A 57587-nucleotide genomic window follows, 5' to 3' on the forward strand; every position below is an offset into this window, starting at 1 on the left:
AGCGCCAGCACCGCCCACCACGACTCGACCAGGCCCATCGCGGCCATCACCAGCAGGAACGCGGCCGAGTAGGTGGAGCCGCGGATCAGCCCCCAGGCGATCTCGCCCCTGGCCACGTCGCCCGGAGTGAGCGGGGTCGCCAGCATCTGGTCGTAGAGGCGGTCGTACTTGAGCTTGAAGAACACGTTGTAGGTGGAATCCATCAGGGCGCCGTTGAAGGCCGAGGCGGCGAGCATGCCGGGGGCCACGAAGGCGGCGTACGAGATCTCCTCGCCACCGAGCTCGAACCCGCTGACCAGGGCGCCGACCCCGATCCCGATCGAGAAGAGGTAGAAGACGGGCTCGAGGAAACCGGTCAGGAAGAGCTTCCAGGCCGAGCGGTAGGTGATGTAGTTGCGCAGCACCACCACGCCGGCGGCCTGGGCCGGCCCCCACGCGCGCTCGTCGGCGCCCCGGGCGTTCGGGTCGGTCGTCACCATCTCAGACCTCCAGCCGCTTCTCGAGCCCGGTCACGGCCCACCGCCAGCCCAGCACGCTGAGGACGCTCAGCACCAGCACGTGGACGACGGCGAGGGGCCAGTCGACCACGTCGAGGGAGAACATCCGCGACAGGCTCACCCCGTGCCACAGCGGGGTCAGCCGGGCCACCCACTCCAGCACCGGCCCCAGGTTGGCGATCGGGAAGAAGGCGCCCGAGAAGAGGGTCAGCGGGACCACGCCCAGGCGGTAGACGAGGCCGAACCCCTGCTCGTCGCGGAGCCGCACGCTGAAGGCCATCACCAGGCAGGCGAACGCCGTGCCGACCAGCACCTGGCCGCACCAGGCCAGGACCGGCCCCCACCACGACTCGAAGACACCGAAGGGGGCCAGCACCAGCATGAAGACGGCGCAGGCCGAGGCGACCCTGACCACGACGAAGGCGAGGTGGGCGTTGACGATGTCGCGCACCGACAGGGGCGTGGCCAGCTGCGCCCAGTAGGTCTTGTGCCACTTGATCCCGCCCATCACCGGGTAGGTGGTCTCCCCCACCGCGACCTGCATGGCGTGCGCCGCGACCAGGCCGGGCACCACGAAGGCCAGGTAGGAGGGGGCGCCCTCGAGCCGGTCGGGGTCGGCCTCGATGAAGCCCCCCAGCAGCACCCCCATGGCGACCACGTAGAAGAGGGGCGCCACGAAGCTGGAGATGAAGCCGCCGCGCCAGGTCCGCTTGTAGACGGTCCACCAGTAGTCGAGCTGACGGCTGAGGCCTTCGCGCGCGCTGAGACGTGAGGGAGTCATCAGTCCGCCAGGGAACGGCCGGTGAGCGCGAGGAAGACGTCCTCGAGGGTGGACCGGCGCACCAGGACCGCCAGCGGCTCGAGGCCGCGCTCGTGCACCTTGGCGATCACCTCCTCGCCGTCGTCGGAGTAGACCAGGAGCCGGTCGGGCAGCACCTCGATCCGGCTGCCGAGGTCGGCCACCACGTCGGCCGCGCGTTCGTTCTCGCCGATGCCGAACCTCAGCTCCGCCACCTCACGGGTGGAGTGGGCCGCGATCAGCTCGCGCGGGCTGCCCTCCGCGACCACCAGTCCCTTGTCCATGACCACGAGCCGGTCGCAGAGCTGCTCGGCCTCGTCCATGTAGTGGGTGGTCAGCACGAGGGTGACGCCGGCGTGCTTGAGCCGGAAGAGCTGGTCCCACAGGACGTGACGGGCCTGCGGGTCGAGGCCGGTGGTCGGCTCGTCGAGGAGCAGCAGCTCGGGCGAGCTGACAAGGCTCCGTGCGATGGTCAGCCGGCGCTTCATCCCGCCGGAGAGGTCCTCGACCCGGGCCTTGCGCTTCTCCGTCAGCTGCACGAACTCCAGCAGCTGCTCGGCGCGCTCCCGCACCTCGGCCCGCGGGATCCCGAAGTAGCGCCCGTAGATGTAGAGGTTGTCGAAGACGTTGAGCTCGTTGTCGAGGGTGTCCTCCTGGGGGCACACGCCGAGGCGGCCGCGGATGGCCGGGCCGTCGGTAGCGGGGTCCAGGCCGAGGATGCGCAGCTCGCCGCCGCTGATCGGGCTCACCGCCGCGATCATCCGCATGGTGCTGGACTTGCCGGCGCCGTTGGGGCCGAGGAAGCCGAACGCCTCTCCGCGCCGGACCTCGACGTCGATGCCACGCACCGCCTCGAAGTCGCCGAACGACTTGCGCAGGCCTCGGGCGGAGATCATCGACTCGGTCACCGGGCGAGACTACAAACCACCGCCGACACCCGCGACACTCCGGTGCCTCACGGCTGCGTCGCCTCGGCGTGGGCCTCGGCGTGGGCCTCGGCGTGGGGAGGCGGGTGTCAAGATGACTGGGTGCCGGTCCTCGACGCGTTCAGCGCACCCACCAGGGAGTGGTTCCGTGCCGCCTTCGCCGAGCCGACCGCGGCGCAGGAGGGCGCGTGGGAGGCGATCCGGCGCGGCCGGCACGCCCTCGTCGTCGCCCCCACCGGCTCCGGCAAGACCCTGAGCGCCTTCCTGGCCGGGATCGACCGGCTGCTCACCGAGGAGCCGCCCGAGGCCGCCCGGCGGTGCCGGGTCCTCTACATCTCGCCGCTCAAGGCGCTGGCCGTCGACGTGGAGCGCAACCTGCGGGCGCCCCTGACCGGGATCCGGCACACCGCGGCGCGCCTGGGCACCGAGCTCCCGGAGCTGCGGGTGGGGGTGCGCTCCGGGGACACCCCGGCCACCGAGCGACGGCGGCTGAGCACGTCTCCTCCCGACATCCTGATCACCACCCCCGAGTCGTTGTTCCTGATGCTCACCAGCCAGGCCCGCGAGGCGCTGCGCGGGGTGGAGACGGTCATCCTCGACGAGGTCCACGCGGTCGCCGGCAGCAAGCGGGGCGCCCACCTGGCGCTCAGCCTGGAGCGCCTCGACGCCCTGCTGGCGACCCCCGCGCAGCGGATCGGCCTGAGCGCCACCGTCCGCCCGCTGGAGGAGGTGGCCCGGTTCCTCGGCGGGGGCGCGCCGGTGGACATCGTCGCGCCGCCCAGCCAGAAGACCTGGGACCTGCGCGTCGTCGTCCCCGTCGAGGACATGACGGCGCCCGAGGAGTACGACGAGGAGTCCGGCGACCCCCGGCGCAGCCAGTCGCTGTGGCCCCACGTGGAGGAGCGGGTCGTCGACCTGGTCGAGCAGCACCGCTCGACGATCGTCTTCGCCAACTCCCGGCGGCTCGCCGAGCGTCTCACCGCCCGGCTCAACGAGATCGCTGCGGAGCGCGCGGGCCTGGCACCCGAGCCGGTGGGCGCCGCCGCGGGGGCGGCGGTGCCCGCGGCGCCGTCCGGGCCGCCCGCCGAGGTGATGGCGCAGGCCGGCAGCACGGGCGGGGCACCGCCGGTGCTGGCCCGCGCCCACCACGGGTCGGTCTCCAAGGAGCAGCGTGCCCTCATCGAGGACGACCTCAAGCAGGGGCGCCTGCCGTGCGTGGTGGCCACCAGCAGCCTGGAGCTGGGCATCGACATGGGGGCCGTCGACCTGGTGATCCAGATCGAGTCGCCGCCCAGCGTGGCCAGCGCGCTGCAACGGGTGGGGCGCGCCGGTCACCAGGTGGGCGAGACCAGCCGCGGGGTGCTCTTCCCCAAGCACCGGGGCGACCTCGCGCAGACCGCCGTCGCGGTGCAGCGCATGCGGTCCGGCCAGATCGAGAGCCTGCGCGTCCCCGCCAACCCGCTGGACGTGCTGGCCCAGCAGGTGGTGGCCGCCACCGCGGTCGACGAGTGGGAGGTCGAGGAGCTCTACACCCTGGTGCGCCGCTCGGCGCCGTTCGCCGCCCTGCCGCGCAGCGCCTTCGAGGCCACCCTCGACCTGCTCAGCGGGCGCTACCCCAGCGAGGAGTTCGCCGAGCTGCGGCCGCGCGTGGTCTGGGACAGGGTCACCGGGCGGCTCACCGCCCGTCCCGGAGCGCAGCGCCTGGCCGTCACCAGCGGCGGCACCATCCCCGACCGCGGCCTCTTCGGGGTCTACCTGGTCGGCGAGGGGACCGGCCGCCGGGTCGGGGAGCTCGACGAGGAGATGGTCTACGAGTCCCGGGTCGGCGACGTCTTCGCGCTCGGCGCCAGCAGCTGGCGGATCGAGGACATCACCCACGACCGGGTCCTGGTGACCCCGGCGCCGGGGGTGCCCGGCCGGCTCCCCTTCTGGAAGGGCGACGGGCTGGGCCGGCCGGCCGAGCTGGGGGCGGCGATCGGCGAGTTCTGCCGCGAGCTCGCCGCGCTGCCGAAGGCCGAGGCGGTGACGGAGGCCCAGAGCCACGGTCTCGACGCCTACGCGGCCACCAACCTGGTGCACTACCTCGCCGAGCAGCGCGAGGCGACCAACCTCGTCCCCCACGACCGGCAGCTGGTGGTGGAGCGTTTCCGCGACGAGCTGGGCGACTGGCGGCTGGTGCTGCACTCGCCCTACGGGATGCCGGTGCACGCCCCCTGGGCCCTGGCCATCAACGCCCGGCTGCGCGAGCAGTACGGCGTCGACGGCCAGGCGATGGCCTCCGACGACGGCATCGTGATCCGGGTGCCCGACAGCGACCAGGAGCCGCCCGGCGCCGACCTGGTGGTCTTCGAGCCGGACGAGATCGACCAGCTGGTCACCGACGAGGTCGGCGGCTCCGCCCTCTTCGCCAGCCGGTTCCGCGAGTGCGCGGCCCGCGCGCTGCTCCTGCCGCGCCGCGACCCCGGACGCCGCAGCCCGCTGTGGCAGCAGCGTCAGCGCAGCGCGCAGCTGCTCGAGGTCGCGGTGAAGTACCCCTCCTTCCCCATCGTCCTCGAGGCGGTACGCGAGTGCCTCCAGGACGCCTACGACCTGCCGTCGCTGCTGGCGCTGCTGCGGGCGGTGCAGCGCCGCGAGGTCGCGGTGGTCGACGTCTCCACGACCCAGCCCTCCCCCTTCGCCCGCACGCTGCTCTTCGGCTACGTCGCCCAGTTCCTCTACGAGGGCGACTCCCCGATCGCCGAGCGCCGCGCGGCGGCGCTGTCACTGGACCAGTCGCTCCTGGCCGAGCTGCTGGGACGCGCTGAGCTCCGCGAGCTGCTGGACCCCGACGTGCTGGCCGAGGTCGAGGCCGAGCTGCAGTGGCTCACCGAAGACCGCCGTGCCCGCGACGCCGAGGGGGTCGCCGACATGCTGCGCCTGCTGGGTCCGCTCAGCCGGGAGGAGGTGGAGGCACGCAGCCGCCCTGGCTCGCCCGTGGCCGGGTGGCTCGCCGAGCTCGCCGCCGCCCGCCGGGTCGTCGAGGTCCGGATGGGCGGAGAGCCGGTCTGGTGCACGGTGGAGGAGGTGGCCCGGCTGCGCGACGGCCTGGGCGTGCCGGTGCCGCCCGGCACCCCCGTCGCCTTCACCGAGGTCCAGGAGGACCCGATCGGCGACCTGGTGGCCAGGTACGCCCGGACCCACGGCCCCTTCACCACCGAGGCGGTCGCCGCCCGCTTCAACCTCGGGGAGGCGGTGGCCCGACAGGCGCTCCAGCGGCTGGCCGCACGGGGCCGGGTGCTGGACGGCGAGTTCCGGCCCAGCGGTAGCGGGCTGGAGTGGTGCGACGCGCAGGTGCTGCGGCGACTGCGCCGGCGCTCGCTGGCCAAGCTGCGCCAGGAGGTCGAACCGGTCACCCCCGACACCCTGGCGCGCTTCCTGCCCGCCTGGCAGAAGGTGACCGCCGCCCGCGGCGGCCTGCGCGGGGTCGACGGCGTGGTCGCCGCCCTGGACCAGCTCGCCGGCTGCGCCGTGCCCGCCAGCGCCCTGGAGCCGCTGGTGCTGGCCGCGCGGGTGCGCGACTACCAGCCCGCCTTCCTGGACGAGCTGACCGCCTCGGGCGAGGTCCTGTGGTGCGGCCACGCCCCGCTGCCCGGCAGCGACGGCTGGGTGAGCCTCCACCTGGCCGACCAGGCCGCCCTGACCCTGCCGGACCCGCTCGAGGAGGAGCTCGACGAGCTCCAGCACCGGGTGCTCGAGGCGTTGGCGCCCGGCGGCGCGTGGTTCTTCCGTCAGCTCTCGGACCAGGTGGGCTCCACCTCCGACACCACGCTCTCCGCGGCCCTGTGGCAGCTGGTCTGGTCGGGGCACGTCACCAACGACACCGTGCTGCCGCTGCGCGCCCTGGTCGGTTCGGGCACCGCCTCCCACCGCACCCCCCGTCGGCCGCCCCGCACGGGCCGGATGCCGACCCGCGGCGGTCCCCCCGAGACAGCCGGACGCTGGTCCCTGCTGCCGCGGCGCGACGCCGACCCGACCAGGCGCGCCCACGCGGTCGCCGAGCACCTCCTGGAGCGCCACGGGGTCGTCACCCGGGGCGCGGTGGCCGGCGAGCGGATCCCCGGCGGCTTCGCGGGCGTCTACAAGGTGCTGGCCGCCTTCGAGGACGCCGGGCGCTGCCGCCGGGGCTACTTCGTGGAGGGCCTGGGCGCGGCCCAGTTCGGCACCGTCGGCGCGGTGGACCGCCTGAGGACCTTCAGCGAGACCGACCGACCGGCCGAGGCTCCCGTCGCGGTCACCCTGGCCGCGACCGACCCGGCGAACCCCTTCGGCGCCGCCCTCCCCTGGCCCGAGACCAGCTCCGCGGGAACAGGACACCGCCCGGGCCGCAAGGCGGGCGCCCTGGTGGTGCTGGTGGAGGGCCGCCTCACGCTCTACGTCGAGCGCGGGGGCCGCACCCTGCTGACCTGGTCCGAGGAGCCCGAGCGGCTCGGGCCCGCCGCGCGGGCGCTCGCGGAGTCGGTGCGCCGCGGCGCCCTGGGTCGGCTGACCGTGGAACGGGCTGACGGGTCCCAGCTGCTGGGGTCCGGGGAGACGCCGCTGCGCGCGGCGCTGAGGGAGGCGGGCTTCGTCGCCACGCCGAAGGGGTTGAGGATCCGTGCCTGAAGGCGACACCGTGTGGCGCGCCGCCCGCCTGCTGGACCGCACCCTGGCGGGTCGCCGGCTGAGCCGGAGCGACTTCCGCGTCCCCCAGCTGGCCACCCAGGACCTGGCCGGCGGGCTGGTCCGCAACACCACCAGCCGGGGCAAGCACCTGCTCACCCGTATCGACGCCGATCGTCCCTGGACGTTGCACACCCACCTGAAGATGGAGGGGGCCTGGCAGGCCTACGCCCCCGGCCAGCGGTGGCGCCGGCCGGTGCACACCGCCCGCGTGGTGCTGGAGACCGCCGACCGCCTCGCGGTGGGCTTCTCCCTCGGCCTCGTCGAGCTCCTCCACCGCGAGGACGAGCACCTGGCCGTGGGGCACCTCGGCCCCGACCTGCTCGGCTCCGACTGGGACGAGCAGGAGGCGCTTCGCCGGCTCACCCAGGACCCGACCCGGCCGCTGGTGCACGCCCTGCTCGACCAGACCCGGCTCGCGGGCATCGGCAACATGTACGCCGCCGAGCTCTGCTTCACCAGCGGGGTGAGGCCCACCACCCCGGTCGGTGAGGTCCCCGACCTGGAGCGGCTGGTGCGCCGCGCCAAGCTCATCCTGGAGCAGAACAAGCAGCGGGCCGAGCAGACCACCACCGGCGACCTGAGACGGGGCCGGCGGACCTGGGTCTACCGCCAGCAGGAGTGCCTGCGGTGCGCGACGCCGGTCAGCGTCGAGCAGACCGGCCCGCCCGGGCGGGAGCGGGCCACCTACTGGTGCCCGAGCTGCCAGCCCGACCGCTGAGCCGGGACGGAACCCGCCCGGCAGCATCCGTGCGGCGTGCGCTCAGGCGCTCAGGGGCTCGTGCACTCAGGCAGCGGAGGCGACCACGTCGCCAGGGCCGGCCGTCCGGGCCGTCTCGAGCGAGGTGGGTGCGGCCATCGACTCCTCGTGGGCGACGGCGACGCTCGCCTCGCGCAGGACCGAGGAGAGCGGCACGTCGAGGGCGGCGCACAACGAGGCCAGGAGCTCCGAGGACGCCTCCTTCTGGCCGCGCTCGATCTCGGAGATGTAGCCCAGGCTGACCCGCGCCTCGGCCGAGACCTCGCGCAGGGTCATGCCCAGCTCCATCCGCTTGTGGCGGAGGACTTCGCCGAGAGACCGACGAAACAGCACCATGCGCGCGTCCCTTCCTCGTTCGACCCGTGGGGCCACGCTACCGGAAGCCCGCAACCGGCCCCCGTCACCCCACGGCATCGGCGAGGAGCGCCAGCGCCCGGCGGCAGGTCTCGTCCTGGATCTCGGTCCGTGAGCCGGTCAGTCCCAACGGGCGGGCTGCCGCGCCGTTCGGGCCCGCCAGCCCGACGAAGACGGTGCCCACCGGCTTCCCCTCCTGCGGGTCGGGGCCGGCGACGCCGGTGGTGGCGAGCGCCCAGGTGCTGCCGGTCAGGCGGCGGACACCCTGCGCCATCTGCTCCGCACAGGCGGCGGAGACCACCCCGTGCCGGACGACCAGCTCCTCGCTGACGCCCAGCACCGCGACCTTGACCGCCGTCGCGTAGGAGACGACACCGCCCAGGAAGACCGCGGAGGCGCCGGGCACGGAGGTGAGCGACGCGGCCAGCCGGCCACCGGTGAGCGACTCCGCGACGGCGAGCGTCTGGCCGCGGGCCGCGAGCAGCCGCAGGAGTGGGGCCGGGCCCGTCTCGGCGTGAGTCGTCATGGGCCGATCGTAGGAGGACGGCACGAGGGGCCCGGGTGCGTGCACCCGAGCCCCTCGCCCTCCGTCCGGGCCGGACGTCTCCGGGCGAGACGTCCGGCACGGGTCAGCGCCGCTGAACCCGGAGGTTGTAGCTCTTCTTCTGGGCGTTGTACTTGTTGTTGCCGAGGTACTTCGCACGCACCGTGTAGGCGCCGGTGCGCGGCAGCTTGGGCAGCCGCACGTTGACCTTGCTGCGCGGCTTGCCCTGCACCTTCTTCAGCTCGCCGAAGACCTTGCGCTTGAAGCCCTTGCCCTGGATGACGACCTTGACGCGGCCGGTGACCTTGCCGTCGTTGTTGGCCTTGACCACGACCTTGACCCGCGGACGGGTCTTGTTGGCCTTGACCACCTTGGGGAAGACCCGCACCTGCTTGATCTGGGGCCGGGTCTTGCGGAGCTGACGGGTGATCGTGGTGCCCGACGGCTTGGCCACCAGCTCGATGGATGCACCCGCGGGGGCTTCGAAGTTCACCTTCGCGCTCCCGTTGGTGACCGGCACCGACTTCACGACCTTGCGCTTGCCGTCCTTGCTGACCCGCACCACCTCGACGGCGGTGTTCTTCGGCGAGCCTGCCGACGTCAGGTCGAGGCCCGACACCCGGGCGCGAACCCGCTCACCCATGGTGATCTGGCGGTTCTTGACGTTGGTCACCTCCACCTGCTGGCGGGCGAAGTCAGGACTCACCGGGTGGTCGCGCAGGTACTGGATCCACACGTCGCGGTCGACCAGGCCGGTGTCCTTGGCCTGCCCGTCCTTGAAGGCGGTGAAGTTGTCGCCGCCACCCGCGAGGAAGGAGAAGGTCGAGACCTTGTAGACCTTCTTGTTGTCCAGCCACTGGTCGTCGATCCGCACCGAGGTGATCCGGGACCCGGCGGCCTGCGAGGCGTCGTAGGTCACCTCGACGTTGTCGGAGAGGCCGAGGTTGAGGACGGGACGGCCGGACCCGGCCGGCTGCCACTGCTGCTCCAGCACCCGCCGCAGCTGGGCGCCGGTGAGCTCCACGGTCCAGACGTTGTTGACGAACGGGAGCACGTCGTTGGCCTCGCCGTAGGTGATGACACCGTCGGTGTTGAGCGGGTTGCTCGCCGGGTTGCCCGCGAAGAGCAGGTCGGCCCGGAGGCCGCCGGCGTTGACGATGCCGATGTCCGGGTCGGCGATCTCGGCGGGCACGCCGTCGCGCAGCGCGTTGGCGACCAGGCCGCCGAGCGTCGACTCGGCACCGCGGTTCTCGATCGCCTTGCCGGAGGCGTCGACCCCGTCGTAGGCGCGTGTCACGTCGGCGGTGATCTGGCCGACGGGCTGGTTGCCCACCTCGGCGGCCTTGGCCTGGGCGGCCTTGACCACCTCGTCCACCTTGGCGACGACGGGGTTCGTCAGGTCGGCGTCGGCGACCCGGGCGTGGTTCTTGGCGGTGTAGGCCTTGACCTCGCCGGTCGCGGCGTCCAGCGTCAGCTGGACCTGACCGACGTTGGCGCCGTACTCACCGGTCTGCACGATGGGACGGGTGCCCCCACCGGGCTTCGGGGCGTCCCAGGCGTAGACCTGGTGGGTGTGCCCGTTGAAGATCGCGTCCACGCTGTCGGGCAGCGAGGCCATCCGCGCGAACTCGCCGGCGCTGGCGGCCTCCTTGGCGTAGTCGGAGTTGGCGCCGTGTGCGGCACCGGAGTGGAACGAGGCGACGATGACGTCGGCCTCCCCGTTCTCGGCCACTCCGTCGCTGAGCTGCTTGGCGACCCGGTCGACGGCGGCCACGGGGTCACCGAAGTCGAGGTCGGCCACCCGGCCCGGGGCCACCAGGGAGGGGGTCTCCTCGGTGACCGCGCCGATGACCGCGACCTTGAGGTCACCGGCGGTGAACTCCGCGTACTCAGGAAGGACGGGGTTCTGGGTGCCCTTCTGGTAGACGTTGGCGCCCAGGTACTTCCACTGGGCGTTGGTGGAGTTGATCACCCGGTCGCGCAGGTCGGGCCAGCCACGGTCGAACTCGTGGTTGCCGACGGCCGAGGCGTTGAGGCCGATCGCGTTGAGCACGTCGATGGTCGGCTGCTCGTCGGAGACCGCGGAGGTGAACTCCGAGGCGCCCATCAGGTCGCCGGCGCCGACGAGGAGGTCGGTGTCGGTCGTGGAGGCGTTGCGCAGGCCCTCCACCGTGGTCGCCCACTTGACGGTGTTGGAGTTGATGCGGCCGTGGAAGTCGTTGACCCCGATGAGGTTGACGACCACGTCGTCGGCCGCCGAGGCCGGCGCCGTGGTGATCGCCATGAGCGTGAGCGGCGCTGCTACGAGCCCCGCGATGGATGCCGCCGCCGTGAGGCGCCGGCCTGAGCTTCTGATGGCTGACACAGTGCTGTTCCCTTGTTTGGTGGACAAGTGATCCCTGCCACCATAACCAGTGTGGCTGGTGTGACGCCGATCAGCGTTCGTTGTGCGTGGCCTCGGCGGCCCTCTTCGTGCGGGTGGCGCGCACGTCGCGGACGAACTCGTAGCCCGACCACAGCGTCATCGCCACGGCTCCCGCGAGCAGCACCTGGCCGGTGTAGAAGAGCACCTCCCCTGGCATCCCCCAGCCGTCGAAGGCTCCGCCGTGGGCCTCGCCGTGCGGCAGCGGCCACAGCAGCACCCCGAGGGCCAGGGCCTGCAGGGTCGTCTTGACCTTGCCGCTCCACGATGCGGCCATCACCACGTCGGAGAGGATCGAGAGCCGCAGCAGCGTGACGCTCCACTCGCGCACCAGGACGACGATGGTGACCCACCACCACACGTCGCCCACCACCGAGAGGCCGATCAGCGCCATGCCGGTGATCGCCTTGTCGGCGATCGGGTCGGCGATCTTGCCGAAGTCGGTGACGATGTCGTACTTGCGCGCCAGGTCGCCGTCGACCTTGTCGGTGATCATCGCCACCGCGAAGAGGGCGAAGGCGATCCAGCGCCAGGTCGCCGAGTCGCCGCCGTCGTGGAGCAGCGCCCACCCGAAGAAGGGGACGATCAGGATGCGCAGGGTGGTCAGCGCGTTGGGCAGGTTGACGTTGCTGGTCTTCGCGGGCGCGTTCACGGCTGCCCCGCCAGCACCCGGGCGAAGAGGTCCACCCCGACGGAGTCGACGACCTCGGCCCGCACCAGGTCGCCGACGCGCACGCCGGCCGGGGCCTGGGTCAGGGTGGTCGTCCCGTCGACCTCGGGACCCTGGTGACGCGCGCGTCCCTCCACGGTGCCGTCCTGCAGGGACTCCACCAGCACCTCGACCTGCTCGCCGATGCGCTCCTCGGCACGCTGGGCGGTGAGCTCCTCCACCAGCCCGGTGACGTGCGCGACCCGCTCGGCGACCTCGTCGGGGTCGATCTTGCCGTCGTAGGACTCGGCCTCGGTGCCGTCCTCGTCGGAGTAGCCGAAGACACCGGTGACGTCGAGACGCGCCGCCTCGAGGAAGTCGCACAGGACCTGGAGGTCGTGCTCGGTCTCCCCCGGGAACCCCACGATCACATTCGACCGGACGCCGGCCAACGGCGCTTCCTCCCGGACCCGGGCCAGCAGGTCCAGGAAGCTGTCCGGGTCGCCGAAGCGGCGCATCCGTCGCAGCAGCGGAGCGCTGGCGTGCTGGAAGGAGAGGTCGAAGTAGGGAACCACCCCGGGCGTCCGCGCGATCGCCTCGATCAGGCCGGGACGCGTCTCGGCCGGCTGGAGGTAGGAGACACGCACCCAGTCGATGCCGTCGATGCCGGTCAGCTCCGGCAGCAGCGTCTCCAGCAGCCGGAGGTCACCGAGGTCCTTGCCGTAGGACGTGGAGTTCTCGCTGACCAGGAAGAGCTCGCGCACCCCCTGCTCGGCCAGCCAGCGCGCCTCGGCGACGACGTCGGAGGGCCGCCTGCTCACGAAGGAGCCGCGGAAGGCCGGGATGGCGCAGAAGGCGCAGCGCCGGTCGCAGCCGCTCGCCAGCTTGAGGGGGGCCATCGGTCCCCCGTCGAGGCGGCGTCGCAGCACCCGGGGGCCCGTGGGCGGCGCCTGGCCGGGCTCGAGGTCGGGCACGGCGACAGCGTGGCCCGGCACCGTCACGTCGACGGCGGCGGCCCGCTCCACCGGTGAGATCGGCAGCAGCCGGCGCCGGTCCGAGGGCACGTGGGAGACGTGCCTGTCCCCCGCCACGATGGAGCGCAGCCGGGCGGCGATGTCGGGGTAGTCGTCGAATCCCAGCACCGCGTCGGCCTCTGGCAGCGACTCGGCCAGGTCCTTGCCGTATCGCTCGGCCATGCAGCCGACCGCCACCACCGCCTGGGTCCGGCCGTGGGTCTTCAGGTCGGCCGCCTCCAGCAGCGTGTCGACCGAGTCCTTCTTGGCTGCCTCGACGAACCCGCAGGTGTTGACCACCACCGTGTCGGCGTCCTCGGGGTCGGAGACGAGCTGGAATCCATCGGCTTCCAGACGGCCGGCCAGCTCCTCGGAGTCGACCTCGTTGCGGGAGCACCCGAGGGTCACCACCGCCACGCTCAGGGGAGCCGTCGTGGGGTCAGGCTTGTACGTCGTCATAGGTAGTCGATTATGACGCCACAGGCCACGCCACGCTGATTCCCGGCGCGCTGCCGCGCCGGACGGGTGACCCACGCCACGTCAGTCGGCGGCGTAGGTGCCCTGCGAGGCCGTCCCGGCCTCGCCCACGGGACCGCGCTCGACCCCGTTGATGCCGACCGTCACGGCGCCGTCGCTGGTCTGTACCCGCACCGGCGGGGAGGCGTCGACCGTGCGGCTCTCGCCGATGGCGAGGTTGCCCTTGAAGACCACGGCGCCCGAGCTGTCGCGCACCACGACCTTGGCACCCCCGGCCGGGGCGGAGACCACGACCGGCACCGGGTCGGCCGCCACCGCGCTGCCCGCGTGCGGGCCGCCGGAGCCGTTGAGGACGGGCGTGCCGCCCAGGTCGGACGGGGTGTCCATCACCAGGCGCGCGACCGACCAGACGAGCACCATCGCCATCACCGCGGCCACCAGGATCGACCAGTTCGCTCCGCCGCGGGTGCCACGAATGGGACCGTGGGCGCCCGTGGCCAGCTCGGCCTCGAAGACCCGCCGCGGATCGATGGGCGCGTGCGCGTAGCGGTCCTCGTAGGTCTCCAGGAGCGGCGCCACGTCGATCCCGAGGACCCGGGCCAGGGTGCGCAGGTGCCCGCGGGCGTAGAAGTCGCCGCCGCACGGGACGAAGTCGTCCACCTCGATGGCCTCGATCACGTGCGGACGGATCCGGGTGCGCTCCGCCAGCTGGTCGACCGAGAGGCGCAGCCTGGTCCGCGCCGCCCGCAGCTCGGGGCCGATCACGGGGTCCGAGGCCGGCTCCACCATGAAGTCGTCGAAGACCACCGGGGCCACGGGGTGGCCCGCCCGGGCGATGGGACGGACCCTGTCCCCCCAGGCCTGGGTGTCCTCGACGAGCTCAACGGCCGTCGGCAGCACCTGGGTCCGGTCGTCGTCCTGCTCGTGCAGCACGTCGGCGCGGGCGGGCAGCGGCGTCTCGCGGGCGGGCTCGGGTGCCGGGCTCAGCACGACCGCGGTGCCGCGCGGCTCGACGTCGTCCCGCCCCTCGTCCCGGCCCTCGTCCCGGTCCTCGTCCTCTGCCTGGCCCCGCGCCGCCCCCATGGAGGCGCGGTCGTCCAGCTCGTCCACGTCGTCGACCTCGTCGACCTCGTCGCGCCGGGTCTTGCGGGTCAGCGGCGCGGAGACCCTGGTCAGGGCGCCGGCGATCAGCGGCCGCGGGTCACGCAGGCGGCGCCGCGCGGGAGCGTCGTCCTCGGGCTCCCGCTCCGCGGCCGACCCGGAGGGCACCACGACGACCTCCGCGCCCCGGTCGGCCAGCCGACCGAGCGCCTCGGTGGGGTCGCCGTCCTCGCTGGAGAGCCGGGTGGTCAGCCCCAGGGGCAGGGCCAGCGGCCCGCCGTAGAGGCGGGTGGCGAGGCGGGCCTGGCGCGCGCCGGCGCGGTCCAGGTCGGCCATCAGCAGCTCGCTGTTGCGCGGCACCACGGTGAGCCGGCCGTCGCGCAGCAGACCGCGACGGGGCGTGTGCTCCACCCGGTCGACGGCCGACCAGGTCAGGCCCCGCCAGGTCCGGCCCAGCCGCACCCGCACGCCCTGGGCGTCGGCCACCAGGAGCGGCGTGCGCGCGTCGAGGAAGGAGGCGAGCCAGGCGACGGCGAGCAGGCCCATCACCGCGACCAGGGCCCAGTCCAGGACCGCGCCGGTGCTGGTGGCGCGCCACAGGTAGGCGATGGCGACGGCGGAGGAGAGACCGCCGACCGCCGCGGCGAGACCCGCGTTGCGGCGGACCTCGACCAGGCCGGCCGCCAGGCTCAGCGAAGGGCCGTCGGTCCCCTCGTGCGACTCGGTGTCGTGGCCAACCCGCTCCTCGGCAGCGCTCATCGCTCCCCCTCCAGTGTCGCGATCACGGAATCGATCTCGTCCGGCTTGACCAGCACGTCACGGGCCTTGGAGCCCTCGCTGGGGCCCACCACGCCCCGGCTCTCCAGGATGTCCATCAGGCGTCCGGCCTTGGCGAACCCGACGCGCAGCTTGCGCTGCAGCATGGAGGTGGAGCCGAACTGGGTGGAGACCACGAGCTCGATGGCCTGGATGACCAGGTCCATGTCGTCGCCGATGTCGTCGTCGAGGTCACGCTTGGCGGCCGCCGGAGCGGTCACCTCCTCGATGTAGGTCGGCTCCAGCTGGTTCTTGCAGGCGGCCACCACCTGGTGCACCTCGGCCTCGGTGACCCAGGAGCCCTGGACGCGCACCGGCTTGGAGGAGCCCATCGGCAGGAAGAGACCGTCACCCTGCCCCACCAGCTTCTCGGCCCCGGGCTGGTCGAGGATGACCCGGCTGTCGCCGAGGCTGGAGGTGGCGAAGGCCAGCCGCGAGGGCACGTTGGCCTTGATCAGGCCGGTGACCACGTCGACGGAGGGCCGCTGGGTGGCCAGCACGAGGTGGATGCCCGCGGCCCGGGCGAGCTGGGTGATGCGGACGATCGCGTCCTCGACGTCGCGCGGGGCGACCATCATCAGGTCGGCGAGCTCGTCGACGATCACCAGCAGGTAGGGGTAGGGCGAGAGCTGGCGCTCGCTGCCCGCCGGGACCTCCACCTTGCCGGCGCGGACCGCCTTGTTGAAGTCGTCGACGTGGCGGAACCCGAAGTTGGCCAGGTCGTCGTAGCGCATGTCCATCTCGCGCACCACCCACTGCAAGGCCTCCGCGGCCTTCTTCGGGCTGGTGATGATGGGCGTGATCAGGTGCGGGATGCCCTCGTAGGCGTTGAGCTCGACCCGCTTGGGGTCGACCATGATCATCCGGACCTCGTCGGGCGTGGAGCGCATCAGGATCGAGGTGATCATCGAGTTGATGAACGACGACTTCCCCGAGCCCGTGGCGCCGGCCACCAGCAGGTGCGGCATCTTGGCCAGGTTGGCGATCACGAACCCGCCCTCGACGTCCTTGCCGAGCCCGGTGACCATCGGGTGGTGGTTGGAGCGCGCGGTCTCCGAGCGGAGCACGTCTCCCAGCGACACGATCTCCTTGTCGCTGTTGGGGATCTCGATGCCGATCGCGGACTTGCCGGGGATCGGGCTGAGGATGCGCACGTCGGCGGAGGCCACGGCGTAGGCGATGTTCTTGGAGAGGGCGGTGACCTTCTCCACCTTGACCGCGGAGCCGAGCTCGACGATGTAGCGGGTGACGGTGGGGCCGCGGGTGTAGCCGGTGACGTGGGCGTCGATGCCGAACTCCTCCAGCACCTGCTGGAGGCGGTCCACGACGGCGTCGCTGGCCTTGGACCGGGCCTTGTGCACCGACCCGGGCTTGAGCATGTCGCTGGCGGGCAGCGTGTAGGTGATGTCGCCGGAGAGCGCCAGCTGCTCTACCCGCGGCGGCAGCGGGGTGTGCGGGGGCGGCTGGACCTCGGCGGCGGCCTGGTCGGAGCCGGGAGCCTCGACCGAGGGGTCCAGGATGCCGAGCCCCTCGTCGGCGCCCTCCTCGAGGGCGACGTCGACGGGGTCGGCGCGACGGCGGCGACGGCGGACCTCGCGCTCCTCCAGGACCGGGGAGTCGTAGGCGGGGTCGCCCATCTCCTCGTCGATGGGCACGCTGCGCCGCCGCTGGCGGACCGGGCGGGTCTGCTCGGCGTCGTCGGCACCCTCGGCCGCCGGGGCGCGCCCCAAGGCGTGGTCGCGCAGCGCCGCGAGGCGGGCCGGGACCTGGTAGAGGGGTGTCGCGGTGATCACCAGCACGCCGAAGAGCGCGAGCAGGCTCAGCAGCGGCACCACCACCCAGGGGGTGCGCAGCAGGTCGAGGAGGAGACTGGAGACGACGAAGCCCACGGCGCCGCCGGCCTGCTGGAGGTCCCCGGCGTCGCCGACGCTGGGCTGCGGGTTGCCGTTGGCGATGTGCACGAGGCCCAGGACGCCGAGCACGAAGGCCGACCAGCCGATCACCTGGCGGCCGGCGGGGCCGTTGTGCTCGGGGTCGCGCAGGGTGCGCCAGCCCAGGTAGGCCAGCCAGAGCGGGACGGCCCAGGCGACCTTGCCCACGGTGCCGGCGGTGACCGACCGGACGAGGTCCATCGCACCACCGGGCGGCTGCCACCACACGGCGCCGGCCACGACGAGCGAGAGGCCCAGCAGGGCCATGCCCACCCCGTCGCGACGGTGGGCCGGGTCGAGGTCGCGGGCTCCGTGGCCGATGCTGCGGGCGGTGCTGCCGACGGCGTGGGCCACACCCAGCCAGGCGCTCGCGACGCCGCGGCCGAGAGCGCCGAACCCACGGGCCACCGGCCCGGGTCCGTTGCGGACGGCCCGGGGGGCGGGGCGACGGGCAGCCGACTTCTGGGGTCGCTTGGAGCTCTTGCCGGCTCGGGTGGAGCCAGTACTCCGTGATCGGGGGCTCGAGGGCTTCTTGGACACGCTCGAGCTCCGCGACCCCGGCGGGGAAGACGTACGGGTCGCCATGCTCAGGACAGTAGTCCAACCGCCACACCAGTCACACGAACCACAGGGTGCGTGTCGCAGCCGGCTCGTGACCCCGGGAGACCCGCGCAACTCGTTACACAAAGTTTGCAAACCGCTCTTTACCTGTGCCAAGCCCGTCCTTAGGGTGACCGCACCACCGTCTCTCGGGTGGGCTGAATCACTTCTTCGAAGGGAAGTCGCACGTGAAGCTCCTCAAGCAGGGGCTTGCGCTGGCGGTGGTGGGGGCCGGTCTCGTGACCGCTCCCCTCCTGCCGGCCCAAGCAGCACCGACGGGGCCTGAGGGCCTGGTCGCCAAGATCAAGCAGGAAGCCCAGGGCACCGTCGCCGCCACCCGCTCCGACGCCACCGGGAAGATCGCGTTCCTGACCGTGAAGGGCGGTGGCGACCTCCTCCCCTCGGTCGACGCCGACTCGCGCCGCAGCGCCGTCGCCAAGGCCGAGTCCTACCTCGACAAGTACGGCGCCGCCTTCGGCGCTCGCCCGGCCGAGCTGGCGCAGCAGAGTGTCACCTCCGGCGCCCACGGCACCACCGTGACCTACACCCAGAGCTACCGCGGGGTCGAGGTCTTCGGCGCGGCCCTCAAGGTCAACCTCGACGCCGAGGGCGACCTGACCGCCGTCAGCGGCCACGCGGCACCGGACCTCGACCTCGACGTGGAGCCCGGCGCCTCGCCGGCCGACGCCGCACGGATCGCCGAGGAGTGGGTGCGCTCCGATCCCCCCGCCAAGTCCGAGGGCAAGGGCCGGGCTGACACCAGTGGCGTGCGCGCGTCCGACCCCCGGCTCTTCGTCTACCGCAAGGGCCTCACCAAGGGCGAGCCGGGCGAGAGCGTCCTGGCCTACCAGGTGGAGGTCTCCAACGGCTCCAGCATCCGCGACGTCGTCTTCCTCGACGCCGACCACCTCAAGATCCTCAACCGCTGGTCGATGGTCCACGACGCGCTGGACCGCGAGCTCTACGAGCTCAACCCCGGCACCACTCCCGTCTGGGAGGAGGGCGACGAGTTCCCCGGCGGCCTCAACGTCGACCAGCAGAACCTGGTGACCTCCGCCGGCGAGTCCTACTGGCTCTTCGCCAACGCCTTCGGCCGCGACTCCTACGACGGGGCCGGGGCGACGATGAAGACCGTCAACAACGACCCCCGGATCCGGTGCCCCAACGCCAACTGGAACGGCACCACCACCAACTACTGCAACGGCGTCACCTCCGACGACGTGGTCTCGCACGAGTGGGGCCACGCCTACACCGAGTACACCTCCGGGCTGATCTACCAGTACCAGTCGGGCGCGCTCAACGAGTCCTACTCCGACGTCTGGGGCGAGACGCTGGACATCATCAACGGGCGCGAGGACGAGGACGAGGACTTCACCACCCGTCGTGCCGACGGCTGCGAGACGACCGCCCCTGCCGGCATCGAGATGGCGATCACCGCGCCCGCCTCGGTCGCCGGTGAGTGCAACGCCGTCGAGGCGGCGTTCGGCGACGGCTTCTCCACCACCCCGCTGACCACCGACGTGGTGGTGGCCCGGGACGCCGCCGACCCCGCTGGCCCCTCCCCCACCGACGGCTGCTCGGCCTACACCAACGCGGCCGCGGTCGCCGGCAAGTTCGCCTACGTCGACCGCGGGACCTGCACCTTCCAGGAGAAGGTGACCCTCGCGGAGGCCGCTGGTGCGACCGGGCTGGTGATCGGCAACAACAACGTCGACTTCCCGACGGTCGCCTCCGGCGAGGCGGGGATCCCCGGCGTCATGGTCACCCAGGCCGACGGCGTCCGCTTCAAGCAGGCCGGCACGGCCACCGTCACCATCGCGGCGGAGGACACCACCGAGCGCGCCATCAGCACCCGGTGGCTCATGGGTGAGAAGTCGACCGCCTTCGGCGGCGCGATCCGCGACATGTGGTCGCCCACCTGCTACGGCGACCCGGGCAAGGTCACGGACGCTGAGTACAAGTGCGACCCGGCGTTCACCGACGCCGGCGGCGTCCACAGCAACTCGGGCGTGCCCAACCACGCCTACGCGCTGGTCGTCGACGGCGGGGACTACAACGGCCGGACCATCGACGGCATCGGCCTCGACAAGGCAGCCAACGTGTGGTGGCGCGCCCAGTCGGCGTACCTCACCCCGGCGTCGAACTTCGTCGACATGGCCGACGCGCTCGAGAGGTCCTGCGCGGACCTCGTCGGGAGGCCGATCAACCGGCTGACCACCGAGCCGGGGGCCGGAGCGTTGGCGACCGCCCCCCTCACGACGGCCGACTGCGCCTCGATCCAGGCAGCGGTGGCGGCGGTGGAGATGCGCACCGACCCGGTGCGCTGCGACTTCCAGCCGCTCCTCGACCCGAACGCCCCGTCCCTGTGCGGGGAGGGCTTCGTGACCGAGGCGCTGTGGAGCGAGGACTTCGAGGACGGGCTCCAGGGCTGGGGCACCGGCGAGGAGCTCGCCGCCTGGGAGGCCGACGGCTACTACGGCAGCTACGGCAGGCCGTGGGTGTCGCGCGCGGGCGTGGACGGCAACACCTCCAAGGTGGCCTACGGCCCGACGCCGGACCTCGGCGACTGCTCGGGCGAGGGAGCGGGCGGCAACGACTTCTCCAGCCGCAACTCGATCGTCTCCCCGATCGTCGAGATGCCCGGGCGGCTTCGGACCCCGCGACTCGCGTTCGACCACAACGTGGCGACCGAGGCCGGCTACGACGGCGGCAACGTGAAGATCAGCATCGACGGGGGACCCTTCGAGGTCATCCCGGCCGACGCCTACGTCTTCAACGCACCCGGCACGCTCAGCACCGTCGGGCAGGGCAACACCAACCCGCTGGCCGGCGAGGAGGGCTTCTCCGGCACGGACGGTGGCGAGGTGAAGGGCTCCTGGGCACAGTCCCAGGTCGACCTCGCAGCCGCCGGTGTGGAGCCGGGCGACACGGTCCAGCTCCGGTTCGACATCGGTCGTGACGGGTGCGGTGGCATCGACGGCTGGTACGTCGACGACATCGAGATCCTCGACTGCAAGCTGCCGGTCTCGGTCGTCGCGACCCACCAGCCCACCGTCTTCGGCCAGCCCTCCGCGGTGGCCGTCACGGTGGAGCGCAACGGCAGCGTCGGCTCCGCCCCCACCGGTGACGTCGTGCTGACCGACGAGGGCGGCCGGACCGTCGGCGAGGCCGAGCTGGACCGCGGTGCTGCCACGATCGCTCTGCCGGCCGACCTGCCGGTGGGCACTCGCACGATGCGGGTGACCTACTCGGGCGACGCGGCCCAGGCCAAGGGCTCGGCGGACGTCGTCGTCACCGTCGTCGCGCCCGGCGAGCCGGTGCCGACTCCCTCGCCCGGGCCGACCACGCCCCCGGCCCCGACCCCGGGCCCGACCCCGGGCCCGGGCGTCCCGCCGGAGCAGGGCCGGAGCGACTCCGAGACCACGGCCAAGGTCCGCCCGAAGGCCCCGCGGGCCCGCCAGGGGTTCCGGGTCGTCGTCCGGGTCAAGGCCGAGACCGGCACGGCCACCGGACGGGTCGTCGTCAAGATCGACGGCAAGAAGGTGGGCACCGCCAAGCTGAGGAAGGGCAGGCTCGTCCTCAAGGTCTCCACCCGCCTGCGACCGGGCAAGCACCGCCTGGTGGCCAGGTACGTCGGCTCCGACGAGGTCGACGGCAGTCGGGACAGGCTGACCTTCCGGGTCAGGCGCTGACCGGAACAGCGACACCAGGGCGGGCCCCGTCGGAGCAGGTCTCCGACGGGGCCCGTCCTGCGTCGGGACCTTCACCCGAGGAGAGCTGACCCCTGGGCCTCAGCCCTGGGAACCTGACCCCTGGCCTCCTCAGCCGTGCAGGCCCAGCAGCCACGGAGCCACGACGAGCGCGGTCGGCAGCACCAGGACCGCCCAGGAGGCGAGGACCAGGGAGGCGCCCTGCACCGGGCGGCGCCTGGGGTCCGCGAGCACCCGGACCCGCTCGACCAGGTCCGAGCCCGCCGCGCCCATGGAGCCGGCGGGGACCCGGCCGTGGGCCATCGACAGCAGAGCGGCGCCCAGGTCGTGGGGGCGGCCCACCTTGAGGGCCGCCCGGTCGGCGAGCAGCTCGACGAGCAGCTGCACCTCACGCAGCGCCGCGTCGCTGGAGACCCAGCGGGGGAACGCCCGGTGCAGGACGGTGAACGCCTCAAGGACGAGGTCGTGGCGAGCGGCCAGGTGCGCCCGCTCGTGAGCGAGGACGGTGGCCAGCTGGGCCGTCTCCAGGCTCTTCATGGCGGCGGCCGAGATGACCACGCGGGAGCGTGCCACCCCCGGCAGGCAGTAGGCGACCGGGACGTCGTGCTCGAGCACGTGCAGGTCCTCGTGGCGGCCCGCGACCAGGTCGACCTGCTCACGGTGGTCGCGGCGCAACGACCGCAGCGTGGTGCCGACCCGGTGACCGGAGAGGAGCAGTCGCGCGGTCACCACCAGGGTCACGCTCAACGCCACGACGGCGACACCGAGACGGACGGGCCCGGGCTCGTCCCGCAGGGTCTGCCCGGTGGCCAGCGAGAGGCCGGCGCCCAGGGCGGCCAGCACGGAGGCGAGGGCGACGGCCTGCCAGAGCACCATGGCTGCGAAGGGGGTCAGGTGCAGTCGGGAGGACCGGGCCATCAGGGCAGGGACGGGCCCCGCCAGGGCGACCGAAAGCAGCCCCAGCACCAGGGGCGTGAACTCCATGGAGGTCAGTCTCCCAGGGCGTCCAATGCCTTCCGCAACGCGGCCAGGTCTTCGGCGGAAGCATCCTCCACGAATGCCACCAGTGCGGGAGCCCGCTCACTGCTGCCGAGGTCGGCCAGGGTGTCGCGCATCAGGTCGGCGGTCATCTCCGCGCGGGTCGCGCGGGCCCGGTAGCGGTAGGCGCGCCCGTCCTTCTGCTGCACCACCAGCTCCTTGCGCGCCAGCCGGTCCATCACCGTCATCACGGTGGTGTAGGCGACGTCGCGGCTCTCGGAGATCCGGGCGTGCACCTCGCGCACCGTGGTGTCCTCCCCGGCATCGAGGTCCCACAGCACGTCCATGACGGCCCGCTCGAGGTCGCCGAGTCCGGTCTTGCCCCCTGTCGAGGCTCTCTTTGTCTTCCGCACCCCCCCAGCATACCTACGCACACAAGTAGTACTACTGTTTACGTACTACACGAGACGTACTACGCATGCAGTACTACGTGTCGTAGGATTCGTTCGCCGTCGCAATCCACGACGGCACCAGCTCCCACAGCCTGGAGGCAAGGTGGACGTCCTCGAGATCGCACGGTGGCAGTTCGGCATCATCACCGTGTATCACTTCCTCTTCGTACCGCTCACGATCGGCCTCACGGCGCTGATCGCCGGCTTGGAGACCGCCTGGGTGCGGACCCGCAAGGAGGAGTACCTGCGGCTGACGAAGTTCTTCGGGAAGCTCTTCCTGATCAACTTCGCCCTCGGCGTGGTGACCGGGATCGTGCAGGAGTTCCAGTTCGGGATGAACTGGTCGGACTACTCGCGGTTCGTCGGCGACGTCTTCGGGGCGCCCCTGGCCATCGAGGGCCTCCTCGCCTTCTTCCTGGAGTCGACCTTCCTGGGCCTGTGGATCTTCGGCTGGGACAAGCTGCCGCGCGCCCTGCACGCCGCGTGCATGTGGCTGGTCCACCTGGGCACCCTCGCCTCGGCCTACTTCATCCTGGCCGCCAACAGCTGGATGCAGAACCCGGTGGGCTACACCTACAACGCCGAGAACGGACGAGCCGAGCTCGTCGACTTCTGGGCCGTGATGTTCAACAAGGTCCAGCTCGTCACCTTCCCGCACGTGGTGCTGGCCGCCTACATGACCGCAGGTGCGTTCATGGCCGGCGTCGGCGCCTACCTCTACGTCAGCAGGCGTCACCGCGACGACCAGCCGCTCTACCGCAAGGCGATCCGGATCGGCGCGGTCACCGCCCTGGTGGCCGGTCTGGGCGTCACCGTCTCCGGCGACATCCAGGGCAAGATCATGACCGAGGTCCAGCCCATGAAGATGGCGGCGGCCGAGGCCCTCTACGACACCACCAGCAAGGCCCCCTTCTCGGTGCTCACCCTCGGCAGGCTCGACGGCTCCGACCCCAAGCACATCATCGAGGTCCCCGGGCTCCTCTCGTTCCTGGGCACCGGCACCTTCGACGGCGAGGTCCAGGGGATCAACCAGCTGCGCGAGCAGTACGCCGAGGAGTTCGGCCAGGACCCGGGCGCGGCGTACTACCACGCGGGTGACTACGTGCCGGTGATCCCGGTGACCTACTGGTCCTTCCGGTTCATGATGGGTCTGGGCTTCGCGGTGGCCGCGGGCGCGGCGGTCCTGCTGTGGGCGACCCGCCGGGGCCGCACCCCCACGGGCCGGTGGCTCGGGCTGCTCGGGCTCGCCCTGCCGATCGGTGCCGTCGCGGCCAACTCGTTCGGCTGGATCTTCACCGAGATGGGCCGCCAGCCGTGGGTCGTCTTCGGCCTGATGACCACTGAGTCCGGCGTCTCCCCCGGCGTCAGCGTCTTCGAGGCGGCGACCTCGCTGATCGTCCTGACCCTGCTCTACGCCCTGCTCGCCGTCGTCGAGCTCGGGCTGCTCGTGAAGTACACCAAGCGCGGCGCGGACCCCTTCTCCGAGCCCCCGGAGGTGCCCATCGGGGGCTCCGACGACGACCGTCCCATGGCATTCGCCTACTGAGGGAGAGACACAGCATGGAACTCACCACCGTCTGGTTCGCCCTCATCGCGATCCTGTGGATCGGCTACTTCACCCTCGAGGGCTTCGACTTCGGGGTCGGCATGCTCCTGCCGGTCCTGGCGCGCGACGAGCGCGAGCGCCGCGTCATGTACAACAGCATCGGGCCCGTGTGGGACGGCAACGAGGTCTGGGTCCTGGTGGCCGGCGGCGCCACGTTCGCCGCCTTCCCCGAGTGGTACGCGACGCTCTTCAGCGGGTTCTACCTCCCGCTGCTCCTCATCCTGGTCGCCCTGATCATCCGCAACCTGGCCTTCGAGTACCGCGGCAAGCGGGACGACGACCGGTGGCGCGCACGCTGGGACCTCGCCGCCATCGTCGGCTCCTGGCTGCCGGCCGTGCTCTGGGGCGTGGCGTTCGCCAACATCGTGGCGGGGGTGCCGATCGACGCCGAGAAGGAGTTCACCGGCACGCTCTTCACCCTGCTCAACCCGCTGGGCCTGCTCGGCGGGGCGGTCACCGCCGCCCTCTTCGCCACCCACGGCGCCCTCTTCATCGCCCTCAAGACCGACGGCGAGATCCGGCACCGTGCCCGGGACCTGGCCGAGCGTCTCGGCCTGCTCGCCGCGGGCCTGGCGGTCGTCTTCATGCTCTGGATCCAGCTGCGCACCGGCGACGCGTTCTCGGCCGTGGCCTTCGCCCTGGCCGCGCTCGCCCTGATCGGCGCGCTGGTGATGAACCGGGCCGCCCGCGAGGGATGGGCCTTCATCGGCACCTTCGTCACCATCGCGCTGGCGGTGGCCGGGCTCTTCCTGGCGCTCTTCCCCGACGTCATGCCCTCCACCACCGACGCGGCCTTCTCGCTCACCACCACCAACGCGGCCGCGACGAGCTACACGCTGACGGTGATGACCTGGGTGGCCGTCATCTTCACCCCGATCGTCCTGGGCTACCAGGCCTGGACCTACTGGGTGTTCCGCAAGCGGATCAGCACCGCCAGCATCCCCGAGGCCGCCTCCGTGGGTCGCTGACCGTGGCCAAGCCGCTCGACCCGGCCCTGCTGCCACACCTGCTGCCGGCCCGGCGCCACCTGGCGTCGGGCCTGGTGGCGGGGGTGCTCGGCGGCCTGCTCGCGGTCGCCCAGGCGTTCGCCGTCGGGTACCTCATCGTGCGGCTCGTCGACGACCCCGGCGGCGCCGGGTGGGCGGCCGGGCTCCGGGACCCCGCCCTGGCCGTGGCGCTGGTCGTCCTGGGCCGGGCACTGTGCTCCTACGTCGTCGACGTCAGCGGCGCCCGGGCCGCGGCGGCGGTCTCCACCACGCTGCGCCGCCGGCTGCTCGAGGCGGCGGCCCGGATGGAGCCGATCACCCTCTCGCGCCACCGCACCGGCGAGCTGGCCACCCTGGCCACCCGCGGGATGAGCGCGGTGGAGCCCTACCTCACCCGCTACCTCCCCTCGCTGGTCCTGGCCGCGGTGCTGCCGGCCGCCACCGTGGCCGCGATCTTCTGGCTCGACTGGATCTCCGGGCTCATCGTGCTGGCCACCCTGCCGCTGGTGCCGGCCTTCGCCATCCTGATCGGGCTCAACACCCAGGACCGCGCCGCCCGGCAGTGGCGCCAGCTCGCCACCCTGTCGGGCCACTTCCTCGACGTCGTCCGCGGTCTCCCCACCCTGGTGGCCCACCGCCGGGCGGACGCGCAGGCCGAGTCGATCAGGGCCATCACCGGCCGCTACCGCCGCGCCACCATGGACACGCTGCGGATCGCCTTCGTCTCCTCCGCGGCGCTCGAGCTGATCGCCACGCTCTCGGTCGCCCTGGTCGCGGTCTGCGTGGGCCTGCGCCTGGCCGCCTCCGGGATCGACTTCCAGACCGCCCTGATCGTCCTGCTCCTCGCCCCCGAGGCCTACTGGCCCTGGCGTCGGGTCGGGGCGGAGTTCCACTCCGCCGCCGAGGGCACCGCCACCTTCGAGGCGGCCACCCGGCTGCTCGACCAGGCGCCCACCGAGGACGAGAGTGACGCGGCCCCCCTGACCGGCCCGGTCTCGCTCGCCGCCTCCGGCGTGAGCCTCACCTATCCCGGGCGCGCCCACCCGGCGCTCGCCCCGCACACCGTCCACTTCCCCGACACCGGGCTGGTCGCGATCGCCGGCCCGTCCGGGGCCGGCAAGTCCACCCTGCTGGCACTGCTGGCCGGCGAGCTCGAGACCTCCACCGGCGCGGTGCTGGTGCAGGGGGCTCCGCTGCGGCGGGACCGCCTCGCCGCGTGGCGCGCCACCGTCGCCACCGCGCCCCAGCGGCCGTGGCTGACCGCGGCCAGCATCGCTGAGAACCTGCGCGTGGGCCGTCCCGGGGCCGACGAGGCGTCGCTGTGGCGGGCCCTGGCCGCGCTCGACCTCGAGGACACGGTGCGTGCCCTCCCCCTCGGTCTCCAGACCCGCTTGGGCGACGACGGCGCCGGGCTCTCGGCCGGCCAGCGTGCCCGCCTGGGCCTGGCCCGGGTGGTACTGGCCGACCGCAAGGTGGTGCTGCTCGACGAGCCCAGCGCCCACCTCGACGACCTCACCGAGGCGGTCCTGCTGCGCACCCTCCGCCAGCTCGCCCGCGACGCCCTGGTGGTGGTGGTGGCCCACCGGCCCGCCGTCCTGGAGGTCGCCGACCAGGTCGTCGAGCTGACCCCGCCCGAGACCCTCCCCCTCGAGGGCAGCCGGCAGCACGACGTCGAGCCGGGCCCGGACTCCGACCCGAGCGGTGCCGGCCCCCTGCCCCTCCCCGCCGGTCCCGCGGGCCGGCTCCCCGAGACGGCCACGGCCCCCGACGCGCCCGGCCGGTTCGGGCTGCGCACCGGGACCGCGCTGGGCGCGCTCTCCGTGGCCTCCGGAGTGGCCCTGACGGCCACCGCCGCCTGGCTGATCACCCGGGCCGCGGAGCACCCGCCGGTCCTGATGCTGATGATGGCCATCGTGGCGGTCCGGACCTTCGGCATCGCCCGCCCCGTGCTGCGCTACGCCGAGCGTCTGGTCAGCCACGACGCCGCGCTGCGGCTGCTGGCCGAGCGCCGCGCCCAGGTCTACGACGCGCTCCTGCCCCTGGTGCCGGGACGCCTCGGCACCCGCCGCGGCGACCTGCTCACCCAGGTCGTCGACGACGTGGACGCCCTGGTCGACGAGCAGCTCCGGGTCCGTCAGCCCCGGCTGACCTCCCTGGCGGTGGGCGTGGGCGCCACGCTCCTGGCCGCGCTCGCCCACCCGGTGGCCGGTCTGGTCGTCGCCGGGACGTGCCTGCTGGCCGCGGCGGGCCACCTGGTCGCGCTGGTCGGGGTGCGGCGGGCCGAGCCCGCCTTCGTCCGGGCCCGCGCGGACCTCTCGGCCCGGGTGGAGTCGGTGCTCCACAGCCTGCGCCAGCTGGAGCTTTGGCAGGCGACCGGCCGCGCACTCGACGACCTCGACGCGGCCGGCGACGAGGTCGGTGCGGCGGCCGTGAGCTCGGTGCGGACCACCGCCGGGGCCCGCACCCTGGCCGGCGTCGCCTGCGGCGCCGGGGTGCTGGTGATGGCGTGGAGCCTGACCGGTCCGCTGTCCGCCGGCGAGCTCTCCGCCGCGATGACCGCCCTGCTGGTGATGCTGCCGCTGGCCCTCCAGGACGTCTTCCTCCCGCTGGCGGACGCGGGGGCCGTCGCGGTGCGCACCCGCGCCGCGGCCGAGCGCCTCGACCACCTCACCGCACAGCCCCCCGCCGTGCTGGTCGACCCGGACCCGCTGAAGGACGTGCTGAGCGCCCACCCGGCCGGCTCGCTGCACGAGGTCAGCGCCGGCTGGGGCGACCACCCGGTCCTCTCGGACCTCTCCCTCGACCTGCCCGCCGGCGCCCGCGTGGGCCTGGTCGGCCCCAGCGGGTCGGGCAAGTCCACCGTCGCCGCCCTGCTGATGCGCTTCCTCGACCCGCACCGGGGCGAGGTGAGCTGGGACGGCGTCGCCGCACGACGGCTCGACCCGGGGCAGCTGCGCGCCCGCGTGGGGCTCGTCGACGACGACCCCTACGTCTTCACCACCACCCTGGCCGAGAACGTGCGGCTCGCCCGCCCCGACGCGGACGACGAGGCGGTGCGACGGGCGCTGGCGGAGGCCCGCCTGGGCGACTGGGTCGACTCCCTGCCGCACGGCCTGGCCACCATGCTCGGCGAGGGGCACGCCCACGTCTCCGGCGGCGAGCGCGCCAGGCTGGCCCTGGCCCGGGCGGTGCTGGCCGACCAGCCGGTGCTGGTCCTGGACGAGCCCACCGCCCACCTGGACTCCGCGACCGCCCGCGCGGTCACCGAGTCGCTGCTGGACCGCACCGGGCGCTCGGTGCTGTGGATCACCCACGGCCGGATCGGGCTGGAGTCGATGGACGAGGTCGTCAGCCTGGGGGGACAGGCACGGCACCGGAGCGCGCGTCCGCGGGAGGGTGCAGCGGCAGTCGCAGGGTGAAGGTGCTCCCCTCGCCGAGCGCGGAGACGACCTCGATCCTGCCGTCGTGGAGCTCCGCGATGCGGCGTGAGATCGCCAGCCCCAGCCCGGTGCCGGGCACCGACAGCGCCTCGGGGTTGGAGGAGCGGTGGAAGGGCGAGAAGAGGTGCGCCTGGTCCTGCCGGGAGATCCCCAGCCCACGGTCGGTGACCGCCACCCGGGCGAACCGGCCGTCGCGGTCGACCCGGACGCTGACCCGTCCCCCGGGTCGGGAGTACTTCACGGCGTTGGTGCAGAGGTTCTCCAGCACCCGCCTCAGCTCCTCCGGGTCTCCCAGCACGGTGACGGGGTGCTCGGGTCGGTACAGCTCCCAGGAGAGGCCGCCACGCTCGATCTGCAGCCCGAGCGGCTCGACGACCGCCTCGACCACCTCGGTCAGGTCGACGACGCGACGGGCGGCCTCGCGCTGCTCCTGCACCCGGGAGTAGCTGAGCAGGTTGTCGATGAGCCCTTGCAGGCGCTGGGCGTTGCGGGTGATGGCCGACAGGGACCGGGCGGGGGCGCCGCCGTCCTCGAGGAGCTCGGTGTGGCCGATGATCGAGGTCAGCGGGGTCTTGAGCTCGTGGGAGATCGTGGCGATCAGCTCACCCTTGTAGCGGTCGAGCTCCTGGAGCTCGGCGACCAGCATCTGCTCGGTGCTGCGCAGCCTCGCGTTGAGCACCAGCTGCCCCAGGGCGCGCCCGACCTCCGCCAGCGCGTCGCGCTGGACGGTGGTGAGGCGCGGCTGGTCGGAGCCCTGCATCACCACCACGTAGCCCAGCAGGTCGGCGCCCACGTGCATCGGGGTGACGACCGCCCGGGTGGCCCGGACCAGGCTCAGCCTGTCCTGGAGCACCGCGAAGCTGTTCGGCAGCGACTCGCTCGCCTCGTCGTCGACGTGCACGTCGACCGTCACCTCGTCGCCGGACTCCAGCAGCTTGGCCATGTCGCCGCGCAGCCCGTGGACGGCCGCGGAGCGCGGGTTCGGGAGCGGGTGCCCGGCCGCGTGCTCCCCCACCCCGCCGGGGCTCTCGGGGAAGCAGCGCAGGAACGTCTGGGCCACGCCGAGGCCGTGCGTGATCGCCCTGGCCGCCTGCTGGATCACCATGTCCAGGTCGCCGAGGTTGCCGGCCAGGGCCACCTGCTTGAGCATCTCCCCCACCGCCACCCGCTCCGCCATCCGCCCGCGGTGCTGGGCGTTGGCGAGGGCGATACCGGCCTGGATCACGAACATCTCCAGCAGCTCGCGCTGCTCCCGGTCGGGGATCCGGCCACCGGGGGGCAGGTCGACCGCCATGATGCCGAGCATCTCGCCGGTCGCGGCGTAGAAGGGCGCGTAGAGGGCGTCCTCGGGGTGCCAGGCGTCGGGGGCGTCCACCGGCTCGTAGTCCGGGATCCACATCCCCTCCAGGGCCTCCTGGGAGACGCGGCCCCGAGGCACGTAGCGCAGGATCCCCCACTCGTCCCCGACCACGAACTCCTCGAGGATCAGCCGGACCGGACGGCGTCGGCCGATGATGAAGGGCCGCTGCTCCTCGGGCCCGGCGAAGGTGGTGGTGACCAGCTCGTCGCCGTCCAGGCGGGAGATGGCCGCGATGCCGAACCCCAGGCCCTCGGTCACCCCCCGGGCGATCTCGTCGAGCACCTGCGCGGTGTCGGCGGAGGAGTGGACGCGACGCATCAGGTCGTAGAGGCGCGCCATGCCCTGGGTGCGGCTGCCACCGTCGAGCACGTCGAAGCACCTCCTGGGCAGCGTCCCTCGCACGTCCCGCCGGGAGTCTAGGGGGACGAGCGCCCCCGGAGGGCGCATCGACGCACCCGGTGCGGCTCAGGCTTCCAGGACCACCGGGATGATCATCGGGCGCCGGCGGTGGGTCTTGCTCACCCAGCGACCCACAACGCGGCGCACGGTCTGCTGGAGCTGGTAGGAGTCGGTGACCCCGTCGGCCACCGCCCGGTCGAGCGCGTCGACGATCGCCGGCTTGACCTCGTCGAAGGTGGCCTCGTCCTCGGCGAACCCGCGGGCCTGGATCTCCGGCCCGCCGGAGACCTTCCCGGTGACGGAGTCGACGACCACGATGACCGAGATGAACCCCTCCTCGCCGAGGATGCGCCGGTCCTTGAGCGAGGTCTCGGTGACGTCGCCGACCGAGGTCCCGTCGACGAAGACGTAGCCGCACTCGACCTTGCCCGCGACGGCGACCTCGCCGTCGACCAGGTCCACCACGACCCCGTCCTCGACCACGACCACGTGCTCGGGGGGGACGCCCGTGGCCCGGGCCAGGGCCGCATTGGCGTGCATGTGGCGGATCTCGCCGTGCACCGGCATCACGTTGCGAGGCTTGACGATGTTGTAGCAGTAGAGGAGCTCCCCGGCGCTGGCGTGACCGGAGACGTGGACGAGCGCGTTGCCCTTGTGCACCACGTGCGCGCCCCAGCGGGCCAGTCCGTTGATCACCCGGAAGACGGCGTTCTCGTTGCCGGGGATGAGCGAGCTGGCCAGGACCACCGTGTCGCCCTCCTCGATGTGCACGAAGCTGTGGCTGCGCTGGGCGATCCGGCTCAGCGCCGAGAGCGGCTCGCCCTGGGAGCCGGTGGAGATGAGCACCTGCCGCTCCGGTGGCAGCTCCGCGAGCTCCTTGGCGTCGACCAGCACCCCCGGCGGGACGGTGAGGTAGCCCAGGTCCTTGGCGATCTGCATGTTGCGCACCATCGACCGCCCCACGTAGGCGACCTTGCGGTCGTGCGCGACCGCCGCGTCGAGCGCCTGCTGGACGCGGTGCACGTGCGAGGCGAAGCAGGCCACGATGATCCGCTTGCTGCTCTGGTGGAAGACCCGGTCCAGGACGGGGCCGATCTCGCGCTCCTGGGTGGTGAACCCGGGCACCTCCGCGTTGGTGGAGTCGGTGAGGAAGAGGTCGACCCCCTCCTCCCCCAGCCGGGAGAAGGCCCGCAGGTCGGTGATCCGGCCGTCGAGCGGGAGCTGGTCCATCTTGAAGTCACCGGTGTGCAGGACCATGCCGGCGCCCGTGCGGATGGCCACGGCGAGCGCGTCGGGGATGGAGTGGTTGACCGCGACGAACTCGAGGTCGAAGGGGCCGAAGGAGATGCGGTCGCCCTCGCGGACCTGGTGGTGCACGGTCTCCTTGAGCCGGTGCTCGCGCAGCTTGGAGCCCAGCAGCGCGAGGGTGAGCTCGGAGCCGACGAGCGGGATGTCACCGCGCTCGCGCAGCAGGTAGGGCGTGGCGCCGATGTGGTCCTCGTGGCCGTGGGTGAGGACCAGGGCCTCCACCCGGTCGAGCCGGTCCCGGATGGGCTCGAAGTCGGGCAGGATCAGGTCGACGCCCGGGTGGTGCTCCTCGGGGAAGAGCACCCCGCAGTCGACGATCAGCAGGCGGTCGGCGTACTCGAAGACCGTCATGTTGCGCCCGACCTCGCCCAGGCCCCCCAGGGGGATGACCCGGAGCCCGCCCTCGGCGAGGGGGGCCGGAGCGGTGAGCTCAGGATGGGGGTGGGACATGAAGCTCCCCTCAGATCAGGCCGGCGGCGACGAGCCCGTCGCGCAGGGCGGCGTACTCGGCGTCGTCGAGCGGCACCAGCGGGCCGCGCACGTGACGGTTGTCCAGCACCCCCAGCAGCTGCAGCGCGGCCTTGGCCGTGGTGGCCCCGTAGTTGGGCACGCCCATGACCGCCTGGAAGGCCGGGATGAGCCGGTTGAAGGTCTCCAGGGCAGCGGCGTGGTCGCCGGCCAGGAAGGTGTCCATCATCTCCGCCAGCTCGCGGCCGGCGGCGTGGCCGACCACCGAGACGAGCCCGCAGGCCCCGTGCGCCAGGAAGCCCAGGGTCGCCACGTCGTCGCCGGAGTAGACCGCGTAGCCCATCTGCACGAGCTGGCTGGCGCGCACCAGGTCGCCCATCGCGTCCTTGATCGCCACCACGGTGGGCCAGCTGATCGCCTCGGCCAGGACCTCGGTCGCGATGCCGATGCCGACCCGCCCCGGCACGTCGTAGAGCATCACCGGAAGGTCGCTGGCCTCGGCGACGGTGCGGAAGTGGTGGAGCACCCCCGCCGGCGACGGCTTGTTGTAGTAGGGGGTGACGACCAGGACGCCGTCGACGCCGATCTTGGCCGCGTTGCGGGTCAGCTCGACCGAGTGGGCGGTGGCGTTGGTGCCGACCCCGGCGATCACGGTGGCGCGGTCGCCGACCGCGTCCTTGACCGCCCGCAGGATGTCGGCGTCCTCCTCGACCGTGGTGGTCGGCGACTCGCCCGTGGTGCCGGAGACGACCACTCCGTCGCTGCCGTTCTCCACCAGGTGGGTGGCGATCCGGGCGGTCGCCTCCAGGTCGACCTGGCCGTCGGCCTGGAACGCGGTCGCCATCGCGGTGAGCATGCGGCCGAAGGGTGCGGCGGGGGCGGTCGTCATGACGGAAAGGCTACTGCCCCGCCGCCGACGGCCGTGCGAAGGATCCCGCCGGGCTCAGACGTGCGGGGCCACCTGCTCGGCCACCAGCCCGAGGTGGTCGAGGTCGGCGAGGTCGAGCACCTGCAGGTAGAGACGCTGCGCGCCGAGCTCCGCGTACTGCCCGATCTTGGCCACCACCTCCTCGGGCGTGCCGGCCAGGCCGTTCTCCCGCAGCTCCGCGGGCTCGCGGCCGATGGCCGCGGCGCGCCGCTCCACCTCGGCCTCGTCGGCGCCGACGCAGAGCACCAGCGCGTTGGACCACGTCAGGGTGGCGGGATCGCGCTCGATCGCCTCGCAGGCCGCGCGGACCCGGGCGAACTGCTCCTGGGTCTGCTCCAGGCCCACGAAGGGGAGGTTGAACTCGTCGGCGTAGCGGGCGGCCAGGGCGGGGGTACGCCGCTTGCCGAGGCCGCCGATCAGGATCGGCGGGCCGGGCTGCTGCGTCGGCTTGGGCAGCGCCGGGCTGTCGGTCAGCGTGTAGTGGGCACCCTCGTGGGTGAACCTCTCCCCCTCCGGGGTGCGCCAGAGCCCGGTGACGATCGCCAGCTGCTCCTCGTAGCGGTCGAACCGCTCGCGGGTGTCGGGGAAGGGGATGCCGTAGGCGGTGTGCTCGGCCTCGAACCAGCCGGCCCCCAGGCCGAGCTCGACCCGACCGCCGCTCATCTGGTCGACACCGGCGACCTGGATCGCCAGCACGCCCGGGTGGCGGAAGGTGGCCGAGGTCATCAGGGTGCCGAGCCGGATGGTGCTGGTGTCGCGGGCCAGGCCGGCCAGGGTCGTCCACGCGTCGGTGGGACCGGGCAGCCCCTCGGTGCCCATGCCGAGGTAGTGGTCGGAGCGGAAGAACGCTCCGTAGCCGAGGCGCTCGGCCTCGAGCGCCACCGCGAGCAGGTCGTCGTAGGTCGCCCCCTGCTGGGGCTCGGTGAAGATGCGAAGCTCCATGCCACCACCATCTCAGACGGCGGAGGGGCCCTCGCTGTCGCCTCCGGCCCGGAGCGCGGGGATGACGTGCTGCTCGAGCATCGGGGCGAGGTCGTCGTAGTCGCCGTCGAGGCGGGTCCAGCGCAGCTCGGCGATCTCGCCGCCGACCACCGGCTCCCCGGGCAGGGCGGCGCGGAAGACGGAGGAGTGCAGGGTGTGCCCCGGCTCGTTGGCTGCCTCCGAGACGAACTCGCCCAGCAGGTGCAGGTCGCTGACCGCCAGGCCCACCTCCTCCGCGGTCTCGCGGACGGCACACTGCTCCGCGCTCTCGCCGGGCTCCGGCTTGCCGCCGACCAGCATGAACCGGGACGTGCCTGCCTTGCGCACCGTCAGCACGGCGCCGTCGCGCACGAACGCGACCGCCGAGACGACGATCGTGCTCATCGCCGCTCCCACCACACCCAGTCGAGGTCGTCGCGGGCCACCCGGCGGACCTCCCGCCAGGCGGAGAGGTCGATCTCGGGGAAGAACGCGTCGCCCGCCGGCTCGTCGTGCACCTCGGTGAGCACCAGGTGCGTGGCCAGCGGGATGGTCTGCGCGTAGAGCTCGCCGCCGCCGGCGACCACCGTGTCGCCGGGCAGGCCGCGGGCGACCTCGAGGGCCTGCTCGACGCTGTGCGCCACGTGCACCGCGTCGCGCTGCTCCTCCGGCAGCTCGCCCGGGGTCCAGGCGGGATCGCGGGTGAGCACCACGGTGGTCCGTCCGGGCAGCGGCCGGCCGATGGAGTCCCAGGTCGCCCGGCCCATCACCAGGGTGTGCCCAAGGGTCTCGGCCTTGAAGTGCCGGAAGTCGTCGGGGAGGTGCCAGGGGATGCGGCCGCTGTCCCCGATCACCCGGTTGCGGCCGTACGCGGCCACCACCACCACGCGCCCACTCGGCTCGACCCGCTGCTCGACCCGCTGCTCAGCCACGGCCGCGACCCTACCCGGCGCCCTCGGTCAGCAGGGCGGCCAGCAGCGCCGCGACGGCGGGCACCCGCTCGATGCCGCTGCGGTGCACCACGTGGATGCTGCGCGAGCCCAGCTCGGGCAGGTCGAGCACCCGGACCCGCGGGTGCCGGAAGGCCTCGAGCGCGGTCTCCGGGAGCACGGCCACCGCCAGGCTCCGCGCCACCAGCGACTGGACCACCACGTAGTCGTCGCTCACGTGCCGGATCCGCGGCTCGAAGCCTGCTCGAGCGGCGCAGGCGACCAGGTGCCCGCGGCAGCGCTCGCAGCCGGCGACCCAGGCCCGGTCGGCCAGGTCGCGCAGGCCCTCGGGCGCCGGGTCGTGCCCGGCGGGCAGCACCAGGCGGATCGGGTCCTCGGTGAGCGGCACCGCGACCAGCGCCTCCTCGGTCGGGTCCTCCTGGTAGCCGAACACCAGGGCGAGGTCCACGGCGCCGCTGCGCACCAGCTCGGTGGCCTCCGGCGGCTCGGCCTCCACCAGCCCGACCTCGACCTCCGGGGCGCGGGCGGCCAGCGCGGCCAGGGCACGCGGCACGATCACCGCCGACCCCGAGGGGAACGAGGCCAGCCTGGCCGAGCCGGTGCGCAGCTGGGCCAGGTCCTCGAGCTCGGCGCCGGCGGCTTGGAGGTGCGCCGCGACCGCGTCCGCGTGGGCCAGCAGCCGGCGGCCCGCCTCGGTCAGGTCGACCCCCGCGGAGCCGCGCACCAGCAGCGCTCCCCCGACCTCGCGCTCGAGCGTGCGCAGGTGCTGGCTCACCGCGGGCTGGGTCCAGCCGAGCTCCCGGGCGCCGGCACTGATCGACCCCGCCCGGGCGACCGTGCGGAAGATGAGCACACGACGCGGATCCACCCCCCAAGCATGGCTTATGGGTGCCCGAAGAAGAACGGGTGTTCCCGATGGCCCCGACCCGGCGCACGATGGCCGTATGACGATCCCTCTCGGCATCCTCGGCGGCATGAGCTGGCACTCGACCGTGGACTACTACACCCACCTCAACGAGGCGGTCGCCCGCCAGCTCGGCGGGCACCACAGCGCCGACCTGCTGCTGGCCTCGGTCGACTTCGGCACGGTCCGGGCGATGCAGGTGGCCGGGGACTGGGAGGGCGCCGGCCGGCTGCTCGCCGACGCGGCGCGCCGGCTCGAGGGCGCGGGCGCGGAGGCCGTGCTGATCGCCACCAACCTGATGCACAAGGTCGCGCCCGCGGTCGAGGCGGCGGTGGACGTGCCGCTGCTGCACATCGGGGACGCCGTCGCCCGGGTCGCCAGCCGGGACGGTCTCGGCACCCTGGGCGTGGTCGGCACCCGCTGGGTGATGGAGGAGAGCTTCTACGCCGACCGGCTCGCCCGGCACGGACTGAGCTGCGTGGTGCCGCCCGCCGAGGCCCGGGCCCGGATCGACGAGGTGATCTTCTCCGAGCTGACCCTGGGCGTGGTGCGCGAGGAGTCCCGCGCCGCCTACGCCGACGTCTTCGCCGAGCTGGCCGAGCAGGGGGCGGAGGCGATCGTGCTGGCCTGCACCGAGATCCAGCTCCTGGTCGGCCCGGAGGACAGCCCGGTCCCGCTGATCGACTCGATGGCCGCGCACGCGGCGTACGCCGCCGACGTCGCGCTCGGCGCCGCCGTCACCCGCTGAGCCGGCCGGGGACTCACCGGGTGTCTCCTCGTTGAGGTCCCCTTCGGCTCAGCGGGGCCCGGGCGCAGCAGTCCCGAGACGATCGGCGATGATCGCCCAGACGTCCGGGTCGACCCCCATGCCGAGGTGGGTCGAGGAGACCTCGATGTGCTCCACGTACGGCGACGAGTCGTCGAGACAGGCCTGCCAAGCCACGATCCCGTCACGCTTGGAGAACATCACCGTCAGCGGCACCTGGATCGGTCTCTCTGCGTGGATTCGTCGAGCAACCCTCTCGGCACCCGCGTCGGCGCGGTGGCCGTAGGCGCGACCGATCGAGGTGTGCGCCGCTCCGCCGGTCACCGGCGTACCGAACGTGATCACCCTGCGCACAGCCTCGGGATGGCGGCGTGCCACCTCGCGGGCGATCACGCCGCCGAGGCTCCACCCGATCAGCGAGGCCGGTGAGCCCTTCTCCTGCGTCAGGTCTTGAACTCGCCGTACCAAGCGTGTGACGTCGCGGCGCGGGTCGCCGGTGTTGGTTCCGAAGCCCCAGCCGCGAGCGTCGTACCCCAGCCGGTTCAGGTAGCGCCGCAACGGCGCTCCGGACAGCTCCGGAGCCCGCCACCCCGGGATGTCCACCACGAGATGACCATCGCCCCGCGCAGCCTGCGAGAGGCGCGGCAACGCTCCCACCAGGCGGACGGCGCCGAGGGCGGACCCGAGCTCGCCCAGGGTCGTCCACGTCGAGGGTGGCCCGGCCGGCCGAGCCAGTGACTCGGCGTCCGCGCACCGTCGGGCACGGGAGCGCACTCCGGCAGTGGCCATGAGGATGTCACCCGAGTGCTGGAGCCGTCGCAACATGGCACGAACCTACGTTCCTGGGCAGCCGCGCGCGATGCCCGACTTCTCCGAACCCGTCAGCTCGTCATGGCAGTCGCCGACACGGACACACCCGATCAGACCGCGATCGGCGCCTTGATCGCCGGGTGCGGGTCGTAGCCCTCGACCCGGACGTGCTCGAGGTCGAACGCGTCCAGCTCCCTCACCTCGGGGTCGAGCCACAGGCTCGGCAGCGGACGGGGCTCGCGGGTCAGCTGCAGCCGCGCCTGGTCGAGGTGGTTGAGGTAGAGGTGCGCGTCGCCGAGCGTGTGCACGAAGTGCCCCACCCGCAGGCCGGTCACCTGGGCGACCATGTGGGTCAGCAGCGCGTAGGAGGCGATGTTGAACGGGACGCCGAGGAAGACGTCGCCGCTGCGCTGGTAGAGCTGGCACGAGAGCAGGCCGGGGCCGCCGTCGGCGGCGGGGGCGACGTAGAACTGGAACATGGTGTGGCACGGGGCCAGCGCCATCTCGGGGATGTCGGCGACGTTCCAGGCGCTGACCACGTGCCGCCGGCTGTCCGGGTCCCGCCGGATCTGCTCGACCACCTGGGCGAGCTGGTCGACGTGGCGGCCGTCGGGCGTGGGCCAGGAGCGCCACTGGTAGCCGTAGACCGGGCCGAGGTCGCCGTTCTCGTCGGCCCACTCGTCCCAGATGGTGATGGCGCGGTCCTGGAGCCACTTCACGTTGGTGTCGCCGCGCAGGAACCAGAGCAGCTCGCCGAAGACGCTGCGCGTGTGCACCTTCTTGGTGGTCACCAGCGGGAAGCCCTCGGCGAGGTCGAAGCGCATCTGGTGGCCGAAGACGCTCAGGGTGCCGGTCCCGGTCCGGTCGCCCTTCTCGACCCCCTCGTCGAGGATCCGCTGGAGGAGATCGAGGTAGGCCCGCATGCGCGTCAGACTAGCGCGGCCCGAGCGCCACGCGGCCCTCGATGACCGTGGCCGTCTCCCCACCCACCCAGGTCCGCGGACCCTCCGAGGTCAGGTGGACCCGGCCGCTGCGCCCCCGCGTCGTGCCCTGGGCGGCCACGTAGCTGCCGGGGAGCCGCCCGGACCCCACCAGCCACTGCGCCAGGCCGGCGTTGAGACTGCCGGTGACGGGGTCCTCGAACCGGTCGAAGAACGCCCGGACCTCCACCCGGACGCCCGTGCTCGCGGCCGCCTCGTCGGAGTAGGGCCCGACGACGCCGATCTTGCGGCCGGCGAGCGCGGCCCAGTCCGGGGCGAGCCCGAGGACCGTCTCGGCCGAGTCGAGGAGGACCCCCACCCAGCCGGGCCCGTTGTCCACCCAGGCGAGGTCCACCACCCGGTCGGGGGCCACCGCCAGGGCGGCCACGACCAGACGGGCCTCCGCCTCGGCCACCGGGCCCGAGCGCAGCAGCGGCGGCGCCTCGAACTCCAGGCGCGTCCCGCGGCGCACCCGGACCAGGCCGGCCGCACACTCCTGGACGACGTGGTCGTCGTGGGCCGGGACCCCGCCGGCCGCCAGCCAGGCGTGGGCGCTGCCCAGGGTGGGGTGGCCGGCGAAGGGCAGCTCACCGCTGCCGGTGAAGATGCGCACCCGGTAGTCGGCGCCGGGCCGGGTGGGCTCGAGCAGGAACGTCGTCTCCGACAGGTTGGTCCACCGCGCGAAGGCCGCCATCTGCTCGTCGTCCAGCTCGTCGGCCCCGTGGACCACGGCCACCGGGTTCCCACCGCAGGACCGGTCGGAGAAGACGTCGACCTGACGGAACTCGAGCATGCTCAGGGGTGCAGGGACATCGGCCCGTAGACGGCCCGGTCGTTCTCGTAGAGCGTCACCTCGTCGACGCCCTGCTCGGCCAGCTCGGCCCAGAACTCCCCCACCCACGACTCCGCGTCGGCCTGGCTGCCGAAGCGCTGGTCGGCGTACTCCCCGGTCACGCTCACCTCGTCGCCGGAGGAGGCTAGGAGAGCCCAGTGCCAGGGACGTGAGACGTCCGAGGGGGTGCGGAAGTGGGGCGGCTGGTCGGGCAGCATCTCAGTCCTCCCGGACGGCAGATCGGACGAACGGCGGTCGGACGAGCTGGAAGATCTCACGACGACCCCGTACGTCGACGCCCACCTCGGCGTCGGCGGCCACCAGGGTCGGCACCAGGGCCAGGCCGATGCCCTTGCGCAGGGTCGGGCTGAACGTGCCCGAGGTGATCTCGCACAACGGCACGTCGGGCAGCAGGCTCACCGACATCCCGGGGCGCGGGATCCCCCGACCGGTCGCCACCAGCCCGCGCAGCAGCCGCTGCGGCCCCTCGGCCCGCTGGGCCAGCAGCACGTCGCGACCCCAGAACCGCTCCTTGTCCCAGCCGACGGCCCAGCCCAGCCTGGCCTCCAGGGGCGTCACGTCGGGGCCGATGTCCTGGCCGTGCAGGGGGTAGCCCATCTCGGTGCGCAGCGTGTCGCGCGACCCCAGGCCGCACGCCGTGACGCCGAGGTCGGCCCCCGCGGCCATCAGCGCGTCCCACACCGAGACGGCCAGGTCGTTGCGGACGATCAGCTCGTAGCCCCGCTCCCCGGTGTAGCCGGTGCGGCAGACCACCACGGCGTCGCCGCCGTCGCCACCGGCGGGCCAGGGAGCCTCCAGGAAGGACATGTAGGCGTGCCCCGAGGGCAGGCCGACCGCGGCGAGCAGCTCGTCGGAGGAGGGGCCCTGCACCGCGAGCACGGCGTAGTCCCGGTGGTGATCGGCGATCCGCACGCCGTCGGGGGCCGCGGCCTGGAGCCGGCGCGCCACCTCGGCGGTGTTGGCCGCGTTGGGCACCAGCAGCACGTGCTCGTCGTCCTGGAGGTAGGCGATCAGGTCGTCGACGATGCCGCCGGTCGCCTCGTCGCAGCACAGCGTGTACTGCGCCTGCCCGGCGCTGACCCGGCCGAGGTCGTTGGTCAGGGCGTCGTTGACGAACGCCGCGGCGCCCGGCCCGCTGACCAGCAGCTTGCCCAGGTGGGAGACGTCGAAGAGGCCCACCGCCTCGCGCACGGCCGTGTGCTCCCTGACCACGCCGGTGGGGTACTCCAGGGGCATCTCCCAGCCGCCGAACGCCGAGAACTTGGCGCCGAGCTCCTCGTGTCGAGGGCGCAGGGGGGACTGGGTGAGGTCCTGCGTGCCGGCCATACGGCGAACCTACCCCAGTCCCGGCCCCGTGGGTCCGTGGGCGCCCGCGGTTATCCTGCCGGGGTGACGACGACCTACACGCTGCGCAAGGCCAGCCCCGCCAAGACCAGGGCCGACGCCGTGGTCGTCGGCGTCCTGCAGGCTCCCAAGGGACCGATCCTCGCCGAGGGTGGCGAGGAGGTCGCCGCGGCCTTCGGTCGCCGGCTCCGCCCGATGCTCTCCTCGCTGGGAGTCACCGGCAAGGCCGGGGAAGCGGTCCGGATCCCCACCGCGGGGACCCTGAACGCCCCCGTGCTCGTGCTCGTCGGCCTCGGGCCGGAGGCCGACCAGGTCTCCGTGCGCCGGGCCGCCGGCGTGGCGGCCCGTAACGTCCGCAACGCCGCCTCCGTGGCGCTCGCCCTGCCGGCCGGCGAGGCCTCCCTGGTCACGGCCGTGACCGCGGGCTTCCGCCTCGGCGGCTACACCTTCACCCGCTACCGCCGCGACGCCGACACCGGCACCGACCAGCCCGGCGACGTGGTCGTCCTCTCCCCGCTGGCCCGCGACGAGTCCGCCCGTACCGCCTTCGAGGAGGCCCAGGTGGTGGCCGGCGCCGTGGCCACCACCCGCGACTGGGTCAACGAGCCGCCCGGGCGCTTCACCCCCGCCCACTTCGCCGACGCGGTGTCCGCCGCGCATCGCGAGACCACGAAGGGCCGCGGCGCCCCCAAGGTCGCCCTCGAGGTGTTCGAGGAGGACGCCCTGGCCGAGCTGGGCTGCGGCGGCATCCTGGGCGTCGGCGCCGGCTCGGACGCCCCGCCGCGCCTGGTCAAGCTCAGCTACCGGCCGAAGGGCGCCCGCACCCACCTGGCCCTGGTCGGCAAGGGGATCACCTTCGACTCCGGCGGCCTGACCATCAAGCCGTCGAGCAGCATGGGCACGATGAAGTCCGACATGGCGGGCGCCGCCGCGGTCCTCCAGGCCACCCTGGCGATCGCCCGGCTCGGCCTGCCCGTGCGGGTCACCGCCTGGGCCCCGATGGCGGAGAACATGGTCTCGGGGTCCGCCACCCGTCCCGGAGACGTGCTCACCATCCGCGGGGGGCGGACGGTCGAGGTGCTCAACACCGACGCCGAGGGTCGGCTCGTCCTGGCCGACGCCCTGGTCCTGGCCGGCGAGGAGGAGCCCGACGTCGTGGTCGACGTCGCCACGCTCACCGGGCACATGGTCCTGGCGCTGGGTGACAAGGTGTGCGGCGTCCTGGGCAGCGACGAGACGGTCGCCCAGGTGCTGGCCGCCGGGGAGCGGTCGGGCGAGGCGATGTGGCCGATGCCGATCCCCGAGGAGATGTCGGAGCGGATCCGCAGCAGCAAGGTGGCCGACCTGGCCCAGCACGACTGGGTGCGCTGGGGTGGCGGGCTCTACGCCGCCGCGTTCCTGCGCGAGTTCACCGAGGGCCGGCCCTGGGCGCACCTCGACATCGCGGGGCCCTCCTTCAACTCCGGGGGCCCGTTCGGCGAGTGGACCTCCGGCGGCACCGGCTTCGGGGTCGCCACGCTGGTCGAGCTCGCCCGAGAGCTGGCCGCCCCCGACGAGGCCTGAGCGACGCCGGGAGCGCCCGCGCGCCGCGGGTCAGGACCAGGGCTGGCGGCCCTCCGCCTTGAGCCGGGCGTTGTAGTCGCGCATCCGCTGGGGCACGCCCACCACCGCCGCGTCGTAGGACGGCACCCGGTGGTGGTTGCAGAACGAGTGCGCCCATTGCACCGAGGGCACCCGGCGCCGGGTCCACTCCCCGTCGTGGGCCACCAGCAGCAGCGTCACGTCGCTGACCGCGGTGCGCGGCTCGACGAACCCCTCCACCCCGCGCCGGGCGGCCACCCACGCATTGAGGTGGTCGGTGTCGGCCGCGTTGGCGGCCCGCACGGAGGTGGAGCCGGTGCGCGCGGCGTCCTTCGCCGGGCGGCGCATGCGTGCCGAGCGGTCACGGCGGAAGCGGTCGAACAGTCCCATGCCTGACAGTGTGACGGGTCGAACCCCGTCGAGGCGGTGCTGGACACCATTGCCAGGGGTGCGAAGATGGGCGGAATCGCACGCGCTGCCCTCGTCGCGCGTGCCCGAATGACTCGTGTGGGAGGGAACCGACAGCGTGGCCGCGGCCGAATACGACGTACTCATCCTCGGGGCCGGCTCCGGCGGCTACGCCTGCGCGTTGCGCGCCGCCCAGCTGGGTCTCAGCGTCGGGCTCGTCGAGCGGCAGAAGGTCGGCGGCACCTGCCTCCACGTCGGCTGCATCCCCACCAAGGCCCTCCTGCACGCAGCCGAGGTCGCCGACTCCGCGCGGGACGGCGCGCAGTTCGGCGTCCGGTCCTCGCTGGACGGGATCGACATGGCGGGGGTCAACGCCTACAAGGACGGCGTGGTCGCGCGCCTCTTCAAGGGCCTGACCGGACTCGTCAGCGGCCGCGGCGTCACCCTCATCGAGGGCGAGGGCAGGCTCACCGGCCCGCGCGAGGTCACCGTGGCGGGTCGCGTCCACCGCGGGCGACACGTCGTCCTGGCCACCGGGTCCCACCCCCGGTCCCTGCCGGGCATCGAGCCAGACGGCACCCACGTCCTCACCTCCGAGCACGCCCTGGAGCTCGACCGCGTGCCGGCCTCGGTGGTCGTCCTCGGCGGCGGCGTGATCGGCTGCGAGTTCGCCAGCATCTGGCGCAGCTTCGGCGCCGAGGTCACCATCCTCGAGGCCCTCCCCCGGCTGCTGGCCGGCGAGGACGCGGCCTCCTCCAAGGCGCTCGAGCGCGCCTTCCGCAAGCGTGGCATCACCGTGCGCACCGGCACCCGCGTCGAGGGCGTGTCACGCACCGACTCCGGCGTCTCGGTGGCCGTCGAGGACGGCGACCCGCTGGAGGCCGAGATCGTGCTGGTGGCCGCCGGGCGCGGCCCGAGCACCGAGGCGATGGGCTTCGAGGAGCAGGGCATCGCCATGGAGCGCGGCTTCGTGCTGACCGACGACCGGTGCCGCACCAACGTCGAGGGCGTCTTCGCCGTCGGCGACATCGTGCCGGGGCTCCAGCTCGCCCACCGCGGCTTCGCGCAGGGGATCCTGGTGGCCGAGGAGATCGCCGGCCTCTCCCCCGCGCCGATCGACGAGGCGGGCATCCCCCGGGTCACCTACAGCCAGCCCGAGGTCGCCTCCTGCGGGCTCGACGAGGAGACGGCGCGCCGCCTGCACGGCGAGGACCGCATCACCTGCGTGACCTACGACCTCGGCGGCAACGGCAAGAGCCAGATCCTGCGCACCCAGGGCTTCGTCAAGCTCGTCGCCCTCACCGACGGGCCGGTCGTCGGCGTCCACCTGGTCGGCGACCGGGTCGGCGAGCTGATCGGCGAGGCGCAGCTGATCTACAACTGGGAGGGTCACGCCGAGGACGTCGCCCCCCTGGTCCACGCGCACCCCACCCAGAACGAAGCTCTCGGCGAGGCCCACCTGGTCCTGGCCGGCAAACCCCTCCACGCACACGCCTGACCAACCACCCACGAGACGACAGGAATCCCATGGCCTCCGAAGTCACCCTCCCCGCACTCGGCGAATCCGTCACCGAAGGCACCGTCACACGCTGGCTCAAGCAGGTCGGTGACGAGGTGGCCGTCGACGAACCCCTGCTCGAGGTCTCCACCGACAAGGTGGACACCGAGATCCCGTCCCCCGTCGCCGGCACCCTGCTCGAGATCCGGGCCGAGGAGGACGACACCGTCGAGGTGGGCGCCGTCCTGGCCGTGGTGGGCGACCAGTCGGAGTCCTCCGGGGAGTCCGGGTCCGCCGGCGACGCCGAGGCCCAGGAGCCGCAGCAGCAGGAGGCCGCTCCCGAGGAGCCGGCCCAGGAGGAGGCTCCCCAGGAGGCCCCCGCCGCCGAGGAGACCCAGGAGCAGCCCGCCCCCGAGCAGGAGCAGCCCGCGGCCCAGGACTCGGCACAGGAGTCGGGACAGGGCTCGGAGGGCGGCTCGTCCACCCCGGTGACCCTGCCCGCCCTGGGTGAGTCCGTCACCGAGGGAACCGTCACCCGCTGGCTCAAGCAGGTCGGCGACGAGGTGGCCGTCGACGAGCCACTGCTCGAGGTCTCCACCGACAAGGTCGACACCGAGATCCCCAGCCCGGTCGCCGGCACCCTGCTGGAGCAGAAGGTGGCCGAGGACGAGACCGTCGAGGTGGGCGCCGAGCTGGCCCTCATCGGCTCCGGCTCCCCGTCGGGCCAGCCGGCCCAGCAGGAGGCACCCGCCCAGGAGCCCGCCGCCGAGCCCGCCGCCGAGGAGGCCCCGCAGCAGGAGCCGGAGCCGGAGGCCCCGAAGCAGCAGGAGCCCGAGCAGGAAGCGCCGAAGCAGGCGGCCCCCCAGCAGCCCGAGCCCCAGCAGGAAGCCCCGAAGCAGCCCGAGCCCCAGCAGGAGGCGCCGAAGCAGGACGCCACGCAGGCGCCGGCCCGCGGTGACGACCAGAGCACCTACGTGACGCCCCTGGTGCGCAAGATGGCGGCCGAGCACGGCGTCGACCTCGCCAGCCTGACCGGCACCGGCGTCGGCGGGCGGATCCGCAAGCAGGACGTCCTCGACGCGGCCGCCGCGAAGTCGGCGCCCGCCGAGGCACCCGCGGCCGCCCCCGCCGCTGCCGCCTCCGCCGCCCCGGCGCCCGCCGAGGCGTCGCCGCTGCGTGGCCGCACCGAGCCGATGTCCAGGCTCCGCAAGGTGATCGCCTCGCGGATGGTGGAGTCGCTGCAGACCAGCGCCCAGCTCACCACCGTGGTCGAGGTCGACGTCACGGCCATCTCGCGGCAGCGGGACGCCGTGAAGGCCGAGTTCCTGGCCCGCGAGGGTGTGAAGCTCTCCTTCATGCCGTTCTTCGCCAAGGCCGCGATCGACGCGCTCAAGGCCCACCCGATGGTCAACGCCACCATCGACACCGAGAAGGGCGAGGTCACCTACTTCGACCGGGAGAACCTGGCCATCGCGGTGGACACCGAGCGCGGTCTGCTGACCCCCGTCATCAAGGACGCCGGGGACCTCTCCATCGCCGGCCTGGCCCGCAAGATCGCCGACGTGGCCGACCGGACCCGCAACAACAAGATCACCCCGGACGAGCTCTCCGGGGGCACCTTCACGGTGACCAACACCGGCAGCCGGGGCGCGCTGTTCGACACCCCGATCATCAACCAGCCGCAGGTGGCGATCCTGGGCACCGGCGCGGTGGTCAAGCGGCCCGTGGTGATCGACGACGCCAACCTGGGCGAGACGATCGCCGTGCGCCAGATGGTCTTCCTCGCGCTGACCTACGACCACCGACTGGTCGACGGTGCCGACGCGGCGCGCTTCCTGAGTGACGTCAAGGCTCGCCTCGAGGCCGGCGGCTTCGACGTCTGAGACAGAGCGGGCCGAGGGGGGCCGTCAGTCGAGGAGACCGGCGGCCCTCCCCAGCACGGTCGAGAGGTAGTTCGCGTAGCGGCGGCCCACCGTGAAGCCGTCGCGGTAGACGATCAGGTCGCTGATCACCGGGGGGCAGGTCCGCCGGGTGCAGAACCACGGGACCGGGTCGACGAAGGCCGCGTCGTGTGCGTCAGCCGTCCTGCGCAGGGCCCGGGCATGGGTCTCGTGCACGGCGGCACCGCGCGGCGCCGCGCAGGCCCGCAGGCTCTCGGGGTGACGGGTGAGGCACGTCTTCGCGTCGAGCCCGGGATAGGGGGTGTCCCCGAGGACGAACGCACGGGTCGACCCGGCGACCCCCTCCAGGGTCGCGGCCAGGCCCTCCTGCCACCGGGCGTCCCGCTCGGGGTCCGGGCGCCAGTGGTTGCCCGGCACGGGGGTGCCGAGCGGCAGCGGGCTCCCGTCGACGACCAGCGCGCTGCCCTGCACCGCCCCCGCCAGCAGCACCACCTCGGGCTGCGACTCCTCGACGGCGCGCAGCGTGTCGGCGTTGAAGGCCACGCACTCGGCGAACGCCCGGTCCTCGGCCGGTAGCCAGGGGGTCACGTCCGTCAGTGGCGGGCAGCCGTACTTGACCCTCACGTCGACCCGCCACCCGGCGTCCGCCCCGACGAGCTCGAGGGCGGGGATCCACTGGGCCGCATGGGTGTCGCCCCACAGGACGACCGCACGGGCGGCCTCCGGGTCGCCGAGGATGCATGGCCGGTCGGGCACCGAGGCGAGGTAGCCGAGCACGCAGGACTGCTCGGTGGGGGTCAACGCGTTGTCCCGCGGCATGCTGGCCAGCGGCGGCTGTGGGTCCTTGGGCAGGACGTCGAGGCCGACGGCCTCCCGCACCGCCTCACGCACCACCTTCGCGTCGGTGGCCGGCGGCTCCGCCGGGGCGGCCTGCGGCGTCTCGGCGGGGGTGTCGTCCGGGCTCTGCGGCGACTCGTCCTCGGTGCACCCGGCGCCGAGGGCGAGGAGCACGAGGACCAGCAGGGCGGCCGGGATCCGCGAGGACATGTTCGGACACTAGAGGACAACCAGCGACCTGCCACCCTTGTGCCATGCGCATTCTCCTGGCCGGCGCCTCGGGCTTCCTCGGCACGCACCTGGCGGAGAGCCTGAGGGGCTGCGGGCACCGTGTCACCCGCCTGGTGCGTCACGACGCCGGCGCCGACGAGGTGCGGTGGGACCCCTACGGTGACGGGCTGCCTCCGGGGGCGCTGGAGGGCGTCGACGTGGTCATCAACCTGGCCGGCTCCCCGACCCTGGGCAACCCCTACTCGCGGCGGTGGGCGCGCGAGCTGCTGGAGAGCCGGGTGACCACCACCCTGGTCATCGCCGAGGAGGTCGCGCGGTGTGACGACCCGCCGGCCCTCCTGGCCGGCAACGGCATCTCCTTCTACGGCGACCACGGGTCCGACGTCGTCGACGAGAGCAGTGACTCGCGGGGCGACGCGCTCCTCACCCGGGTGGCGCGGGAGTGGGAGGCAGCCGCCCGTCCGGCCGTCGAGGCGGGTGCGCGCGTCTGCGTCCTGCGGACCGCGCCGGTGATGGACCGCGAGGCCGCTCCCCTGCGCCAGCTCAGCAGCCTCTTCCGGCTGGGGATGGGCGGCCGCCTGGGTGGCGGCTCCCAGTACTTCCCGATGATCTCGCTGCGGGACTGGGTGGGGGCGGTCGCCTACCTCGTCGGGTCCCACGACGTGTCCGGACCCTTCAACCTGTGCTGCCCGACGACGCCCACCAACCGGGAGTGGACCAGCACCCTGGCGGGCGCGCTGGGGCGTCCCGCGGTCGCGGCCGTGCCCGGGCCCGTGCTGCGGCTGGCCACCGGGCCGATGGCCCCGGAGCTCCTGGGCTCGGTCAACGCCAGGCCGCTGGCGCTGGAGCGCGCCGGGTTCGACTTCCACGACATCGACGTGGCCGCCGTGGTGGCGGCCGGCCTGGCCGGCTCACGCTGAGCCCGCCACCACCTCGGCGACCAGCCAGCTCCCGGCCACCCGGCGCAGCTCCACCTGTCGACGGCTAGGCCGGTCGACGGGCAGCCGGTGACCACCGTCCTGCCCGACCACCTCGGCGGCGCTGACCCGGTCCAGGACGTCGAGCACGAGCCTCCCCGGCTCGGAGGTCACCACCCTGACCTCGAGCAGCTGGGTCTCGAGCCCGACCACCCGCAGGCCGCGGGCCGCGTAGCGGTCGAGCATCCGGACGTCGCGGGCTCCGGTGCGCGACCCGGCGACGTACAGGGCCTCGAGGTCCGCGGCCCCGCCCTCGGCCCAGGCACGGGCCCGCCGCCGGTCCCAGTCCCGGAGGAGCTCGATGTGCGCCGGCGCTCCGGCGGCCGCCTCCGGCGCGGCAACCTCGCCTCGGGCCGTCACCAGCCAGGTCACCGCGAGGGCCAGGACGCTGAGCGCGGCCACGACGCTGCTGGCCGCGGCGGCTCGGTGCAGGGACACAGCGACCACTGTGCCGGGTACGGCGTCCCCGTGCCGCTCGTCGTCCACAGGGGCGCCGCGGGCCGGGCGGCCACCCTTCCCGGGCCGGAGGACCCGTTCGAGGTCCCGGATAGGCTTCCGCCATGAGCCTCGACTTCCGGGTGGCCGGCTTCGGCGACGACGCCGTGGACTACCAGGCCGCCTGGCATCTCCAGCGCGACGTGCACGCCCAGGTCGTCGCCGGCTCCGTGCCCGACCAGGTGCTCCTCCTGGAGCACCCGCCCGTCTTCACCGCAGGCAAGCGCACGGAGCCCCACGAGCGCCCCGCCGATCCCGGCGGGGCCGAGGTCGTCGACGTCGACCGCGGGGGGAAGATCACCTTCCACGGACCGGGCCAGCTCGTCGGCTACCCGATCGTCCGTCTCCCCGACCACGTCAAGGTCGTCGACTACGTGCGCCGGGTCGAGGAGGCGCTGATCGCGACCTGCGCCGACCTCGGCGTGCGGACCGCCCGTGTCCCGGGGCGCAGCGGAGTCTGGTTGCGCGACGACGAGCGCGGCCCGGAGCGCAAGGTGGCGGCCATCGGCATCCGGGTCAGCCGCGGCGTCACGATGCACGGGTTCTCGCTCAACTGCGACGTCGACCTCGACTGGTACGCCCGGTTCGTGCCGTGCGGCATCTCCGACGCCGGGGTGACCTCCCTGAGCCGCGAGCTGGGGCGGGAGGTGGGTGTCGAGGAGGTGCTCCCGAGCGTGCGCCGGCACCTGGTCACCTACCTGGCCTGGGACCCCTACACCCCCACCCCGGACTACGACGCCCGGCCCGAGCCGGGACGCGCACCACGCATCGAGCTGGTGCGGCCGGGGGCCTGATCACGCCCTGCTGGGTCGGCTGCCACGCCCGGCGTAGAGTCGTGTTCCGTGACGTCCTCCACAGCACCGCAGTCCGACGGCCGCAGGCTCCTCCGCCTCGAGGTCCGCAACGCCGAGACCCCGATCGAGCGCAAGCCCTCCTGGATCAAGACCCGCGCCAAGATGGGTCCGGAGTACACGGCCCTGCAGGGGCTGGTGAAGTCCGAGGGCTTGCACACCGTGTGCCAGGAAGCGGGCTGTCCCAACATCTTCGAGTGCTGGGAGGACCGCGAGGCGACCTTCCTCATCGGCGGCGACCAGTGCACCCGGCGCTGCGACTTCTGCCAGATCGACACCGGCAAGCCGCAGCCGCTCGACCGTGACGAGCCCCGCCGGGTGGCCGAGTCCGTGCAGAAGATGGAGCTGCGCTACGCCACCATCACCGGCGTCGCCCGCGACGACCTGGCCGACGGGGGCGCGTGGCTCTACGCCGAGACCGTCCGCGCCATCCACGCGCTCAACCCGGGGACCGGCGTGGAGAACCTCGTTCCCGACTTCAACGGCAAGCCCGACCTGCTGGCCGAGGTCTTCGACTCCCGGCCCGAGGTGCTGGCCCACAACGTGGAGACCGTGCCCCGGATCTTCAAGCGGATCCGGCCGGCCTTCCGCTACGACCGCTCCCTGGGCGTGCTCACCGCCGCCCGCGAGTTCGGCCTGGTCACCAAGTCCAACCTGATCCTGGGCATGGGCGAGACGCGCGAAGAGGTCTCCCAGGCCCTGCGGGACCTCCACGAGGCCGGCTGCGAGCTGGTCACCATCACCCAGTACCTGCGGCCGTCGGTGCGGCACCACCCGGTCGAGCGCTGGGTCAAGCCCGAGGAGTTCGTCGAGCTCCAGGCCGAGGCCGAGGAGATCGGCTTCTCGGGGGTCCTGTCCGGCCCGCTGGTCCGTTCGTCCTACCGGGCCGGCCGGTTGTACCGTCAGGCCATGGAGGCGCGCTCCACGGTCCAGACGGCCTGAGCGCAGCTCCCCCTCCCCCACGACCAGTGGCCGACACCGGCCCCGGCAGCAAAGGCACGAGAATGTCCACCCCCGCCCCCGAGAACCTCAGTCGCCGCCAGCAGTTCGTGCGGTCCTACAAGATGGCCAAGCGGAGCGACCCGCGGCTCGGGCTGTGGATCCTCGGGGCCGCCCTGCTGGGTACCGCCGTCGGCTTCGTTGTCATCTGGCTGCTTCCCGGCAGCGGCGTGCTCTCGACGGTCTTCGCCGTCCTGGGCGCGATCCTGCTCGGCCTCCTGGCCGGCCTCATCGTCTTCGGCCGCCGCGCCCAGCGGGCGGCGTACTCCCAGATGGACGGCCAGCCGGGAGCCGCGGCTGCTGCCCTGGGGATGCTGCGCCGGGGCTGGAAGGTGGACCCGGTGATCGCCTTTACCAAGCAGCAGGACGTCGTCCACCGCGTGGTGGGCCCGCCCGGGATCGTGCTGGTCGGCGAGGGCACCAGCGCCTCGCGGGTGAAGACGCTGCTGGCCAGCGAGCGCCGCAAGCACGAGCGGGTCGCCGCCGAGACTCCGATCCACGAGGTCGTGTGCGGCAACGGCGAGGGACAGGTCCCGCTCACCCGGCTGGTGAAGCACGTGACCAAGCTGGGCCGCAACGTCAAGCCGGCCCAGATGACCGACGTCCTCAACCGGCTCAAGGCCCTCGACGCGAACCGTTCCAACATCCCGCTGCCCAAGGGCCCGGTGCCCACCAGCATGAAGGGCATGCGCGGCAACCTGCGGGGCCGCTGAGCCTCCTGCGGGACGACTAAGGGGCGGGTGCGGCGTGAGCCGCACCCGCCCCTTGTCGTCGTACGGGGCTCTAGGATCAGCCGCCCGCGGTGGGCGGAGCCGACGGCATGTCGGGCACCTCGGGCATCTCGGTGACCTGGTCGGCCGGGGGCTCCTCGATCGAGACGTCCTTGCCCCAGTCGTCCAGGCTCATGGTCAGCTTGCCGGCCATCTCCCCCATGTCGGCCTCGACCCGGCGGTGCATGCCGTCCTCGTCGAACCAGATGTCGTAGTCCATCTGCTCGGGAGCCTTGGAGAGGGAGGCGAGCTCCTCGCCCAGCAGCTTCGCGGTGTCGAGGGCCAGCGTGTAGCGCGCCATGTTCTCGCCGTCGATCTCCTCCTCACCCTGGTAGGTGACCGAGCTGAGGCTCTTCTTGATCTGCTCGGCCGCGGCAGCGGGGTCCATGCTCATGCCGCCGCCACCCACGGCGTCCATCAGGCCGCTCATGTCGAGCTTCACGTACTTGTCACCCGAGTCGGGCGACTTGATGTAGCTGACCGTGCCCACGGTGATGACCTCGGTCTCGCCGCCCTCCTCCTGGACCGTCATCCTCGTCGAGGGCGGCGAGGTGGAGTAGTCGACGTCCCCCTCGCTCTCCATCGCGGCCATGCCCTCGGTGCTCATCGTCATCCGGGCGGTGGTGGCGGCGTCGAGGGCGGCCTCGAAGATCTCCTGGAAGTCCTCGGGCGACATCTCCTCACCGGCCTCCAGGCCCGGGTCGGCGGCGGCGCTGGAGCCGGTCGGTTCGTCCGCCGATTCCGAGCCACAGGCGGCGAGGGTGGAGAGGGCGAAGGGGACCAGCAGCGCAGCCGCTGTCCGCCTCATGAGCAGGGGTCGACGCATTGGGCACTGCCTTTCGGTGGACGGAATTCCACCGGGAGTCTACGGGGCGGGCGGGCGCAGCGTGTCCAGTCGAACGACGGCCGAGCCGACGGCCAGGTCGTGCAGCCCGCGGCCGTCGGGACGGAAGACCAGCGGGGGGATCACCAGGATCACCAGGAGCTGGCGCAGCACGGCGGGCAGCAGCTCAAGGGGGCGGGGGCTCTCACCGACCCGGACCACCCGGAGCCGGGTGACCAGCTGCCCGAAGGAGCCGCCGGCCACGGCGGTGAGGAAGGCCGACTCGAGGACGAAGACGCCGGTGGTGACGAAACCGGAGTAGGGGTTGTCGAGCCAGCCGCCGATGCCGAGAACGAGCCAGACGACGGCCTGGGAGGCCAGCCAGTCGATCAGCAGTGCCAGGAGGCGGTGCCCCCAGGACGCGGTCTCGATCACCTACGCAGGATATCCGGCCGGGTCGGGGGTCCACTCCGGGGGGATCTGTTACACGCCAGAAACAATCGGGATACGGTCAAGAAACTGCGCGTGCGTAGTTTCCACCACAGTCCGGTGCAGTGCCGCACCGATCTACACCTTGACTTGACGGCCGTGACCCGAGCGCGGCCAAGGAGGACGAATGTTCGCAAACAGCGACGAGCTGCTCAAGTACATCAAGGACGAGCGCGTCGAGATGGTCGACGTGCGCTTCTGCGACCTGCCCGGTGTCATGCAGCACTTCACGGTCCCGGTCTCGTCGTTCGACCAGTCGGTCTTCGAGGACGGCCTCAGCTTCGACGGCTCCTCGATCCGCGGCTTCCAGGCCATCCACGAGTCCGACATGTCGCTGTTCCCGGACCCGACCACGGCGTACATCGACCCCTTCCGCGTCGCCAAGACGCTGGTGGTCAACTTCTTCATCCACGACCCGCTCACCGGTGAGGCCTACTCGCGCGACCCGCGCAACATCGCCCGCAAGGCGATGACCTACCTGGCCAGCACCGGCATCGGCGACAAGGCCTACTTCGCTCCCGAGGCCGAGTTCTACGTCTTCGACAACGTCCGCTTCGAGACCAAGGCCAACGCGGGCTACTACCACATCGACTCCGAGGCCGGCGCCTGGAACTCGGGCTCCGAGGACAACAACCGCGGCTACAAGGTCAAGTACAAGGGCGGCTACTTCCCCGTCGCGCCCTACGACCACTTCGGTGAGCTGCGCGACGAGATGGTCATCGAGATGGAGCGCTCGGGCCTCCACGTCGAGCGGGCCCACCACGAGGTCGGCACCGCCGGCCAGGCCGAGATCAACTACAAGTTCGACGAGCTGCTCAAGGCCGCCGACGACGTGATGAAGTTCAAGTACATCGTCAAGAACGTCGCCTGGCGCAACGGCAAGACCGCGACCTTCATGCCCAAGCCGATCTTCGGCGACAACGGCTCCGGCATGCACTGCCACCAGTCCATCTGGAACGAGGGCGAGCCGCTCTTCTACGACGAGACCGGGTACGCCGGCCTCTCCGACATGGCCCGCTACTACATCGGCGGCATCCTGAAGCACGCCCCGTCGCTGCTGGCCTTCACCAACCCGACGGTGAACTCCTACCACCGCCTGGTGCCGGGCTTCGAGGCGCCGATCAGCCTGGTCTACTCCCAGCGCAACCGCTCGGCCTGCGTGCGGATCCCGATCACCGGGTCCAACCCGAAGGCGAAGCGCATCGAGTTCCGCTGCCCCGACCCGTCGGCCAACCCCTACCTGGCGTTCTCCGCGCTGCTGCTGGCCGGCATCGACGGCATCAAGAACAAGATCGAGCCCGCCGCTCCGATCGACAAGGACATCTACGAGCTGCCGCCGGACGAGATGGCCGAGATCAACCAGGTCCCGACGTCGCTCAACGCCGTGCTCGACAACCTCGAGCGCGACCACGACTTCCTCACCGTGGGCAACGTCTTCACTCCGGACCTGATCGACACCTGGATCGACTACAAGCGCCAGAACGAGATCGCGCCGATCCAGCTGCGGCCGCACCCGCACGAGTTCGAGCTGTACTACGACATCTAGACCCGACACCCCCGCTGACCTGCGAAGTTAGGCAACACCTCCCTTCTCAGTCCGCAAGGAGTCCGCACGAGCCGCCATCACACTGTCGATGGCGGCTCGTGTGCTTTCGTCAGCGTCCGGCCACAGGTGCGCGTGTCTGACCTCGCGTCCTTCCTCGCCAGCGACAGACAGCTCGCGCGGCACCCCCGAGAAGGCGTCCGTCGTAGGACGCATTCGCATCGGCGGTCGAGTCCAGCATCGGGTCCCGGTTCTCAAGCCCAGTCCTGGCTACCAGCGCTCTCAGTACGCGCAGATCGTCGGGCCGCTCTATGTCAGCTCGATCGCGCGGTACGAAGTCGGGCGACTGCGATTGGCCTACGGCCCCGATGTAGAGGTCATCGGCCCAGACCTGATCCAAGGGACGGGCGGACAACAGGACTGGATCGAGAGGCTGGCCGATCATGTGAGCGGTCTCGAGCGAACTGAGGTGGTCGCATGAGTTCGGAGGCGTGGCGCCCGATTCCCGGGGTCGAGGGCTATGAAGCAAGTAGCGAGGGACGTTTCCGCTCGCCCAGGCGCTCTCGGCCGCGCATCCTGGCGAATAACGTCGGGCCCTGTGGCTTCCGCACGGTTGCGGTCTCGTTCCCCAGAGGCCGCATCCGCTGTCGTCGAGTGGGGACGCTGGTCGGCCGCAGGAGCTCCCACGCACTGCCCGGAGGGTCACCCGTACGCGGATGCAGGGCTCGGAGAGTGGGGCGAGCGTCTTTGCCCTGAGTGCCGGCGCGACCTCCACAGAAGCTACGAGAGGAGAGCCGTTCGAGCCCTCGCGCCAAGAAGCGCACCAAGCCGGCGAAGGGGCCGCCCCCGTGGGACGAGAGGGAGAGGGAGACCGTCCGAACCGCGGCCTGCCTCGACTGCGGAACGTCGGTGACGCGAACGGGTCCCGGGCCGGACCCTAAGCGGTGCCCCGAGTGCCGTGTGCTCGCTCAGGGGGCTGCGAGCCGGGCTTGGGAGGCTCGGGAGAAGGGAGTGGGGACCCATCCAGACCGTCCGAACAACAGCCTGTGATGACTGCGGAACCTCTATCAGGCACGCGGGTCCCGGGTCCCTCCCCAAACGCTGCCAGGACTGCCGAGTCGCCGCCGCGCCAGCGTCGGACCGGGCGCGGTACGCCCGACGGCGAGCCGAGCAGCAGGCGCCGTACTTCTCCTACACGGAGCCACGAGCGTGCCGCGACTGTGGCGGCCCCGCAGCGCTCGGACCTTCCGACCGACCACGCCACCGCTGCGATGCTTGCAGCGCCGAGGCGCACCGCAGAAGCGCACGCGAGAGCAACAGACGCAGCAGACGACGTGAGGACGAGTACAAGATCCAGGCGGCGCCAAGACCCACACACGGGGAAGGCGACAGTCAAGGATTTCGTTAAGGCGACCAGGACCTTTATGTTACGTTCTCAGAGTCGAGTCAAGAGGGGTTGAAAACGATGTCGACCGATGCGTTCTGGCAGGACATGCAGGAGGAGCTCCAGGATGACCCGGAGTACGCCCAGATGCACCTCCTCGAGTGGGTGCGGGTGACGACCGTCGACAAGCTTGTGAACCAGTTGGAGTCCAAGCGAGCGGCCCTGGGGATCAGCAAGAAGGACCTGGCACGAGCAGTCCGCCGCGATCCCGCAGCGATTCGACGCCTGCTCACGGACACCGCAGGGAACCCAACGGTCCAGTCTGTCTCCTCGGTGGCGGCCGCCGTTGGCTTGAAGCTCGAACTCGTCCCTATGACCGACGAGGAGCGAGGGGCCGTGGCGGCGCCCCTACAAGAACTCGCTACTTGCTGAAGAGGGAGCGGGGGTTTCGAGACAAGTATTCATCGCCGAGTGCTCGCACTTTCGCGTACTCCTGATCAGTGAAGACCGTTCGGTCCATCTTGGTCCTACCGGTGATGATGACCAAGAGGGGTCCCGTCCCCTGACTCTCGGTATCCAGGCGGCAGAAGAGCCGATACTGCTGGCCCTCGTACTTCTTGCGCACCTCGAAGTACCCCGTCATGTCGCCGTGCATCGCCTCCCAGGCTCCGCCCCCGGCGAAACTAGTAGGGGGCGCCTTTGCTACTGCGATAAGGACGTTTCGCATGTGGGCGCGGACTGCCTTCGGACAGGCTTGCAGGTAGTCGCGCCCTGGCGACGGTCGGGCCCGGTCGTCCTTCCGGTGCCGGCGGAAGTAGGCCAATTCCCACGCATCGGTCGGCGAAGGAGTGATCTTCGCCTGAGCGGCGATAGTCGCGAACGTGGGCGACCTCTTCCGTCCCCTAGTCATACCAACATTCCCCCGGACTGGATCGGCACAGATGGAGGCAGGCTACCGCCCGTCCTGAGCCCTAGAGGTCAAGGTGCGACAACTGCCTCTTGTCTTGTCTGCGAGTCCCCGACACGCCGCGTGTTGGCCAGCCTGCCGGCGCTACGGAAGGCATTAGTCTCCGAGGATGGACGATGTGGAAGGCTCCTGGGGACGCCAGATCACGGGCCGCGAGGTGGGCGTTTGGTGCGTTGATCTCGTCGAGGAAGTGAGCAAGAGTCCAGGCGAGATCACGGACCGCGGAGCCGCCCTCATTGCCCGCTTGAATTCGCTGGGGCAACCGGAGCAAGTGTTTCATCAGCTCGCCCAGGCTGCTGCCTTGATCGCCCTTGAGCTGAAGTTCTACATCGACGCCGATGAGATCTTCCCCTTTAAGGGCAGCGGCGACGAGAAGTACAAGCGCGCGCTCCTAAAGGCTCGCGGGGACTTCCGTGGCGACCCGCCGCGGCTGCCCAGCACACCCTCGGACGAGGGTTAGGACCCAACAGCGCCGCCCCCGACCGTCAATGGGCTCGGGGGGCGACGCCTGGGACAGTCGTCAGTGCAGCTTCCGGATGCCCGCTTCCTTGCCGACCTCGTAAGCGGCGTGCCAGTTACTCATGTGCCGCTCGAGCGTGGGGGACTGGCCCCGCTTTGGTTGACGCGTAGCGGTTGCGGTGTTCAGGCCGCGTAGATCATCTCAAACTCGACGGGCGTAAGCCTGCCAAGTCCTCGCTGTCGTCGGCGGCGGTTGTACTTCGTTTCGATCCAGCGGACCATCTCGAGCCGCAGCTCGTCGCGGGTGTCCCACCGGCGGCTGTTGAGCACGTTCTTCTGCAGGAGCGCGAAGAAGCTCTCCATGCTGGCGTTGTCCCCGGCCCCGTAGGAGCGGCCCATCGACCCGACCAGGCCGTTGTTCTCCAAGAGCTGCTGGGTGCGCTTGGCACGAAATTGACCGCCCCTGTCGAAATGACAAACGGTCCCGACGGGCGAACGGAGCGCGATCGCGTTCCGCATCGCTGCCTGTGCCAGCGACGACTTCATCCTCGAGTCGATGGAGTACCCGACGATCTTGTTGGAGAA

Annotated in this window: 48 protein-coding genes (1 of these 48 only partly in view); 18 read left to right on the top strand and 30 right to left on the bottom strand. The window is 72.4% G+C overall.

Annotated elements, in window-relative coordinates; all coding sequences use genetic code 11:
- The 3 genes in view from AC4BG9_RS13310 to AC4BG9_RS13320 are tightly spaced (at most 4 nt apart) and all read right to left on the bottom strand, a layout consistent with a single transcriptional unit that may run on beyond the window.
- Positions 1-476, bottom strand: the 5' portion of a protein-coding gene (locus AC4BG9_RS13310) for an ABC transporter permease (protein WP_490571584.1). Its footprint begins 337 nt before the window's first position; 476 of the gene's 813 nt are visible here — the first part of the coding sequence; the start codon lies at positions 474-476; its stop codon lies beyond the left edge, outside the window.
- Between the two features lie 4 nt (positions 477-480).
- A complete protein-coding gene (locus tag AC4BG9_RS13315; RefSeq protein WP_490571585.1) occupies positions 481-1278 on the bottom strand; it encodes an ABC transporter permease in 798 nt (265 codons plus the stop codon).
- Positions 1278-2204, bottom strand: coding sequence for an ABC transporter ATP-binding protein (locus tag AC4BG9_RS13320; protein ID WP_490571586.1), 927 nt, complete (start codon positions 2202-2204; stop codon positions 1278-1280). Before AC4BG9_RS13320 ends, AC4BG9_RS13315 begins: the two co-directional genes overlap by 1 nt.
- A gap of 120 nt (positions 2205-2324) precedes the next feature.
- Here AC4BG9_RS13320 and AC4BG9_RS13325 point away from each other — a divergent pair, with 120 nt between their 5' ends.
- Positions 2325-6863: an ATP-dependent helicase gene (locus AC4BG9_RS13325; protein ID WP_490571587.1), complete on the top strand. Its 4539-nt coding sequence runs from the start codon at positions 2325-2327 to the stop codon at positions 6861-6863.
- Positions 6856-7641, top strand: coding sequence for a DNA-formamidopyrimidine glycosylase family protein (locus tag AC4BG9_RS13330; RefSeq protein WP_490571588.1), 786 nt, complete (start codon positions 6856-6858; stop codon positions 7639-7641). The genes AC4BG9_RS13325 and AC4BG9_RS13330 overlap by 8 nt, the downstream gene beginning before the upstream one ends.
- Before the next feature lie 66 nt (positions 7642-7707).
- On the opposite strand, the gene AC4BG9_RS13335 is transcribed toward AC4BG9_RS13330, so the two are convergent.
- From AC4BG9_RS13335 to AC4BG9_RS13365, 7 genes are all read right to left on the bottom strand, one after another.
- Complete coding sequence (locus AC4BG9_RS13335) at positions 7708-8016, bottom strand: helix-turn-helix domain-containing protein (RefSeq protein ID WP_490571589.1); 309 nt, start codon at positions 8014-8016, stop codon at positions 7708-7710.
- A gap of 64 nt (positions 8017-8080) precedes the next feature.
- Positions 8081-8560, bottom strand: a complete 480-nt coding sequence (locus AC4BG9_RS13340) for a CinA family protein (RefSeq protein ID WP_490571590.1) — start codon at positions 8558-8560, stop codon at positions 8081-8083.
- A 103-nt stretch (positions 8561-8663) separates the two neighbouring features.
- The gene (locus AC4BG9_RS13345; RefSeq protein WP_490571591.1) at positions 8664-10862 is read right to left on the bottom strand and encodes a bifunctional metallophosphatase/5'-nucleotidase; all 2199 of its coding nucleotides are present in this window, start codon (positions 10860-10862) and stop codon (positions 8664-8666) included.
- A gap of 151 nt (positions 10863-11013) precedes the next feature.
- Positions 11014-11652, bottom strand: coding sequence for a CDP-diacylglycerol--glycerol-3-phosphate 3-phosphatidyltransferase (pgsA, locus tag AC4BG9_RS13350; RefSeq protein WP_490571592.1), 639 nt, complete (start codon positions 11650-11652; stop codon positions 11014-11016).
- The gene (gene rimO / locus AC4BG9_RS13355; protein WP_490571636.1) at positions 11649-13085 is read right to left on the bottom strand and encodes a 30S ribosomal protein S12 methylthiotransferase RimO; all 1437 of its coding nucleotides are present in this window, start codon (positions 13083-13085) and stop codon (positions 11649-11651) included. The genes pgsA and rimO overlap by 4 nt, the downstream gene beginning before the upstream one ends.
- Before the next feature lie 117 nt (positions 13086-13202).
- A complete protein-coding gene (locus AC4BG9_RS13360) occupies positions 13203-14999 on the bottom strand; it encodes a helix-turn-helix domain-containing protein (RefSeq protein ID WP_490571593.1) in 1797 nt (598 codons plus the stop codon).
- Entirely contained in the window at positions 14996-17572 is a 2577-nt protein-coding gene (locus AC4BG9_RS13365; RefSeq protein WP_490571594.1) for a DNA translocase FtsK, read from the bottom strand. The genes AC4BG9_RS13360 and AC4BG9_RS13365 overlap by 4 nt, the downstream gene beginning before the upstream one ends.
- 203 nt (positions 17573-17775) lie before the next feature.
- Here AC4BG9_RS13365 and AC4BG9_RS13370 point away from each other — a divergent pair, with 203 nt between their 5' ends.
- Positions 17776-21279, top strand: a complete 3504-nt coding sequence (locus AC4BG9_RS13370; protein ID WP_490571595.1) for a M4 family metallopeptidase — start codon at positions 17776-17778, stop codon at positions 21277-21279.
- A 129-nt stretch (positions 21280-21408) separates the two neighbouring features.
- Here the strand turns inward: AC4BG9_RS13370 and AC4BG9_RS13375 are convergent, their stop codons facing one another.
- Positions 21409-22281 (bottom strand): M56 family metallopeptidase, encoded by an 873-nt coding sequence (locus tag AC4BG9_RS13375; protein ID WP_490571596.1) that lies wholly within the window; start codon positions 22279-22281, stop codon positions 21409-21411.
- A gap of 5 nt (positions 22282-22286) precedes the next feature.
- On the bottom strand, positions 22287-22688 hold the full coding sequence (locus tag AC4BG9_RS13380) for a BlaI/MecI/CopY family transcriptional regulator (RefSeq protein WP_490571597.1): 402 nt from the start codon (positions 22686-22688) through the stop codon (positions 22287-22289).
- Between the two features lie 142 nt (positions 22689-22830).
- Here AC4BG9_RS13380 and AC4BG9_RS13385 point away from each other — a divergent pair, with 142 nt between their 5' ends.
- Genes AC4BG9_RS13385 through cydD form a run of 3 tightly spaced genes read left to right on the top strand, consistent with a single transcriptional unit; the run spans position 22831 to position 28738 of the window.
- A complete protein-coding gene (locus AC4BG9_RS13385) occupies positions 22831-24273 on the top strand; it encodes a cytochrome ubiquinol oxidase subunit I (RefSeq protein ID WP_490571598.1) in 1443 nt (480 codons plus the stop codon).
- Positions 24274-24287: 14 nt separating this feature from the next.
- Positions 24288-25301 carry a cytochrome d ubiquinol oxidase subunit II gene (gene cydB, locus AC4BG9_RS13390; RefSeq protein ID WP_490571599.1) on the top strand — a complete coding sequence of 338 codons (1014 nt, stop codon included), beginning with the start codon at positions 24288-24290 and terminating at the stop codon, positions 25299-25301.
- A gap of 2 nt (positions 25302-25303) precedes the next feature.
- Positions 25304-28738, top strand: coding sequence for a thiol reductant ABC exporter subunit CydD (gene cydD / locus AC4BG9_RS13395; protein ID WP_490571600.1), 3435 nt, complete (start codon positions 25304-25306; stop codon positions 28736-28738).
- Here the strand turns inward: cydD and AC4BG9_RS13400 are convergent.
- From AC4BG9_RS13400 to AC4BG9_RS13430, 7 genes are all read right to left on the bottom strand, one after another.
- Entirely contained in the window at positions 28668-30521 is a 1854-nt protein-coding gene (locus AC4BG9_RS13400; protein WP_490571601.1) for an ATP-binding protein, read from the bottom strand. The genes cydD and AC4BG9_RS13400 overlap by 71 nt on opposite strands.
- A 63-nt stretch (positions 30522-30584) precedes the next feature.
- Positions 30585-32276, bottom strand: coding sequence for a ribonuclease J (locus tag AC4BG9_RS13405; RefSeq protein ID WP_490571602.1), 1692 nt, complete (start codon positions 32274-32276; stop codon positions 30585-30587).
- A 10-nt stretch (positions 32277-32286) separates the two neighbouring features.
- Entirely contained in the window at positions 32287-33183 is an 897-nt protein-coding gene (gene dapA, locus AC4BG9_RS13410) for a 4-hydroxy-tetrahydrodipicolinate synthase (protein ID WP_490571603.1), read from the bottom strand.
- Positions 33184-33237: 54 nt separating this feature from the next.
- Entirely contained in the window at positions 33238-34164 is a 927-nt protein-coding gene (locus AC4BG9_RS13415; protein WP_490571604.1) for an LLM class F420-dependent oxidoreductase, read from the bottom strand.
- Positions 34165-34176: 12 nt separating this feature from the next.
- Positions 34177-34587: an NUDIX hydrolase gene (locus AC4BG9_RS13420; RefSeq protein WP_490571605.1), complete on the bottom strand. Its 411-nt coding sequence runs from the start codon at positions 34585-34587 to the stop codon at positions 34177-34179.
- Complete coding sequence (locus AC4BG9_RS13425; protein ID WP_490571606.1) at positions 34584-35114, bottom strand: dihydrofolate reductase; 531 nt, start codon at positions 35112-35114, stop codon at positions 34584-34586. The genes AC4BG9_RS13420 and AC4BG9_RS13425 overlap by 4 nt, the downstream gene beginning before the upstream one ends.
- A 10-nt stretch (positions 35115-35124) precedes the next feature.
- Positions 35125-36000: a LysR family transcriptional regulator gene (locus AC4BG9_RS13430; protein ID WP_490571607.1), complete on the bottom strand. Its 876-nt coding sequence runs from the start codon at positions 35998-36000 to the stop codon at positions 35125-35127.
- A 76-nt stretch (positions 36001-36076) separates the two neighbouring features.
- Here AC4BG9_RS13430 and AC4BG9_RS13435 point away from each other — a divergent pair, with 76 nt between their 5' ends.
- The gene (locus AC4BG9_RS13435) at positions 36077-36784 is read left to right on the top strand and encodes an aspartate/glutamate racemase family protein (protein WP_490571608.1); all 708 of its coding nucleotides are present in this window, start codon (positions 36077-36079) and stop codon (positions 36782-36784) included.
- Between the two features lie 48 nt (positions 36785-36832).
- Here the strand turns inward: AC4BG9_RS13435 and AC4BG9_RS13440 are convergent, their stop codons facing one another.
- The 5 genes from AC4BG9_RS13440 to gcvT form a co-directional block, all read right to left on the bottom strand.
- A complete protein-coding gene (locus AC4BG9_RS13440; protein WP_490571609.1) occupies positions 36833-37408 on the bottom strand; it encodes an esterase/lipase family protein in 576 nt (191 codons plus the stop codon).
- Between the two features lie 314 nt (positions 37409-37722).
- A complete protein-coding gene (locus AC4BG9_RS13445; RefSeq protein ID WP_490571610.1) occupies positions 37723-38535 on the bottom strand; it encodes a thymidylate synthase in 813 nt (270 codons plus the stop codon).
- Positions 38536-38545: 10 nt separating this feature from the next.
- The gene (locus AC4BG9_RS13450) at positions 38546-39385 is read right to left on the bottom strand and encodes a PhzF family phenazine biosynthesis protein (RefSeq protein WP_490571611.1); all 840 of its coding nucleotides are present in this window, start codon (positions 39383-39385) and stop codon (positions 38546-38548) included.
- A gap of 2 nt (positions 39386-39387) precedes the next feature.
- Positions 39388-39642: a hypothetical protein gene (locus AC4BG9_RS13455; protein ID WP_490571612.1), complete on the bottom strand. Its 255-nt coding sequence runs from the start codon at positions 39640-39642 to the stop codon at positions 39388-39390.
- A gap of 1 nt (position 39643) precedes the next feature.
- Positions 39644-40771 (bottom strand): glycine cleavage system aminomethyltransferase GcvT, encoded by a 1128-nt coding sequence (gene gcvT / locus AC4BG9_RS13460; RefSeq protein ID WP_490571613.1) that lies wholly within the window; start codon positions 40769-40771, stop codon positions 39644-39646.
- A gap of 63 nt (positions 40772-40834) precedes the next feature.
- Between gcvT and AC4BG9_RS13465 the strand changes: the two genes are divergently transcribed.
- Complete coding sequence (locus tag AC4BG9_RS13465; RefSeq protein ID WP_490571614.1) at positions 40835-42352, top strand: leucyl aminopeptidase; 1518 nt, start codon at positions 40835-40837, stop codon at positions 42350-42352.
- A gap of 30 nt (positions 42353-42382) precedes the next feature.
- Here the strand turns inward: AC4BG9_RS13465 and AC4BG9_RS13470 are convergent, their stop codons facing one another.
- Positions 42383-42760 (bottom strand): hypothetical protein, encoded by a 378-nt coding sequence (locus tag AC4BG9_RS13470; protein WP_490571615.1) that lies wholly within the window; start codon positions 42758-42760, stop codon positions 42383-42385.
- A 136-nt stretch (positions 42761-42896) separates the two neighbouring features.
- Here AC4BG9_RS13470 and lpdA point away from each other — a divergent pair, with 136 nt between their 5' ends.
- Together lpdA and sucB are read left to right on the top strand one after the other, a co-directional pair.
- Complete coding sequence (lpdA, locus tag AC4BG9_RS13475; RefSeq protein WP_490571616.1) at positions 42897-44276, top strand: dihydrolipoyl dehydrogenase; 1380 nt, start codon at positions 42897-42899, stop codon at positions 44274-44276.
- A gap of 29 nt (positions 44277-44305) precedes the next feature.
- Positions 44306-46159 carry a 2-oxoglutarate dehydrogenase, E2 component, dihydrolipoamide succinyltransferase gene (gene sucB, locus AC4BG9_RS13480; protein ID WP_490571617.1) on the top strand — a complete coding sequence of 618 codons (1854 nt, stop codon included), beginning with the start codon at positions 44306-44308 and terminating at the stop codon, positions 46157-46159.
- Between the two features lie 24 nt (positions 46160-46183).
- On the opposite strand, the gene AC4BG9_RS13485 is transcribed toward sucB, so the two are convergent.
- The gene (locus AC4BG9_RS13485) at positions 46184-47224 is read right to left on the bottom strand and encodes an SGNH hydrolase domain-containing protein (RefSeq protein ID WP_490571618.1); all 1041 of its coding nucleotides are present in this window, start codon (positions 47222-47224) and stop codon (positions 46184-46186) included.
- A 44-nt stretch (positions 47225-47268) separates the two neighbouring features.
- Between AC4BG9_RS13485 and AC4BG9_RS13490 the strand changes: the two genes are divergently transcribed.
- A complete protein-coding gene (locus AC4BG9_RS13490) occupies positions 47269-48165 on the top strand; it encodes a TIGR01777 family oxidoreductase (protein WP_490571619.1) in 897 nt (298 codons plus the stop codon).
- Here AC4BG9_RS13490 and AC4BG9_RS13495 read toward each other — a convergent pair.
- Positions 48157-48660: a hypothetical protein gene (locus AC4BG9_RS13495; RefSeq protein ID WP_490571620.1), complete on the bottom strand. Its 504-nt coding sequence runs from the start codon at positions 48658-48660 to the stop codon at positions 48157-48159. The genes AC4BG9_RS13490 and AC4BG9_RS13495 overlap by 9 nt on opposite strands.
- Positions 48661-48782: 122 nt before the next feature.
- Here AC4BG9_RS13495 and lipB point away from each other — a divergent pair, with 122 nt between their 5' ends.
- The 3 genes from lipB to AC4BG9_RS13510 all read left to right on the top strand — a co-directional run bounded on the left by lipB (position 48783) and on the right by AC4BG9_RS13510 (position 51280).
- A complete protein-coding gene (lipB, locus tag AC4BG9_RS13500) occupies positions 48783-49511 on the top strand; it encodes a lipoyl(octanoyl) transferase LipB (protein ID WP_490571621.1) in 729 nt (242 codons plus the stop codon).
- Between the two features lie 48 nt (positions 49512-49559).
- Positions 49560-50510, top strand: a complete 951-nt coding sequence (gene lipA, locus AC4BG9_RS13505; RefSeq protein ID WP_490571622.1) for a lipoyl synthase — start codon at positions 49560-49562, stop codon at positions 50508-50510.
- 62 nt (positions 50511-50572) lie between these two features.
- Positions 50573-51280, top strand: coding sequence for a DUF4191 domain-containing protein (locus AC4BG9_RS13510; protein WP_490571623.1), 708 nt, complete (start codon positions 50573-50575; stop codon positions 51278-51280).
- 76 nt (positions 51281-51356) lie between these two features.
- Here AC4BG9_RS13510 and AC4BG9_RS13515 read toward each other — a convergent pair whose 3' ends face one another.
- On the bottom strand, positions 51357-52145 hold the full coding sequence (locus AC4BG9_RS13515) for an SCO4651 family lipoprotein (protein WP_490571624.1): 789 nt from the start codon (positions 52143-52145) through the stop codon (positions 51357-51359).
- A 57-nt stretch (positions 52146-52202) separates the two neighbouring features.
- Entirely contained in the window at positions 52203-52595 is a 393-nt protein-coding gene (locus AC4BG9_RS13520; protein WP_490571625.1) for an RDD family protein, read from the bottom strand.
- Positions 52596-52776: 181 nt separating this feature from the next.
- On the opposite strand from AC4BG9_RS13520, the gene glnA reads away from it, so the two are divergent.
- The 4 genes from glnA (at position 52777) to AC4BG9_RS13540 (ending at position 57003) form a co-directional block, all read left to right on the top strand.
- Positions 52777-54195: a type I glutamate--ammonia ligase gene (glnA, locus tag AC4BG9_RS13525; protein ID WP_490571626.1), complete on the top strand. Its 1419-nt coding sequence runs from the start codon at positions 52777-52779 to the stop codon at positions 54193-54195.
- Between the two features lie 474 nt (positions 54196-54669).
- A complete protein-coding gene (locus AC4BG9_RS13530; protein WP_490571627.1) occupies positions 54670-54948 on the top strand; it encodes an NUMOD4 domain-containing protein in 279 nt (92 codons plus the stop codon).
- Between the two features lie 709 nt (positions 54949-55657).
- A complete protein-coding gene (locus AC4BG9_RS13535) occupies positions 55658-56008 on the top strand; it encodes a helix-turn-helix domain-containing protein (protein ID WP_490571628.1) in 351 nt (116 codons plus the stop codon).
- Positions 56009-56652: 644 nt separating this feature from the next.
- Positions 56653-57003 (top strand): hypothetical protein, encoded by a 351-nt coding sequence (locus AC4BG9_RS13540; RefSeq protein WP_490571629.1) that lies wholly within the window; start codon positions 56653-56655, stop codon positions 57001-57003.
- A gap of 182 nt (positions 57004-57185) precedes the next feature.
- Here AC4BG9_RS13540 and AC4BG9_RS13545 read toward each other — a convergent pair.
- A partial coding sequence (locus AC4BG9_RS13545) for a transposase (protein WP_490571630.1) occupies positions 57186-57587 on the bottom strand: 402 nt, incomplete at its 5' end.

Source organism: Nocardioides sp. Z40_12 (assembly GCF_058215795.1).

Coding starts and splice junctions, on each gene's coding strand:
- AC4BG9_RS13315 (WP_490571585.1), bottom strand. CDS start 1,278: ATGACTCCCTCACGTCTCAGCGCGCGCGAAGGCCTCAGCCGTCAGCTC.
- AC4BG9_RS13335 (WP_490571589.1), bottom strand. CDS start 8,016: ATGGTGCTGTTTCGTCGGTCTCTCGGCGAAGTCCTCCGCCACAAGCGG.
- AC4BG9_RS13340 (WP_490571590.1), bottom strand. CDS start 8,560: ATGACGACTCACGCCGAGACGGGCCCGGCCCCACTCCTGCGGCTGCTC.
- AC4BG9_RS13345 (WP_490571591.1), bottom strand. CDS start 10,862: ATGGCGATCACCACGGCGCCGGCCTCGGCGGCCGACGACGTGGTCGTC.
- AC4BG9_RS13360 (WP_490571593.1), bottom strand. CDS start 14,999: ATGAGCGCTGCCGAGGAGCGGGTTGGCCACGACACCGAGTCGCACGAG.
- AC4BG9_RS13365 (WP_490571594.1), bottom strand. CDS start 17,572: ATGGCGACCCGTACGTCTTCCCCGCCGGGGTCGCGGAGCTCGAGCGTG.
- AC4BG9_RS13375 (WP_490571596.1), bottom strand. CDS start 22,281: ATGGAGTTCACGCCCCTGGTGCTGGGGCTGCTTTCGGTCGCCCTGGCG.
- cydB (WP_490571599.1), top strand. CDS start 24,288: ATGGAACTCACCACCGTCTGGTTCGCCCTCATCGCGATCCTGTGGATC.
- AC4BG9_RS13405 (WP_490571602.1), bottom strand. CDS start 32,276: ATGTCCCACCCCCATCCTGAGCTCACCGCTCCGGCCCCCCTCGCCGAG.
- dapA (WP_490571603.1), bottom strand. CDS start 33,183: ATGACGACCGCCCCCGCCGCACCCTTCGGCCGCATGCTCACCGCGATG.
- AC4BG9_RS13415 (WP_490571604.1), bottom strand. CDS start 34,164: ATGGAGCTTCGCATCTTCACCGAGCCCCAGCAGGGGGCGACCTACGAC.
- AC4BG9_RS13420 (WP_490571605.1), bottom strand. CDS start 34,587: ATGAGCACGATCGTCGTCTCGGCGGTCGCGTTCGTGCGCGACGGCGCC.
- AC4BG9_RS13435 (WP_490571608.1), top strand. CDS start 36,077: ATGACGATCCCTCTCGGCATCCTCGGCGGCATGAGCTGGCACTCGACC.
- AC4BG9_RS13445 (WP_490571610.1), bottom strand. CDS start 38,535: ATGCGGGCCTACCTCGATCTCCTCCAGCGGATCCTCGACGAGGGGGTC.
- AC4BG9_RS13450 (WP_490571611.1), bottom strand. CDS start 39,385: ATGCTCGAGTTCCGTCAGGTCGACGTCTTCTCCGACCGGTCCTGCGGT.
- AC4BG9_RS13455 (WP_490571612.1), bottom strand. CDS start 39,642: ATGCTGCCCGACCAGCCGCCCCACTTCCGCACCCCCTCGGACGTCTCA.
- gcvT (WP_490571613.1), bottom strand. CDS start 40,771: ATGGCCGGCACGCAGGACCTCACCCAGTCCCCCCTGCGCCCTCGACAC.
- AC4BG9_RS13470 (WP_490571615.1), bottom strand. CDS start 42,760: ATGGGACTGTTCGACCGCTTCCGCCGTGACCGCTCGGCACGCATGCGC.
- sucB (WP_490571617.1), top strand. CDS start 44,306: ATGGCCTCCGAAGTCACCCTCCCCGCACTCGGCGAATCCGTCACCGAA.
- AC4BG9_RS13485 (WP_490571618.1), bottom strand. CDS start 47,224: ATGTCCTCGCGGATCCCGGCCGCCCTGCTGGTCCTCGTGCTCCTCGCC.
- AC4BG9_RS13490 (WP_490571619.1), top strand. CDS start 47,269: ATGCGCATTCTCCTGGCCGGCGCCTCGGGCTTCCTCGGCACGCACCTG.
- lipB (WP_490571621.1), top strand. CDS start 48,783: ATGAGCCTCGACTTCCGGGTGGCCGGCTTCGGCGACGACGCCGTGGAC.
- AC4BG9_RS13510 (WP_490571623.1), top strand. CDS start 50,573: ATGTCCACCCCCGCCCCCGAGAACCTCAGTCGCCGCCAGCAGTTCGTG.
- AC4BG9_RS13515 (WP_490571624.1), bottom strand. CDS start 52,145: ATGAGGCGGACAGCGGCTGCGCTGCTGGTCCCCTTCGCCCTCTCCACC.
- glnA (WP_490571626.1), top strand. CDS start 52,777: ATGTTCGCAAACAGCGACGAGCTGCTCAAGTACATCAAGGACGAGCGC.
- AC4BG9_RS13530 (WP_490571627.1), top strand. CDS start 54,670: ATGAGTTCGGAGGCGTGGCGCCCGATTCCCGGGGTCGAGGGCTATGAA.
- AC4BG9_RS13535 (WP_490571628.1), top strand. CDS start 55,658: ATGTCGACCGATGCGTTCTGGCAGGACATGCAGGAGGAGCTCCAGGAT.
- AC4BG9_RS13540 (WP_490571629.1), top strand. CDS start 56,653: ATGGACGATGTGGAAGGCTCCTGGGGACGCCAGATCACGGGCCGCGAG.